This is a genomic window from Kribbella swartbergensis, from assembly GCF_054784135.1.
Window position 1 is genome coordinate 1 of record NZ_BAAGPM010000022.1, and the last position, 57671, is coordinate 57671.

The 57671-nt window shown below is 69.9% G+C and carries 51 protein-coding genes and 1 riboswitch (1 of these 52 running past the window's edge); of the genes, 12 read left to right on the forward strand and 39 right to left on the reverse strand.

Annotated features, from left to right (window positions below; genetic code table 11):
- Positions 1-73 precede the first annotated feature (73 nt).
- Positions 74-475, forward strand: a complete 402-nt coding sequence (locus tag ACYVOK_RS18660) for a DUF4262 domain-containing protein (RefSeq protein ID WP_460664507.1) — start codon at positions 74-76, stop codon at positions 473-475.
- Between the two features lie 209 nt (positions 476-684).
- Here the strand turns inward: ACYVOK_RS18660 and ACYVOK_RS18665 are convergent, their stop codons facing one another.
- The 9 genes from ACYVOK_RS18665 to ACYVOK_RS18705 form a co-directional block, all read right to left on the reverse strand.
- A complete protein-coding gene (locus ACYVOK_RS18665) occupies positions 685-972 on the reverse strand; it encodes a helix-turn-helix domain-containing protein (RefSeq protein ID WP_360468985.1) in 288 nt (95 codons plus the stop codon).
- Positions 973-1135: 163 nt separating this feature from the next.
- Positions 1136-1699 carry a CinA family protein gene (locus ACYVOK_RS18670; RefSeq protein WP_460663731.1) on the reverse strand — a complete coding sequence of 188 codons (564 nt, stop codon included), beginning with the start codon at positions 1697-1699 and terminating at the stop codon, positions 1136-1138.
- Positions 1696-2319: a CDP-diacylglycerol--glycerol-3-phosphate 3-phosphatidyltransferase gene (gene pgsA, locus ACYVOK_RS18675; protein ID WP_460663732.1), complete on the reverse strand. Its 624-nt coding sequence runs from the start codon at positions 2317-2319 to the stop codon at positions 1696-1698. The genes ACYVOK_RS18670 and pgsA overlap by 4 nt, the downstream gene beginning before the upstream one ends.
- The gene (locus tag ACYVOK_RS18680) at positions 2316-4073 is read right to left on the reverse strand and encodes a MiaB/RimO family radical SAM methylthiotransferase (RefSeq protein WP_460663733.1); all 1758 of its coding nucleotides are present in this window, start codon (positions 4071-4073) and stop codon (positions 2316-2318) included. Before ACYVOK_RS18680 ends, pgsA begins: the two co-directional genes overlap by 4 nt.
- A gap of 284 nt (positions 4074-4357) precedes the next feature.
- Positions 4358-5113, reverse strand: coding sequence for a helix-turn-helix domain-containing protein (locus ACYVOK_RS18685; protein WP_460663734.1), 756 nt, complete (start codon positions 5111-5113; stop codon positions 4358-4360).
- 115 nt (positions 5114-5228) lie between these two features.
- Positions 5229-5795, reverse strand: coding sequence for a hypothetical protein (locus ACYVOK_RS18690; RefSeq protein WP_460663735.1), 567 nt, complete (start codon positions 5793-5795; stop codon positions 5229-5231).
- A 297-nt stretch (positions 5796-6092) separates the two neighbouring features.
- Positions 6093-8714, reverse strand: coding sequence for an FtsK/SpoIIIE family DNA translocase (locus tag ACYVOK_RS18695; protein ID WP_460663736.1), 2622 nt, complete (start codon positions 8712-8714; stop codon positions 6093-6095).
- A 73-nt stretch (positions 8715-8787) separates the two neighbouring features.
- Positions 8788-9576, reverse strand: coding sequence for a DUF4184 family protein (locus ACYVOK_RS18700; RefSeq protein ID WP_460663737.1), 789 nt, complete (start codon positions 9574-9576; stop codon positions 8788-8790).
- 42 nt (positions 9577-9618) lie between these two features.
- On the reverse strand, positions 9619-10137 hold the full coding sequence (locus tag ACYVOK_RS18705; protein ID WP_460663738.1) for a DinB family protein: 519 nt from the start codon (positions 10135-10137) through the stop codon (positions 9619-9621).
- 94 nt (positions 10138-10231) lie between these two features.
- A riboswitch (SAM riboswitch) is annotated at positions 10232-10345 on the forward strand.
- Positions 10346-10361: 16 nt separating this feature from the next.
- Between ACYVOK_RS18705 and ACYVOK_RS18710 the strand changes: the two genes are divergently transcribed.
- A complete protein-coding gene (locus tag ACYVOK_RS18710) occupies positions 10362-11726 on the forward strand; it encodes an aminotransferase class V-fold PLP-dependent enzyme (RefSeq protein ID WP_460663739.1) in 1365 nt (454 codons plus the stop codon).
- A gap of 25 nt (positions 11727-11751) precedes the next feature.
- Here ACYVOK_RS18710 and ACYVOK_RS18715 read toward each other — a convergent pair whose 3' ends face one another.
- A complete protein-coding gene (locus tag ACYVOK_RS18715; RefSeq protein WP_460663740.1) occupies positions 11752-13812 on the reverse strand; it encodes a prolyl oligopeptidase family serine peptidase in 2061 nt (686 codons plus the stop codon).
- Between the two features lie 100 nt (positions 13813-13912).
- On the opposite strand from ACYVOK_RS18715, the gene ACYVOK_RS18720 reads away from it, so the two are divergent.
- Genes ACYVOK_RS18720 through ACYVOK_RS18730 form a run of 3 tightly spaced genes read left to right on the forward strand, consistent with a single transcriptional unit; the run spans position 13913 to position 17323 of the window.
- Positions 13913-15811, forward strand: coding sequence for a helix-turn-helix transcriptional regulator (locus ACYVOK_RS18720; RefSeq protein WP_460663741.1), 1899 nt, complete (start codon positions 13913-13915; stop codon positions 15809-15811).
- 55 nt (positions 15812-15866) lie between these two features.
- Entirely contained in the window at positions 15867-16661 is a 795-nt protein-coding gene (locus tag ACYVOK_RS18725) for a mycothiol-dependent nitroreductase Rv2466c family protein (protein WP_460663742.1), read from the forward strand.
- The gene (locus ACYVOK_RS18730; RefSeq protein WP_460663743.1) at positions 16658-17323 is read left to right on the forward strand and encodes a maleylpyruvate isomerase family mycothiol-dependent enzyme; all 666 of its coding nucleotides are present in this window, start codon (positions 16658-16660) and stop codon (positions 17321-17323) included. The genes ACYVOK_RS18725 and ACYVOK_RS18730 overlap by 4 nt, the downstream gene beginning before the upstream one ends.
- 71 nt (positions 17324-17394) lie before the next feature.
- Here the strand turns inward: ACYVOK_RS18730 and ACYVOK_RS18735 are convergent, their stop codons facing one another.
- Genes ACYVOK_RS18735 through dapA form a run of 4 tightly spaced genes read right to left on the reverse strand, consistent with a single transcriptional unit; the run spans position 17395 to position 22618 of the window.
- Entirely contained in the window at positions 17395-18924 is a 1530-nt protein-coding gene (locus tag ACYVOK_RS18735) for an alkaline phosphatase D family protein (protein WP_460663744.1), read from the reverse strand.
- 40 nt (positions 18925-18964) lie between these two features.
- Positions 18965-19993 (reverse strand): LacI family DNA-binding transcriptional regulator, encoded by a 1029-nt coding sequence (locus tag ACYVOK_RS18740; RefSeq protein ID WP_460663745.1) that lies wholly within the window; start codon positions 19991-19993, stop codon positions 18965-18967.
- Positions 19994-20012: 19 nt separating this feature from the next.
- A complete protein-coding gene (locus tag ACYVOK_RS18745; RefSeq protein ID WP_460663746.1) occupies positions 20013-21707 on the reverse strand; it encodes a ribonuclease J in 1695 nt (564 codons plus the stop codon).
- Positions 21704-22618: a 4-hydroxy-tetrahydrodipicolinate synthase gene (dapA, locus tag ACYVOK_RS18750; RefSeq protein ID WP_460663747.1), complete on the reverse strand. Its 915-nt coding sequence runs from the start codon at positions 22616-22618 to the stop codon at positions 21704-21706. The genes ACYVOK_RS18745 and dapA overlap by 4 nt, the downstream gene beginning before the upstream one ends.
- Positions 22619-22839: 221 nt before the next feature.
- Here dapA and ACYVOK_RS18755 point away from each other — a divergent pair, with 221 nt between their 5' ends.
- Complete coding sequence (locus ACYVOK_RS18755; protein WP_460663748.1) at positions 22840-23337, forward strand: hypothetical protein; 498 nt, start codon at positions 22840-22842, stop codon at positions 23335-23337.
- On the opposite strand, the gene ACYVOK_RS18760 is transcribed toward ACYVOK_RS18755, so the two are convergent.
- On the reverse strand, positions 23331-24125 hold the full coding sequence (locus ACYVOK_RS18760) for a metal-dependent hydrolase (protein ID WP_460663749.1): 795 nt from the start codon (positions 24123-24125) through the stop codon (positions 23331-23333). The two genes, ACYVOK_RS18755 and ACYVOK_RS18760, sit on opposite strands and share 7 nt — an antisense overlap.
- 499 nt (positions 24126-24624) lie before the next feature.
- On the opposite strand from ACYVOK_RS18760, the gene argG reads away from it, so the two are divergent.
- Complete coding sequence (gene argG / locus ACYVOK_RS18765; RefSeq protein WP_460663750.1) at positions 24625-26058, forward strand: argininosuccinate synthase; 1434 nt, start codon at positions 24625-24627, stop codon at positions 26056-26058.
- A 58-nt stretch (positions 26059-26116) separates the two neighbouring features.
- Here argG and paaE read toward each other — a convergent pair whose 3' ends face one another.
- Genes paaE through paaA form a run of 5 tightly spaced genes read right to left on the reverse strand, consistent with a single transcriptional unit; the run spans position 26117 to position 29696 of the window.
- Positions 26117-27202 (reverse strand): 1,2-phenylacetyl-CoA epoxidase subunit PaaE, encoded by a 1086-nt coding sequence (gene paaE / locus ACYVOK_RS18770; protein WP_460663751.1) that lies wholly within the window; start codon positions 27200-27202, stop codon positions 26117-26119.
- A gap of 25 nt (positions 27203-27227) precedes the next feature.
- Positions 27228-27704 (reverse strand): 1,2-phenylacetyl-CoA epoxidase subunit PaaD, encoded by a 477-nt coding sequence (paaD, locus tag ACYVOK_RS18775; protein ID WP_460663752.1) that lies wholly within the window; start codon positions 27702-27704, stop codon positions 27228-27230.
- A gap of 5 nt (positions 27705-27709) precedes the next feature.
- A complete protein-coding gene (gene paaC / locus ACYVOK_RS18780) occupies positions 27710-28462 on the reverse strand; it encodes a 1,2-phenylacetyl-CoA epoxidase subunit PaaC (RefSeq protein WP_460663753.1) in 753 nt (250 codons plus the stop codon).
- Positions 28459-28770 (reverse strand): 1,2-phenylacetyl-CoA epoxidase subunit PaaB, encoded by a 312-nt coding sequence (paaB, locus tag ACYVOK_RS18785; RefSeq protein WP_460663754.1) that lies wholly within the window; start codon positions 28768-28770, stop codon positions 28459-28461. Before paaB ends, paaC begins: the two co-directional genes overlap by 4 nt.
- Positions 28767-29696, reverse strand: coding sequence for a 1,2-phenylacetyl-CoA epoxidase subunit PaaA (paaA, locus tag ACYVOK_RS18790; RefSeq protein WP_460663755.1), 930 nt, complete (start codon positions 29694-29696; stop codon positions 28767-28769). The genes paaB and paaA overlap by 4 nt, the downstream gene beginning before the upstream one ends.
- A 235-nt stretch (positions 29697-29931) precedes the next feature.
- Between paaA and ACYVOK_RS18795 the strand changes: the two genes are divergently transcribed.
- Positions 29932-30540: a GNAT family N-acetyltransferase gene (locus tag ACYVOK_RS18795; protein WP_460663756.1), complete on the forward strand. Its 609-nt coding sequence runs from the start codon at positions 29932-29934 to the stop codon at positions 30538-30540.
- Positions 30541-30591: 51 nt separating this feature from the next.
- Here ACYVOK_RS18795 and ACYVOK_RS18800 read toward each other — a convergent pair whose 3' ends face one another.
- Both ACYVOK_RS18800 and ACYVOK_RS18805 read right to left on the reverse strand, forming a co-directional pair.
- On the reverse strand, positions 30592-31032 hold the full coding sequence (locus tag ACYVOK_RS18800) for a VOC family protein (RefSeq protein ID WP_460663757.1): 441 nt from the start codon (positions 31030-31032) through the stop codon (positions 30592-30594).
- Between the two features lie 5 nt (positions 31033-31037).
- The gene (locus ACYVOK_RS18805; protein WP_460663758.1) at positions 31038-31586 is read right to left on the reverse strand and encodes a DinB family protein; all 549 of its coding nucleotides are present in this window, start codon (positions 31584-31586) and stop codon (positions 31038-31040) included.
- 180 nt (positions 31587-31766) lie between these two features.
- Between ACYVOK_RS18805 and ACYVOK_RS18810 the strand changes: the two genes are divergently transcribed.
- Positions 31767-33494 carry an alpha/beta hydrolase gene (locus ACYVOK_RS18810; protein ID WP_460663759.1) on the forward strand — a complete coding sequence of 576 codons (1728 nt, stop codon included), beginning with the start codon at positions 31767-31769 and terminating at the stop codon, positions 33492-33494.
- Positions 33495-33928: 434 nt separating this feature from the next.
- Here ACYVOK_RS18810 and ACYVOK_RS18815 read toward each other — a convergent pair whose 3' ends face one another.
- From ACYVOK_RS18815 to pdxR, 5 genes are all read right to left on the reverse strand, one after another.
- On the reverse strand, positions 33929-36445 hold the full coding sequence (locus ACYVOK_RS18815; protein WP_460663760.1) for an ATP-binding protein: 2517 nt from the start codon (positions 36443-36445) through the stop codon (positions 33929-33931).
- A gap of 107 nt (positions 36446-36552) precedes the next feature.
- Complete coding sequence (locus tag ACYVOK_RS18820; RefSeq protein ID WP_460663761.1) at positions 36553-36996, reverse strand: hypothetical protein; 444 nt, start codon at positions 36994-36996, stop codon at positions 36553-36555.
- Positions 36997-37022: 26 nt separating this feature from the next.
- On the reverse strand, positions 37023-37769 hold the full coding sequence (gene dapB / locus ACYVOK_RS18825) for a 4-hydroxy-tetrahydrodipicolinate reductase (protein WP_460663762.1): 747 nt from the start codon (positions 37767-37769) through the stop codon (positions 37023-37025).
- A gap of 84 nt (positions 37770-37853) precedes the next feature.
- Entirely contained in the window at positions 37854-39683 is a 1830-nt protein-coding gene (locus tag ACYVOK_RS18830; RefSeq protein ID WP_460663763.1) for a hypothetical protein, read from the reverse strand.
- Between the two features lie 187 nt (positions 39684-39870).
- Positions 39871-41199, reverse strand: a complete 1329-nt coding sequence (gene pdxR / locus ACYVOK_RS18835; protein WP_460663764.1) for a MocR-like pyridoxine biosynthesis transcription factor PdxR — start codon at positions 41197-41199, stop codon at positions 39871-39873.
- Between the two features lie 66 nt (positions 41200-41265).
- On the opposite strand from pdxR, the gene ACYVOK_RS18840 reads away from it, so the two are divergent.
- Positions 41266-42450: an MFS transporter gene (locus tag ACYVOK_RS18840; RefSeq protein ID WP_460663765.1), complete on the forward strand. Its 1185-nt coding sequence runs from the start codon at positions 41266-41268 to the stop codon at positions 42448-42450.
- Between the two features lie 43 nt (positions 42451-42493).
- On the opposite strand, the gene ACYVOK_RS18845 is transcribed toward ACYVOK_RS18840, so the two are convergent.
- From ACYVOK_RS18845 to ACYVOK_RS18860, 4 genes are all read right to left on the reverse strand, one after another.
- A complete protein-coding gene (locus tag ACYVOK_RS18845; protein ID WP_460663766.1) occupies positions 42494-43807 on the reverse strand; it encodes a M16 family metallopeptidase in 1314 nt (437 codons plus the stop codon).
- Positions 43804-46035 carry a polyribonucleotide nucleotidyltransferase gene (locus ACYVOK_RS18850; protein ID WP_460663767.1) on the reverse strand — a complete coding sequence of 744 codons (2232 nt, stop codon included), beginning with the start codon at positions 46033-46035 and terminating at the stop codon, positions 43804-43806. The genes ACYVOK_RS18845 and ACYVOK_RS18850 overlap by 4 nt, the downstream gene beginning before the upstream one ends.
- A gap of 262 nt (positions 46036-46297) precedes the next feature.
- Positions 46298-46570, reverse strand: coding sequence for a 30S ribosomal protein S15 (gene rpsO, locus ACYVOK_RS18855; RefSeq protein ID WP_460663768.1), 273 nt, complete (start codon positions 46568-46570; stop codon positions 46298-46300).
- A 116-nt stretch (positions 46571-46686) separates the two neighbouring features.
- The gene (locus ACYVOK_RS18860) at positions 46687-47649 is read right to left on the reverse strand and encodes a bifunctional riboflavin kinase/FAD synthetase (protein WP_460663769.1); all 963 of its coding nucleotides are present in this window, start codon (positions 47647-47649) and stop codon (positions 46687-46689) included.
- A 132-nt stretch (positions 47650-47781) separates the two neighbouring features.
- On the opposite strand from ACYVOK_RS18860, the gene ACYVOK_RS18865 reads away from it, so the two are divergent.
- The gene (locus ACYVOK_RS18865; RefSeq protein ID WP_460663770.1) at positions 47782-48804 is read left to right on the forward strand and encodes an SGNH/GDSL hydrolase family protein; all 1023 of its coding nucleotides are present in this window, start codon (positions 47782-47784) and stop codon (positions 48802-48804) included.
- A gap of 67 nt (positions 48805-48871) precedes the next feature.
- On the opposite strand, the gene ACYVOK_RS18870 is transcribed toward ACYVOK_RS18865, so the two are convergent.
- The 8 genes from ACYVOK_RS18870 to rimP all read right to left on the reverse strand — a co-directional run bounded on the left by ACYVOK_RS18870 (position 48872) and on the right by rimP (position 57482).
- A complete protein-coding gene (locus tag ACYVOK_RS18870; RefSeq protein WP_460663771.1) occupies positions 48872-49750 on the reverse strand; it encodes an NAD-dependent protein deacetylase in 879 nt (292 codons plus the stop codon).
- 17 nt (positions 49751-49767) lie between these two features.
- Entirely contained in the window at positions 49768-50622 is an 855-nt protein-coding gene (locus ACYVOK_RS18875) for an LLM class flavin-dependent oxidoreductase (protein ID WP_460663772.1), read from the reverse strand.
- Positions 50623-50892: 270 nt separating this feature from the next.
- The gene (truB, locus tag ACYVOK_RS18880) at positions 50893-51789 is read right to left on the reverse strand and encodes a tRNA pseudouridine(55) synthase TruB (RefSeq protein WP_460663773.1); all 897 of its coding nucleotides are present in this window, start codon (positions 51787-51789) and stop codon (positions 50893-50895) included.
- Positions 51770-52207, reverse strand: coding sequence for a 30S ribosome-binding factor RbfA (gene rbfA, locus ACYVOK_RS18885; RefSeq protein WP_460663774.1), 438 nt, complete (start codon positions 52205-52207; stop codon positions 51770-51772). Before rbfA ends, truB begins: the two co-directional genes overlap by 20 nt.
- Positions 52208-52304: 97 nt before the next feature.
- The gene (gene infB / locus ACYVOK_RS18890; protein WP_460663775.1) at positions 52305-55439 is read right to left on the reverse strand and encodes a translation initiation factor IF-2; all 3135 of its coding nucleotides are present in this window, start codon (positions 55437-55439) and stop codon (positions 52305-52307) included.
- 134 nt (positions 55440-55573) lie between these two features.
- Positions 55574-55900: a YlxR family protein gene (locus ACYVOK_RS18895; protein ID WP_460663776.1), complete on the reverse strand. Its 327-nt coding sequence runs from the start codon at positions 55898-55900 to the stop codon at positions 55574-55576.
- Between the two features lie 66 nt (positions 55901-55966).
- Positions 55967-56959 (reverse strand): transcription termination factor NusA, encoded by a 993-nt coding sequence (nusA, locus tag ACYVOK_RS18900; RefSeq protein ID WP_460663777.1) that lies wholly within the window; start codon positions 56957-56959, stop codon positions 55967-55969.
- 1 nt (position 56960) lies between these two features.
- Positions 56961-57482, reverse strand: a complete 522-nt coding sequence (rimP, locus tag ACYVOK_RS18905; RefSeq protein WP_460663778.1) for a ribosome maturation factor RimP — start codon at positions 57480-57482, stop codon at positions 56961-56963.
- A 187-nt stretch (positions 57483-57669) separates the two neighbouring features.
- On the opposite strand from rimP, the gene ACYVOK_RS18910 reads away from it, so the two are divergent.
- Positions 57670-57671, forward strand: partial view of a cell division protein FtsK gene (locus tag ACYVOK_RS18910; protein WP_460663779.1) — a 2-nt sliver only. 553 nt of this gene lie beyond the right edge of the window; a 2-nt sliver of its 555-nt coding sequence is all that appears in the window; its start codon straddles the right edge of the window (only 2 of its three bases are visible, at positions 57670-57671); its stop codon lies off the right edge, out of view.

Genomic DNA, 57671 nt, shown 5'->3' on the forward strand with positions numbered 1-57671 from the left:
GAACAGGTGAACCCACAAATCGTGGGTTCACCTGTCGCCGATGTCCTGAGACATCACACGGCTGGAGCGGAACATTCGGACCTACGGCTGGACCATTCAGTTCGTCGAGGGTGACGGCGCACGCAATCCCGCTTTCGGATACACGCTGGGCCTGAGCCTGCACCGGCACCCGGAGATCATCGTCTTCGACCCTGACCCCGCCTGGGTCTACCTCGGCGTCAAGCCGCTGGTGTGGGCGGTGCAGAGCGGTGAGGTGTTCGACGAGGGTGACGACCTCACGGCGTACTTCCCGCCGCCGGAGCGTGCGGAGTTGCTGCGCTTCCCCGACTCGGCGACCCATCTGTTCACGGCCAACCAGATGTTCCGGCAACCGGGCGAAGGCCCGATTCCCGCCCTGCAGTTGATCTGGCCCACCCGCAACGAACTGATCCGGGACGCCCTGCAAGCCCCGTCCCGCGGTGAGGCCGACCGATGAGCCGCCAGACGCCCGTCGGGGGCCGTCCGGCGCGACGATCACATCCTGGCCGCTCTGGCGTTCGGCGCTCGCGCCGTCTTCGACGATGGCCCGGGCAAGGATCGCCGTACGGGATTGGCGGGAAGCCTGGCTCAGCGGACTCGCCTCTGGCCGACTGGCCGAGGGGCATTTCAGCCGGCTCTCGCGTGGTGGCGGGCCAGGCCGACCGGTCAGGCGGCGGACGCGACCTCGGGCTCGATGGTCGGGTGCGCCAGGACCAGGGCCTCTTCGCGGGCCAGGTCTTCGCTGACCTCGGCGAAGATCGTCGACAGCGGGACGTCCAGCGCCATGCAGATCGCCGCGAGCAGCTCGCTCGAGGCCTCCTTCTGACCGCGCTCGACCTCGGACAGGTAGCCCAGGCTCACCCGGGCGTCGGCGGACACCTCGCGGAGAGTCCGCCCCTGGCGCAGCCGCTTGCGCCGCAGGACGTCGCCCAGCAGGCCACGAACCAGCACCATGAGGTTTCTCCCTTCCGCCTGTCCGGTCGTCTCTACTCGCACGGTAGCTCGACCGTAGGAACCAACGGTACCCGTTGCTGGGTCACTACTCCTCGCAATGTCCACCTTCGGTGCGCCGTGCCAGTCTGCCTTACCTGTCCCCATGGTGGTCTCAACACGCCGGTCAGTCGAGTTCTTCCGCCACCAGAGCCGCGGCGAGTTCCAGAACGGCCCGCACACTCCCCTGGCGGATCGCTGTCCGGTCCCCACTCAGCTCTAGCTTGCGCACTTCCACCGTGTCCGGTCCAGCGGCTGCGACGTACACAGTGCCCGCCTCAATGCCCGCTTGCGGGTCCGGACCGGCCACCCCGGTCGTGGCGAGCCCGTAGGTCGCGTCCAGCCGTTCCCGTACGCCGGTGGCGAGTGCAGCGGCCGTGTCCGGGTGGACCGGGCCTACAGCCGCAAGCAGGTCCTCTGGCACCCCGGCCAGCTTGGCCTTCAGGTCAGTGGCGTACACGACCACTCCACCACGATAGACGGCCGACACGCCCGGTACGTCGGTCAGCGCCGCGCCGACCAGTCCACCCGTCAGCGACTCCGCCGTGGCCAGCGTCTCCCCCCGACGCTTCAGCAAGCCGACCAGCCGCGCCAGGACCGTCTCGAGCGGGCTCTCACCGGCGGGAACTCCGTCAGCCCCTCCTGCGGATGGCCCTGACCTGTGGTGGGTGGTGGACTGGGATTGGCTCATGGGAGGGGGCGTTTGGCGGCGGCTCGGAGGCGGAGAGCGCGGCCTACGTAGTCGAGGCCGGTGACGATGGTCACGATCACGGCGGCGCCCATGATCACGACCGCGGTCCAGTGCAGGACCGCAAACGACTGCCACGGCAGGAGGTAGAGACCCAGCGCGATGGCCTGCAGGACGGTTTTCAGCTTGCCGCCGCGACTCGCCGGCATCACGCCGTGCCGGATCACCCAGAACCGCAGCAGCGTCACGCCCCACTCGCGGACCATCACGACCACGGTGACCCACCACGGCAGTTCGCCGAGGAGCGACAGACCGATGAACGCGGCTCCGGTGAGCGCCTTGTCGGCGATCGGGTCCGCGATTTTGCCGAAGTTCGTAACCAGGTTCCACCGGCGCGCGATGTCGCCGTCGAACCGGTCGGTGACAATGGCAACCACGAATGCGGCGGTGGCGAGCAACCGGTTGCCGTCACCAGTGCCACCCTCACGCAACAGCAACCAGACGAACAACGGGACCAGGATCAGCCGCAGGACCGTGAGCGCGTTGGCCACGTTCCACGCGCTCGGCGCGCTGAGCGGACCGGCGGCTGCACGCGGCACCGGGTTCGTCGGCGGGTTGGTCACGCGGTCAGGTTAGCTGCCGGACGGCCGTCCCGGGGGCTCACGAGCGCCGCGAACTCGGCGATCAGGTCCACTCCGTCGCTGCCGACCACCTTCGCCGAGACCAGGTCGCCGACGCGCACACCCGCCGGAAGCCCGGTCAGCGTGGTGGACCCGTCCACCTCAGGTCCCTGATGAGCCGCCCGTCCCTCGGCCGTCAGGCTCTCGACACTCCCGGCTTCGTCGGCGGCGTCGATCGATTCGACGAGAACCTCCACGAGTTCGCCGATACGGGATTCGGCTCGGGCGGAGGTGAGGTCCTCGGCGAGGCGGGTGACACGGTCGAGCCGGGCGGCGATGGTGTCCTCGTCCAGCTTGCCGTCGTACGTCTCGGCCTCGGTGCCGTCCTCGTCCGAGTAGCCGAACACGCCGATCGCGTCGAGGCCGGCGCGGGAGAGGAAGTCGCAGAGAATGTCGACGTCTTCCCCGGTCTCCCCCGGGAAGCCGACGATCACGTTGCTGCGGATCCCGGCGGTCGGCGCAAGCTGGCGAATCTGCGCGATGAGTTCCAGGAAGCGCTCCGCGTCGCCGAAGCGGCGCATGCGGCGCAGCAGTGGACCGGAGGCGTGCTGGAAGGAGAGGTCGAAGTACGGGACCACGCCGGGCGTCGACGTCATCGCGGTGATGAGGGTCGGTCGCATTTCCGCGGGCTGCAGGTACGAGACGCGGACCCGGGTGATGCCGGGCACCTCGGCGATTTCGCCGACGAGCGTCTCGAGCAGGCGCAGGTCGCCGAGGTCCTTGCCGTACGATGTGGAGTTCTCGGAGACGAGGAAGAGTTCGCGTACCCCGTTCTCCGCGAGCCAATGCGCCTCGGCGAGCACCTCGGTGGGTCGCCGGGACACGAACGCGCCGCGGAACATCGGGATCGCGCAGAACGCGCACCGCCGATCGCATCCGGACGCTAGCTTCAACGGCGCCATGGGTCCGCCGTCGAGCCGCCGTCGTACCACCCTTGGGCCGCTCGCGGGCGCTGACGGGAGGTCGGGCTCTTCGATCCTCAGTTCGAGCCCGGCACCGGAGTCGGGCGATGCCGCTGCGCCTCCACGCCTCGCCGCCGACGGGCCACTGAGCTCGCTGGACGGACCCGGGGATGGTGGGGTGATTGATCCCGGGGTGGTTCTGCCCTTGAGCTCCTGGGGGATGTGGTCGCCCTGGCCGGGGGTGGTTGTGCCCTTGAGTTCGTGCGGGATGTGGTCGCCGTGGCTGGGAGTGGTTCTGCCCTTGAGTTCTTGGGGGCTGTGGTCGCCGTGGCCGGGGATGGTTATGCCGGTTGCGGTGGCGCGGTCGGCGGGGGCCAGCGGGAGGAGCTTGCGGCGGTCGCGCGGGACGTGTGGTTGGTGCTTGGTGCCGGACAGGATCGAACGAAGGCGGTCCGAGATGTCGGCGTAGTCGTCGAAGCTGAGGACCGCGTCGGTTTCGGGGAGGGCTTCGGCGAGTTGTTCGCCGTACCGCTCGGCGAGGCAGCCGACTGCGACGACGGCCTGAGTACGGCCGGCGTCCTTGTAGTCTGCGGCCGCGAGCAGGGTGTCTACGGAGTCCTTCTTGGCGGCCTCGACGAAGCCACAGGTGTTCACCACCACGGTGTCCGCTTCGGCGGCATCCTCGACCAGCCGGAATCCGCCGGCTTCGAGCCGTCCGGCGAGTTCCTCGGAGTCGACGTCGTTGCGGGCGCAGCCCAGCGTGACCAGGGCGACGGTGGTGGGTGTCGTAGTCATCCCCCCGAGTATGACGCGCCGCCCACGCCGAGGCCTAACTCACCGCCACATCTCACACCCACACAGCACGCTCAAGTTGCCTGTGGCAGACACTGCCCAAGCCCCTGCCCCCAACACTCCCCTCGCCTTGCCGCCTGGGGCCCGGAACCTGCTGGCGTGCAGCCGCGAGCACCATCGGCCTGGCATATGGCAAGGACCATCGGGGATGGCGCGTGGCGAGCACCGTCGGGAAGGCGCACGGTGAGCACCGCGGAGCGACGACGGGCGGGATGGGGCGGGGGTTGTTATTCGGGTTTGGTGAGGGTGCCGTTGGGGTGGGCTATGAAGCGGTAGAGCTTGATGGAGTGGGTGTGGCCGTTGACGGTGATTGAGAGGTTGGCGGGGACGCCGACGGAGACGCGGATGTCGCCGGTGGTGGTGACGGTTTGGGAGGTGCCCGGGCCGAGGAGGCCTTGGAAGAGGCGCTTGCCCTTCTTGTCCCGGACTGTGACGTAGGAGCCGTCGCCCTTGGCGGTGAGGGTGAGTTTGGTCTTCGTGGGGACCGGGGGCTTGGTCGGCGTGCGCTTGGTGGGTTTGACGGTCGGCAGAGGGGTCGCCTTGGGCGTGACGGTGGTGACGACCGGGGTGGCGGCGGCTGTCTTGGAGGCGTTCGCCTCGACGTCGCTGGGCACCGTGAACAGGCGAACCATGCCCCAGCCCATCAGGCCGACCAGGATCGCGCCGACGACGACCGCCCAGCGTGGGCGGGCCGGATGGAGGGTCGGGCCCTTGACCACGGCCTGTTCCTCGCGGCGGGACCTGTCGTCGTCGACGGCGTGTTCGGCGTCGAAAGTGGCGAGGAGTGGAGCCGGGTCGGCCTTGACCACGCGGGCGATCGCCCGGATGTGGCCGCGGGCGTAGAAGTTGCCACCGCAGCGGGAGAAGTCGTCGGCCTCCATGGCGGCGAGCAGGCCGGTTCTGATCCGGGTGGCGGCGCTGACCTGCTCGATCGTCATGTCAGCCCGTTCGCGGGCCGCCGTGAGCTCGCTGCCGATGCTCACGTCTCCACCGTCCTCTCCATCGCCCGACTCTTGGCGGACCGTCGACAACACTGCGCCGACAGCCGGACCGTCGACACCAAGTCAACGGCCTTTGCTCGACGGGGTCACGGACGAGTCAGAGTTGTTCCCTGACCGGACATCTGGCATCCGCCAGCATGTGCAACGCCTGCACCACTTCCCCGTGCGACGGCCGGGCCGTCAATCCGAACGGTACCGCGAGTGACGAGCCGGTCAACCGACGGTTCGCATCAGTTGTCTTGCGAGTCGAACTCGGCAGCGCGCTCAGGACTGGGCCCGGATCGTGCAGATGGACGGCGATCCTGCCGTCGTCCAGGAGGTGCCGGCGCTTCAGCACCGTCACCTGGTCGATGTCTTCCCAACGGGTTCCGATCCACTCGTTGCGGATCCGCAGCCGGATGCCGACCTGATCGGCCACCAGCATGTCGCCGACCGTCAGCGCTCGCGCGCAGACGACGGCTAGTACGGCGAACGCCGCCGCTGCGATCCAGCGCAGTACGCCGGTCGGACTGCTGGACGCCGACGCGGCGAAGCCCACCGCGACCAGCGCGGCGCCGAGCGCGAGCCCACCGTGCACCTTCTGGGAGGCGCGGACGGTGAACGGGACCGGCTCGGGGTCGAGTTCGTGGTGGTCCTGTCTGGGCAAGGCACTGGCAGCACTCATGGTCACACCCCCTGCCCCACTAGACGCCGTGCAGCGGCCTGAAGTTGCGCGGCCCCGAGCCGAAGCACCGCTGGCTGTGCCTCGGCACGCGTGGTGCCGAGGCGCGGGGTGACCGGAGGCCGGGTGGCGACGGCACGCCACCCGAGGCCGGATCGCGGGGTGACCGGGGGTCGGGTCAAGGCGCGGCGGGTGGGGCCGGGGTGCGGCGTTGTGGCGGGCGGTCGGAGCTGGGCTGGGGGCGAGGTGCTGGTGCCTGGGTCCGGTCGGGCTGGGGTGAGCGGGGTGCGGGGAGGCACGTCACTCTCCTCTGAGGGTGGTGATGAAGTCCTCTAGGTCATCGGGCTTGACGAGGACGTCGCGGGCCTTGGAACCTTCGCTCGGGCCGACAACGCCGCGGCTTTCCAGGATGTCCATCAGCCGGCCGGCCTTGGCGAAGCCGACGCGCAGTTTGCGCTGCAGCATCGACGTGGAGCCGAACTGCGTGGAAACGATCAGTTCGGCCGCCTGGACGACGAGGTCGAGGTCGTCACCGATCTCGTCGTCGAGTTCCTTGCTCGGACCGGCGGGAGCGGTGACGTCCTCGCGGTACGTCGGCTCGAGCTGCGCCTTGCAGTGCTCGACGACGGAGCGGATCTCGGACTCGGTGACCCACGCGCCCTGGATACGCATCGGCTTGCTCGCGCCCATCGGCAGGAACAGACCGTCACCCTGGCCGACCAGCTTCTCCGCGCCCGGCTGGTCCAGGATGACCCGGCTGTCGGCCAGCGACGAGGTCGCGAACGCCAGCCGTGACGGCACGTTCGCCTTGATCAGACCGGTGACCACGTCCACCGACGGCCGCTGGGTCGCCAGCACCAGGTGGATACCGGCCGCACGCGCCAGCTGGGTGATCCGGACGATCGAGTCCTCGACATCGCGCGGCGCCACCATCATCAGGTCGGCCAGCTCGTCGACGATGACCAGCAGATACGGGTACGGCGACAGCACCCGTTCGCTGCCTGGTGGCGGCTTCACCTTGCCGGCCCGGACCGCCTTGTTGAAGTCGTCGACGTGCCGGAACCCGAACGCGGCCAGGTCGTCGTACCGCATGTCCATCTCGCGGACGACCCACTGCAGTGCCTCGGCGGCCTTCTTGGCGTTGGTGATGATCGGGGTGATCAGGTGCGGGATGCCCTCGTAGTTGTTCAGCTCGACCCGCTTGGGGTCGACGAGGATCATCCGCACCTCGTCCGGGGTGGCCCGCATCAGGATCGAGGTGATGAGGGAGTTGACGAACGACGACTTACCCGAACCGGTGGCGCCCGCGACCAGCAGGTGCGGCATCTTCGCCATGTTCGCGACGACGAAGCCGCCCTCGACGTCCTTGCCGAGCCCGGCCACCATCGGGTGGTGGTCGTTGCGAGCCGTCGCGGACCGGATCACGTCGCCGAGGCTGACGATCTCCTTGTCGGTGTTCGGGATCTCGATCCCGATCGCGGACTTGCCCGGGATCGGCGACAGGATCCGGACGTCGGCCGAGGCGACCGCGTAGGCGATGTTCTTCGACAGTGCGGTGACCTTCTCGACCTTCACCGCCGAGCCGAGCTCCACCTCGTACCGGGTGACTGTCGGGCCCCGGGTGTAGCCGGTGACCTGGGCGTCGATGCCGAACTGCTCGAACACCTCGGTCAGCCGGTCGACGACCTGGTCGGACGCCTTGGTCCGGGCCTTGTGGACCGAACCGGGCTTGAGCATCTGTCCGTCGGGCAGCGTGTACGTGATGTCGCCGGACAGGCTGAGCTGCTCCACCCGCTGCGGCAGCGGCGTGTGCGGCGGCGGCTCCGGCGGGGAGTCGGAGGACTTGCTCGGGGCAACGATCGGCGAGGGCGACGGCACCGCGGCGGCGGCCGCGGCGTCGACGTCGAAGGCGTCCTCGTCGGCAACCGGCGCGGCCTTGGACTTGCGGCCGCGCTTGCCGAGCTCGCGACCCTCGAGCACCGGCGAGTCGTACGGCTTGACCGTGGGCTCGCCGTCGTCGTCCAGCGCTGCCGCCTTGGCGCGACGCTCCTTGCGGGTCAGCCGCACGGTGTCGTCGGTCGGCGCGGCCGCGACGGACGGTGCGTCCTCCGGCAGCGCCGTACGTCCCATCAGTACGTCGAAAGCCGCGCGGACCCGGAGCGGGATCGCGTAGACCGGCGTACCCGTGATGACCAGGGCGCCGAACATCGACAGCAGCACCAGCAGGGGCGCGGCGACGTACTGGGTCAGCAGGTCGGACAGGAAGGTCGAGATGAAGTACCCGATCGCGCCGCCGGCCTCCTGGATCGGGGCGTCGGCAGGGTTGCCCGGCCGCGGCAGGCCGTTGGCGATGTGGATCAGGCCGAGCACACCGAGGGAGAACGTGGTCCAGCCGATCACCTGGCGTCCGGCCGGGCCGTTCCGGTCCGGGTTGCGCATCGTGCGCAGCGCGATGAACAGGAGCATCAGCGGGACGGCCCAGCCGAGCATGCCGACGCTGCCGCCGACGACGACCCGCGTGACGTGGCCGACGGCTCCGGGCAGGTCCCACCAGATGGCGGCGGCCACCACGACCGCCAGGCCGATTAGGAACAGGCCGGCCCCGTCGCGGCGGTGCTCGGGGTCGAGGTCGCGGGCACCGTTGCCGATGCCGCGGACCATGCCGCCGAGCAGGTGTGCGATCCCGATCCACAGCTTCACGATGCCGCGACCGAGCGCGAGCATGGCGGCCGCGAACGGACCCGGTCCGCCGGATTTGGGTGTGCCGGTCCGCGCGGCGGTGGATCCACCGCGCTTCGCGCTCTGCCCACGCTTCTGGGCGCCTGACGGACGGGAGCGTCCACCAGCAGCCGACCGCGCCGTACCCGGCCGGTTGGCTGCCGACTTCTGCGCCCGCGCCGGGGAAGACGTGCGGGTCGCCATGTTCAGCAGGCTACCCCGATTACCTCTCGAGTCACACGTGTCACACGCCGATCACGCTGCCCCATCCGTAGCGTCACGGCGCGGCCACCCACCTGCGGAGCCGGACGAGGTGCCAGAGCACGACGTACCACCCCAGCGCCGCCAGACCGCCGAGAACGAGACCTGTCAGCACCAGTCGTACGGCGGCCTCCCCCGCGAGGTCGGCGTCGGCTCCACCCAACTGCACGGCGGCGCCGGCGGCGCTCAGCACGAGGATTCCGGCCAGTACGACGTACCGCGCCCAGGACGGGACGAGGTCCGCCGGGGTCACCGGATGGACATCGGCTCGACGGAACCAGCGGTAGAGCCAGGCAGCGAGGACCAGGCAGCCGCCGACGGTGCTGACGTACCGGAGGACGCGGTTGACCTCCCACGCGGCGGTCACCTCGGCGCGGAAGAAGTCGGGGAAGCGGCCGACGAAGTAGCCGTCGCCGTGCGTGAAGGAATCCCAGAGCACGTGGGTGAGGGCGCCGAGGACGACGGAAACCAGGGTCCAGAAGAGCATCACCGGTGACACGGACGGCGGTGGTGGGAGGCGCAAAGCAACAGCTGGTGGTGCGAGGGCCGCGAGAGGACGCCTGAGGAGCAGGTGGAAGACCACGAGCAGGAGCAGCGCGATCACGGGGTCGAGCCACAAGGCTGACGAGAATTCGTGCGTCAGCGTCAAAGTCAGGTTCCCGTGGATCTCCTGGGTGGCGAAGCGGTAGAGCGGGTCGATGTACAGGAAATCGGGTGCCACCGCTCCTGCCACCAGCGCCGATGCGATCAAGGGTTGCCGGATCAGTGGCAGGACGGCGGCGGGGTGGGCAAGGGTGAATGGCACGGCCCGCAGCCTACGAGCGCAGAAGGTCGCCCAGGGCAACGATCAGGCGCCGGTGGTGCCGTCCAGTTGTTCGCGCAGGAGGTCGGCATGGCCGCAGTGGCGGGCGTATTCGCCGATCAGGTGGATGTAGATCATCCGGAGCGTCGACTCGGTGCCCTTGAAGGTGAAGCGCTCGTCCAGCGAGCGCCCGGCCGCAGCCTCGTCGGACAGCTTCCACTCCGCGATCAGGCCTTCGTACGCCGCCTGCGCCTCGTCCGGGTCGATCAGCTCGAAGTCGGCATCCTTGCCCAGTTCCGCGGGAAAGACGGGCTCGGCGGGCTCGCCGCTCGCGAAGTGGATCCGGAACCAGATCCGCTCGACCTTGGTCAGGTGCCGGATCAGTCCGAGCAGCGACAGGTTCGACGGCGGCGACGGACGCTCGGCCAACTCCGCAGCGGTCAACCCCGCGCACTTGTACAGCAGTGTGGTGCGGTAGAAGTCCAGATACCCCTGGAGCAGTTCGCGTTCGGGGGCGGTCAGCGAGCCGTCCGGTCGTTCGACGGCAGGTGCTCTCCAGGTCATGCGTTCCTCTCTCGTCCCACGATGTGTTCGACTATCTCACCACATGAGATAGCCACTGGCGTCTGCCGTAGCCCGTTCGTTACCGTCTTCGGCAGGTCATGAGCGCCAGCGTCAAGCCCCGGCTCGCTGGCCGGCAACCCTCCTCCGCGGTGGGGTGCCCCGGGTGAAGACCAGGCCGTGCGGATACCCCGTTCGGCAAGTGCGGACTTCCTGGGAGCAGCAGCATGTCGATTCTCTCCATCCTCGAGCCTGCCAGTACGACGGCGCCGCGGCCGGCCATCGCGCGGCTCTCCACCGGCAGCATCCCCGCCACGGTCGGGTCGGACCTGCTGGTCCCGCTGGCCGACGGCCGGGTCACCGACTACGCCAACTTCGACCACGGTGCGACCGCGCCGTGCCTGGAGTCGGTCCGTGCCAGCGTGGAGGCGGCGCTGCCGTCGTACGCGTCGGTGCACCGTGGCAACGGGTACGCCTCCCGCATCACCACCCAGTGGTACGAGCGGGCGCGCGCCGAGGTGCACGCCTTCGTCGGCGCCCGCGACGACGACCAGGTGATCTTCACCCGGCAGACGACCGACGCGCTCAACCTGCTCGCCCACGCCGTCCCCGCGGACGCGACCGTGATCGTGTTCGAGTCCGAGCACCACGCCGCGCTCCTGCCCTGGCCGGCGGAGCGGACTGTCCGCCTGGCCGCGCCGACGAGCCAGAGTGAAGCCGTGACCAACGTCGCCGACGCGCTGCGTCAAGCCCCCGAGGGACCGCGGCTCGTTGTCGTGACCGGCGCCTCCAACGTCACCGGCGAGATCTTCCCGATCGCCGAGATCGCGGCGGTCGCCAAGGCACACGGTGCCCGCGTCTGCCTCGACGCCGCCCAGCTCGCGCCGCACCGGCCGGTCGACATCGCCGAGCTCGACGTCGACTGGGTCGCGCTGTCGGGCCACAAGCTGTACGCCCCGTACGGCGCCGGCGCCCTGATCGGCCGCGCCGACTGGCTCGACGCGGCCGAGCCCTACCTGTACGGCGGTGGCGCGACCACCGCGGTCACCGGAGACCTCGTGGTCTGGGCGACCGGCCCGGCCCGGCACGAGGGCGGCTCCCCCAACGTCATCGGCGCGATCGCCCTCGCCTCGGCCTGCGCCGCGATCAGCAAGCACCGGGACGCCATCGAGCAGCACGAGCGCAGCCTGCTCGCCCGGCTCCGGACCGGACTGGCCCAAATCCCGGGCGTCACGACGTACTCGATCTTCGGCCAGGACGCGGACCGCGTCGGCACGGTGTGTTTCACCGTCGCCGGGCTGGCCTCGACGCTGGTGTCCGCAGCGCTCAGCGCCGAGTACGGGATCGGTGTCCGTGACGGCAAGTTCTGTGCGCATCCGCTCGTCGGTCACCTGCTGGCCGGCTCCCCCGAGCACGGCACGGCCGTCCGGGCGAGCCTCGGCCTGGGTACGACGCGTGAGCACGTCGACCGCCTCGTCAACGCCGTACGGACGCTGGCCACCAGCGGACCGCGGTTGGAGTACGAGGAGTCGGCGCACGGCTGTCAGCCCGCCGAAGATCCTCGCGACCTCCAGGCACCCCGCATCTGGTAGCGGTACACAGTCAGGGCAGCCCCTCCTACTGCTCAGGAGGAACAAGGCCTACGTGGTGAGCAGCGAACGCCAGTAGGTCCGCCCACTCCGACGCGATCATCGCGGCGGGTTTCCCGAAGCCGTGACCGGTGTTGACCTCGATCCGAGTCAAGACCGGTTCGGCGGAGGACTGGGCGTGCTGCAAAGCGGCGATGAACTTGTGACTGTGCAGCGGCACCACCCGGTCGTCGTGGTCACCGGTGACCACGAGAGTCGCCGGGTACGCCGTCCCGTCGCGCAGCCGGTGCAACGGCGAGTACGCCAGCAGGTTCTCGAACTGTTCCGGATCGTCCGGATGCCCGAAGTCGGACGCCCACGCGGCCCCCACCGTGAACAGGTGGAACCGCAGCATGTCCATGACGCCGACACCCGGCAGCGCGACAGCGAAGAGGTCCGGGCGCTGAGTCATCACCGCTCCGACGAGCAGTCCGCCGTTGCTGCGGCCATGAATGGCTAGCTGCTCCGGAGTGGTGATACCGGTGTCACGGAGGTGCTCGGCCACGGCGATGAAGTCGTCGAAGACGTTCTGCTTGTTCTTCAGCCGTCCGGCGTCGTGCCACTCGCTGCCGTACTCACCACCGCCGCGCAGGTTCGCGATCACCAGCACTCCCCCTGCGGCCAGCCACGCCGGCCAGCCCGGCCTGTACTCGGCCAGGATGGGGATGCGGAAGCCGCCGTACCCGTAGAGCATGGTCGGCCGTGGTGAGGAGAAGTCCAGGTCGGCGCGGCTGATGACGAAGTACGGCACCTCGCGACCGGGTTCGCGCCGCCGCTCGACCGTAATCGTGGGCGAGGTGAACCCGCCGGATCCGCGGACCAGTTCGGGCAGCGCGCGTACGGCGCCGGTCGAGGCGGAGACGACGTACGACAGGGTCGGGTCGGTGGGAGTCGACAGGCCGACGAAGAGCTCGTCGTACTCCGGCGACGCGTTGAGACCCACCACTCCCCCGCCCGGCGCGTCCACGACGCGTGCACCGGAGCCGTCGAGTTCATAGAGCGTCAGCACGGGCTGAGCGTCGACCAGGGTCACCGTGGCCAGACCGCTCGCCGTACCACGGACCGCCTGCAGGGTGCTGTCGCCTTCCGGGATCAGGTCCGTGAACGTACCGTCCAGCGACGCGAGGACCACTCGTCCACGAGGTGCGTCGCGGTCGGTCCGGAGTACCAGCTGATCGCCGGACATCCGCACGAACGCGATCTCGTCGGCCAGGTAGTCGACCACCTTCACCGGCTCGCCGAGCCCGTCGGAGGTGATCGGGAAGACCCACAACCGGGTGGCCGGGTCCGTGCCTTCGGTGATGTGTACGACGAGGTAGCGGTCGTCCTCGGAGACCTCTGGCGTGATGAAGAACTGGTCGTTCTCCGGGAAGCTCAGCACCAGTTCGTCCTCGGACTGCGGTGTGCCGACCTTGTGCAGCATCAGCCGCCCGCCCGACAGCGACGTGGTCTCGGTCCCCTCGCTGCGACCGCTCGCCGGGTAGTGCAGGTAGAGGTACGCCGAACTGTCGGGCAACCACGTGGCCTCGCAGAACTTGGCCTCGGTCACCACGTCGTCCACGGAGGTGCCGGTGGCGATGTCGAGCAGCCGGAAGGTCGTCCAGTCGCTGCCGCTCTCGTTGATGCCGTACGCGAAGTACTTGGCGTCCGGGCTGACCGTGAACGAGCCGAGCGAGTCGGTGCCGTCGGCGGACAGCGTGTTGGGATCGATCAGCACCCGGCCGGCGGAGACCAGTTCGTCGAGCGACTCGGCGACGTACACCACGTCCTGTGCCTGGGTGCCGTCGTTGCGACCGACGAGGTACCAGCCGGACTTCTTCACCGGTACGCCGGCCCGCGGGCGGGCCAGGATCGCGGACATCGTGCGCTGGAACCACGGCCGCTCCGGATAGCCGGACAGCTCAGCCTCCGTGAACTCGTTCTGCCGACGGACCCAGTCCTGGGTGTCGGGCGAGTCGGGGTCTTCCAGCCAGCGATAGGGATCAGCGATCTCGTGCCCGTGCAACGTCTCGACCACATCGTCGCGCCGGCTCTCGGGATAGGCGGTCATGGGGACCAACCTAATGCCGACGAGCAACCGGGGTCCCGCACATTGCGCGGGCCATGCCGCGGGTCTGGCGGTCTCGTGCTCGGGCGGTCACACTGCGAGCGTGACCAAGACGCGGCCGGTGGGGCCTGTCCCGGACCGGATGCTCGGCGCCGCCGCGGTGGCCGGCGGGCGGGTGCGGCTCGACGTGCTCAACCGGGTCGTGGACCTTCCGGGCGACGAGTTCCTGGCCGCAGTGGACGCTTTGGTCCGCACAGGCGCGCTCATCGTGGCTGCCGCGTCCGGCGAGGCCTGGTTCGCCGACGATGCCGGCCGCCACGAGGTCGAGGCACGGTTGTCTCTCAGCGAACGCGCCGGACTGCACCACCGGATCGCCGAGGCGCTGGAGGCGGACCCGACCTCTGACCCAGCGGAGGTGGCGCGGCACTGGGCAGGGGCAGTTGCGGCGACACCCGACCCAAGCGAACGGGGAAGGCTGCAGCTCCGCCTCGCGAAGGCGTGTGTCCGTGCCGGTGACCTGCCGGCCGCGCATGCCGCGGTACGAGCTGTCGTCGGGGCGGCCCGCAGCTCAGGAGCGGCCGATCTGCTGGCTGAGGCGGCAGTCGCGCTGGAGCCGATGGGGCAGTCGGCGTGGGACGGAGACATCCACCAGTGGTGCACCGAGGCTCTGGCCTCGTCCAACCTCTCAGCCCGGGCGAGAGTTCAGCTACTGGCCCGGCAGACGCAGGCCGCCGTGTACCTCGGACGCTGGCGCCAGGCGCTGGCGGTGAGCAGTGACGCGCTCGAGCAGGCCGAGCCCCTCGGGGACTCGGATCTCCTCGCCGAGGCCCTCACCGCACGTCAACTCGCCACCAGCGGACCGGACGATCTCGACGAGCTGGCCGCGGCGGCGGGGCGGATGATCCAGCTCGGTACGTCGACCGGTCGCGCCGACGTCGAGCTCCGCGGCCGTCTGTGGCGGGTCGACTCGCTGTGGTACGCCGGCGACCTGGCAGCGATCGCCACGGAGATCGGCCGCATCGCGAGCTGCGCCGGACGGATCGGCGGACCGCAGGGCCGCTGGCACGTCCTGGTCACCCGGGCCTCGCTCGCGCAGGCCCGCGCCGAGTTCGAGGAGGCCGAGGCGCTGCTCGGCCACGCGCTGGACGGGTTCCGGCGGATCGGCCATCCCGCGGTGCACGGCGCGGAGGTGGCCTTCCGGATGGTGCTGGGTCATCACCGCGGCCACACCGACCTGCTGGCGCCCTCGGCCTGGGAGTTCGGGACCGACGTCCGCTGGGACCTTGCGGCTCGCCTCGGCCGCGCCTTCGTCCTCGCCGACGCGGGCCGCCTGGACGAGGCCGCCGCCCTGTATCAACGCTGCGGCCATCCCGAGTCCTGGCCCGGATGGCCTGCCGGCGAGCTGCCGCTGCTCGCCATCGCGGCCCACGTCGCGGCCGCGCTCGCCGCCACCGACGACGTGGCCTACGTTCGGGAGCGGCTGGAACCTCGCCGCGGCCGGTACGTCGTGGGCGGAGCAGGCGCGACGAACTTCCTCGGACCGGTCGAGTTGGTGCTCGGTCTGTGCGCGGCCTCGCTCGGCGAGTGGGACACGGCCGTCGCCGACCTCCGGAAAGCCGCTGACCTGTGCCGCACGATCGGAGCACCCGGCTTTGCGGTCGAGTCCGCCTGTCTGCTGGCCGAGACCCATGAGCGGTCGGGAGATCTGACGCAGGCCCATGTGGTCGCCGTGGAATCACTGAGCCTCGCGCGCACCCTGGGAATGGACCCGTGGGCCGAACGGCTCCAGCGGCTGGCGACACCCGAGGACCCGCTGAGTCCCCGGGAGCGCGAGGTCGCCCGGCTGGTCGCCGAAGGTCTGAGCAACCGGGAGATCGCGAACGCCCTGGTCATCTCGGAACGGACGGCCTCGAACCACGTCCAGCACATCCTCGGCAAGCTCGGCTTCGTGAACAGGGCCCAGGTGGCTGCCTGGGCGGCCCGCCGCCGCGGTGCTGAGTAAGCGGTGAGCAATTCGCACGATGCGCCGCCGACGCCGGCGGGCGCACGGTGACGACATGCAACCTGACGAGCAGAGCGGTGCCGACCTCGACCTGTGGGACCGCGTCACCACCGACTATCTCGCCCACCGCATGGGCGTCCGGCCCGCCGCCGGCTTCCGCGAGCGCACCGAAGCCGCCCGCAGCCGGTTGACCACCGGCGCCAGCACCGCGCCGCGCGTCGACTTGTACGTCGACCCCGTCTGTCCCTACACCTGGTTGGTCGCCTGCTGGCTGCGCGAGGTCGCCGCACGACGCGACCTCGCGCTGCACTACCACGTGATGAGCCTGCTGATGCTGAACGAAAGAGGCGAACAGGACGACGACTACCGCCGCGGACTCTCCGCGATGGCCGGGCCGGCCCGAGTGGCGACCGCTGTCGTCCTGCACCACGGCTCCGAAGCGTTCCGGAGCTGGCACACCGCGTTCGGCGACCGCATCTTCGACCACTGGCGTTATCCGGGCCGGTCGGAGTACCGCACGGCGGCACTCGAAGCTCTGCTGACAGTGGGGTTGCCGGAGATGCTGGCCGCCGCGGCCGACACAGCGGAGTACGACGAGGCGCTGCGCCGTAGTCATGACGAGGGAGTTCTTCCGGTCGGACCTGAGGCCGGCACTCCCGTCGTCCACATGGATGGGGTGGCCTTCTTCGGTCCGGTTCTGAACGCCGTTCCGCTCGGCGACGACGCGCTGCGGCTGTTCGACGGCGTACGCCTCCTGGCCGGATGCCGCGACTTCTTCGAACTCAAGCGCACGCGCTCCACGCCGCCGGACGTGCGCTACCTTGCAGGCGTAGGAAAGGCACAGCCATGACCGACGACGAGCTCTGGGCCGCCATCGACGCGCAACGGCTCCGGACGTCCGACTTCCTCACCACGCTGGCCCCGGACGACTGGGATCGCCGGTCGCTGTGCGAGGGCTGGACCGTCCGCGATGTCGCCGCGCATCTCACGCTGCAGCAACTGACCCTCGCGGACGGCCTTCGTATGGCACTCCGTCATCCGGGCAGCCTCAACCACGTGATCCAGGCAGCCGCCCGCGACCGGGCGCGGCTCCCGACCGAACGGATCATCGCCGAGATCCGCGGCATGGTCGGTTCGCGCCGGCACAACGTCGGACTCAGTCCGCTGGAGACGCTGATCGACATCGTCGTGCACGGGCAGGACATCGCGGTTCCGCTCGGCCGCTCGCTTCCGGCGTCGGCGGAGGTGGCCGCGACGGCGGCTTCCCGGGTGTGGGACTACCGCGGGGGACGACTGGCGAAGGTGTTCAAGCCGCTTCCGTACGACGGCCTGCGCCTGGTAGCCACCGACACCGACTGGTCCATAGGCGACGGAGCCGAGATCCAGGGCCCGGTGCTGGCGCTGCTTCTGCTGCTGACCGGGCGCCGCGTCGTACTGCCGCAACTCGAAGGACCGGGAGCCGCGGTTCTCAGTGAGCGGCTCGCGGCTGATCAGGCGCGGCTTCGAAGCTGAACGTCGTACCCACCGGCCCCGGTGGGCGGCATCCCGCGCAGGCGCCGGGGCAGCGGTGGGTACGACGGGCCTCAGCGGGCCGGGTGAATGTCCTTGGTCCAGAGGACCGTGCCGTAGAGGTTGCGTAGCGACGCGGTGAAGACGCCGGTGCGCGGGTCGATGTCGACGTGGCCGAAGAACTGGTTGCCGCCACTCGGCGGCTGGTTCGGGAAGTCGGCCGCCTTGACGAACTCGACCTTCGGGCCGAACGTCGGGTCGAGGGCGTTCGGCCCGAACGTGCCGGCGTTGATCGGCCCGGCGACGATCTCCCAGAACGGGTCGAAGTCGGTGAACGCCGCACGCGCCGGGTCGTAGTGGTGGGCGGCGCAGTAGTGCACGTCCGCGGTCAGCCAGATCGTGTTGCGGACCTTGCGCCGCTTGAACTGGCTCAGCACCCAGGCGATCTCGTGCTCTCGACCAGCCGGAGCACCGGCCAGGCCGTTCGCCACGGCCTCGATCTCGGTGCCGTCGGGGACCAGTACGCCGATCGGCATGTCGCTGGCGATCACCTTCCAGGTCGCCTTGGAACCAGCCACCTCACGGACCAGCCAGGCGGCCTGCTCAGCGCCGAGGATCGCGACCGGACCGGCGGCGCCCGGCTTCGGGTTGACGTCGCGGTAGGTGCGCATGTCGAGGCAGAAGATGTCGAGCAGCGGTCCGTGGCTCACCTTGCGGTAGATCCGGCTGTCGCTGCGCCCAGCCGTGTGCTGCATCGGCAGGTACTCCAGGAACGCCTTGCGGGCCCGGGCCGCGAGCACGTCGACCCGCTTCTCGGTGTACCGGTCGTCGGCCAGGATCTCGCCCGGGTACCAGTTGTTGACCGTCTCGTGGTCGTCCCACTGGCTGATGATCGGTACGTCGGCGTACAGCGCCCGGACGTTGTCGTCGAGCAGGTTGTACTTGTACCGGCCGCGGTACTCGGCCAGCGTCTCGGCGACCTTCGAGACCTCCTCGGTCACCACGTTCTTCCAGATGGTGCCGTCGGCAACCTTCACCTCGGCCTGGATCGGGCCGTCGGCGTAGATGTTGTCACCGGAGTGCAGGAAGAAGTCCGGCCGGGTGTCGTGCATGGCCCGGTACGCCGCCATGCCGCCGAACTCGGGGTTGATCCCGTACCCCTGCCCCGCGGTGTCACCGGTCCACACGAAGGACAGTCCGCGGTTGCGTCCCGGCGTACTGAACGAACCCTCGAGCGCCTCACCGCGGCGGCCGTCGGCGTCCTCGAACGAGATCCGGTAGTCGTAGCGCTGGCCCGGGCGCAGGCCCTTCAGCGGGAGCTGGGCGGTGAAGTCGTCGTCGGGCCCGGTGACCGGGCCGCGCAGCCGGATCGCCCGGTCGAACCGGCCGTGGCTGGTCAGGTCGACGACAAGGCGGGCGCGGCGGTCGGTGCGGGACCAGACGACGGCAGAGTTCGCGGTCACGTCACCGGACATGACCCCGGACGGCAACGCAGGCCGGTCGCGGCGGACAAGATTCGGCGTCGCGGCGGCGATCCCCGGGACGGCCAGGGACGCGCCGGCGACAGTGGATGCGGCCAGGAGCTGGCGGCGGCTCAAGTTCATGCCGTCAGCGTGCTCCCCGCCGGTGACCGGCGGGTGAACCTCAGCTGGCGGGCGGGATTTCGCCCGAGCCGCGGATGGTCAGCTTCACCGGGACGCGCACGGTCCGGCCCGGCCGGTGCGGCTCCGGAAGGCGCTCGGTCATCAGCTGGATCGCCGTACGGGCCATCACGTCGGCCGACTGGGCGACCGCGGTCAGGCCCGGACTGAGCAGGTCACCGAGGGCGAGGTCGTCGAAGGACACCAGCGCGACCCGGTCCCGGCGGCCCGCGAGTCCGCGCAGGACCTCGGCCGTCGTCATGTTGTTGGCCGACAGCAACGCGGTGGCCGGGTCGGAACGATCCAGTACGGCGGACAGCGTGATGCCGATGCCCTCGGTGGTCGGCTCGGAGAGGTGAACCAGGTCCTCGTCCACCTCGATTCCGTGCCGGGCCATCGCGGCCCGGTAGGCGACCACGCGCTCGCGGGCGGTGAAGATCCGCTCGTCGTCACCCAGGTACGCGATCCGCCGGTGGCCCTGGCGGACCAGATGGTCGATCGCCTGGTCGATACCGCCCGCGTTGTCGGCCAGCACGGCGTCCGCCTCGATCCCGTGCGCCGGCCGGTCGATGGTGACCACGGCCATGCCCGCGTCGACGTGCGGCGCCAGGTACTCCTGGGTCTCGCCGATCGGCGCCATGATCAGCGCGTCCGGCCGGCGGGCGACGAACTCCAGGCAGACGTCCCGCTCCCGGTCCGGGTCCTCGTCGGTCAGGCCGATCATCACCACCGAACCGGACGACCGGGCCCACAGCTCGACGGCCCGGCCGAGCGAGGCGAAGAACGGGTCGCCGATGTCGCGGATGACCACCGCGATCGTCCCGGTTTTGCCCCGGCGCAGCATCCGGGCGCTCTCGTTCGGGGTGTAGTTGAGCTCCTTGATCGCGGCCTGGACCTTGGCGGTCAACTCCGGGCTGACGTTCGGCTCCTCGTTCACCACCCGGGAGACGGTCTTCAGCGCCACGCCGGCCCGGGCCGCGACCTCTTTCATGGTGGGCCGGCGCTGGCCGGCACCGTTCACCGTCGTACTCATGCCCGACCCACCTTCTCTCTCAGCTTTCGACGACCACCGGGATGATCATCGGGCGGCGGCGGTGGGTGTCGCTGACCCACTTGCCGACCACCCGGCGGATCACCTGCTGCAGCTGGTACATGTCGTCGACGCCGCCGCCGATCGCCTTCTCGATCTCCGCCTCGATCCGCGGCTTCAGGTCGTCGAAGACGCTGTCGTCCTCGGCGAACCCGCGCGCCTGGATCTCCGGCCCGGCCGTCAGTTTGCCGGTGACAGAGTCCATCACGGCGATCACCGAGATGAAACCCTCGTCACCCAGGATCCTGCGATCCTTCAGCGAGGTCTCGGTGATGTCGCCGACCGTCGACCCGTCGACGAAGACGTAACCGCAGTCGACCTTGCCGGCCACGACCGCCTTCCGGTCGATCAGGTCGACCACCACACCGTCCTCGACCACAACCACATTCTGTGCCGGTACGCCGGTCTGGATGGCCAGGTCCGCGTTCGCGTACAGGTGCCGGATCTCGCCGTGCACCGGCATCACGTTGCGCGGCTTGACGATGTTGTAGCAGTACAGCAGTTCGCCGGCGCTGGCGTGACCGGAGACGTGCACCAGCGCGTTGCCCTTGTGGATCACGTTCGCGCCGTGCCGGGTCAGCCCGTTGATCACCCGGTACACGGAGTTCTCGTTGCCCGGGATCAGCGACGACGCGAGGACGACGGTGTCGCCCGGCTGGATCTGGACGACGTGGTGATCGTTCGCGGCGATCCGGGACAGTGCCGACATCGGCTCTCCCTGCGACCCGGTGGAGACCAGCACCACCTGCTCCGGCGGATAGTTGTCCAGTTCGCGCATGTCGATCAACGTGTCGCCGGGCACGTTCAGGAACCCGAGGTCACGGGCCACACCCATGTTGCGGACCATCGACCGGCCGACGTACGCGACCTTGCGGCGGTGCTTCACGGCCGCGTCCATCACCTGCTGGACCCGGTGCACGTGGGAGGCGAAGCAGGCGACGATGATGCGCTGGTTCTTCGCCTTGGTGAACACCCCGTCCAGCACCGGCGCGATGTCGCGCTCGTGGGTGGTGAAGCCGGGCACCTCGGAGTTCGTGGAGTCGACGCAGAACAGGTCCACGCCCTCCTCGCCGAGCCGGGCGAACGCGCGCAGGTCGGTGATCCGGTTGTCCAGCGGCAACTGGTCCATCTTGAAGTCGCCGGTGTGCAGCACCAGGCCGGCCGGGGTCCGGATCGCCACCGCGAGCGCGTCCGGGATCGAGTGGTTGACCGCGATGAACTCGCAGACGAACGGGCCGATCTGCAGCTTCTCGCCCTCGACCACGGTCTGCTGCGGCACGTTGCGGTGCCGGTGCTCCTTCAGCTTGCCCTCGAGCAGCGCGAGCGTGAGCTGCGACCCGATGACCGGGATGTCACCCCGCTCGCGCAGCAGGTAGGGCAGGCCGCCGATGTGGTCCTCGTGGCCGTGGGTCAGCACGACCGCCACGACGTCGTCGAGCCGGTGCCGGATGGGCTGGAAGTCCGGCAGGATCAGGTCCACACCGGGCTGGTTCTCGTCCGGGAACAGTACGCCGCAGTCGACGATCAGCAGCTTCCCGTCGTACTCGAACACCGTCATATTGCGGCCGACCTCGCCGAGGCCGCCGAGCGGGATGACCCGCAAAGCGCCCGGCGCGAGCGGCCCGGGCGCGTCGAGATCTGGATGGGGATGGCTCATGCAATCAGTCCTGCCGTCTTGAGGTCGGTGGTGAGCCAGTCCACTTGCTCGGCGGTCGCCTCAACCAACGGCGACCGGAGTGTCGCGTGCTCGATGACGCCGGCCAGCTTGAGTGCGGCCTTCACCATGATGGCGCCCTGGGTCCTGGTCATGATCGCCTCGACGGCGGGCACCATCCGTCGGTCGATCTGTCGTGCGGTGGCGAGGTCACCGGCCACCACGGCGTCGATCAGCTGCCGGTACTGCTCGCTGGCGACGTGCGCGACGACGCTGGCGATTCCGGCCGCGCCGATCGCGAGCCAGGCGAGGTTCAGCTCGTCGGCACCGCAGTAGTAGACCAGATCGGTGTTCGCCAGCACCTTGGTGGCTCCGGCGACGTCGCCCTTGGCGTCCTTCACCGCGACGATCCGCGGGTGCTCGGCGAGCGCGATCAGGGTCTCGGTCCTGATCTCCACCCCGGCCCGGCCGGGGATGTCGTACACCATGTTCGGCAGGCCGGTGGCGTCGGCGACCGCGGTGAAGTGCGCGCGCAGCCCGTCCTGCGGAGGCTTGTTGTAGTACGGCGTGACGACCAGCAGCCCGTGCGCACCGGCGGCCTCGGCCTGCTTCGCGCACTCGATCGTGTGCGCGGTGTCGTTGGTGCCGACCCCGGCGACCACCTTGGCCCGGTCGCCGACCGCCTCCAGCACGGCCTCGACCACCTGGACCTTCTCCCGGTCGGAGGTCGTCGGCGCCTCACCGGTCGTCCCGTTCACGATCAGCGCGTCGTTGCCGCGGTCGACGAGGTACTTCGCCACCTTCTGCGCAGCGTCGAGATCCAGCGAGCCGTCGGGCCGGAACGGGGTGATCATCGCCGTCGTCAGGCGGCCGAAGGGCGGCGCCGTCGAGGCAGAGGCTGGTGCTGGAGACATGGGGCTCAGGTTACCGCTCCGAAGCCTCGGAGAAATGAGTAGGCCTGGTGGCTGTCCGCTCGGGGGTCCGGGCAGCCACCAGGCTCACTCGTCCTATCGGGCCGGCCCCGGTAGGCGTTACAGCTCCGGCCAAAAAAGTCCGGAAAAAATTCTGTGGATACTTTCTGTGATCGACATATCGCGGAGTGTGCATGAGTCCGCCGGCCGCTACGCTCGGGCGCGTGCCGACTGCCTCTCCCGCCCAGCGCTCCCTGACCGTCACCTGCGCCGCCATGGGCGGCGCGATCCCGTTGCTGACCTTCGCCCTGTGGTTCGTCCTCGCGGCCGACGGGATCGGCGAGTTCCCGCCGTTGTGGGCGCCGTCGATCGTGCTGGTGGCCGCCGCAGTGGCGTACGGGTTCTGCGAGCTGATCGGCTTCCGCACGCCCCCGCTCGAGTACAGCGGCCGGTCCGCCGGTGAAGTCGAGGCGGAGTCGTGGAGACGGTTCACCACGTCGACATTCCTGCGCTTCGCGGTCTGCGAGGCCGTGTTCATGATCTCGATCCCCCTCGCGTTCGTGGTTGAAAGCTTCTGGGTGGTGTTGGTCGGTGCCGTGCTCGCGCTGCCGCTCTTCGCGTACGAGGTCTGGCCGGGTGTCCGCAACCAGCAGCGCTTCGCGGCGTCACTCGAGGCTCGCGGCGTCCCGTCGTACCTCACCGGCCGAGTGCAGGACTACTGACCCGCCGTCCAGATCGAAGTGGCGGCGAACAGCCGCTCGACCATCTGCAGGGCCCCGGGGAGCAGGAGTACGGCGGCTGCGAGCAGGAGCGGGACGATGACGAGCCGCTCGAACCAGCCGTTGGTGCGGAAACGCAGCAGCCGCGGCAGGCGGATCTCGTACCAGGTCTCACCGCGGATCGGTAGCGGCCACAACCATGGACAGCCGGAGCGGGTGAGGCTGTCGCCGAGGCAGTGAACGAACATGCCGAGCGCGACAGCCACCCCGATCCAGCCGCCGATGCCGGTCAGGCCTGCTTGTACGGCGTCGGCGGCCGTCGTTCCCGGTAACGCCGTACCGGAGACGGACCAGGCGGTGGCGCCGAGCACGAGGACGATCAACCAGTCACCCAGTACGTCGGCCGCCAGAACCAGACCGGTCACGGCCACCGCGAGGACCGCCCACTTGCCTCGATCACCCGCGCTGGCGGCGAGCATGCCGAGCAGGATCGCGGCGACCAGCGTGTGCGTCGCGTGGCGGTGCTTGCCGGTGCTGTCCTCGTCGCGTGGGCCCTTGGTGAGGTTGTAGAGGACCCCGGAGAAGGCGCGGACCGCTACGGAGACGATGCGGGTCAGCGGACCGACCAGCCGGGACGCACGGGCGCCGGGGTGATCAAGGTCAGGCACGAGCGCGTAGCCGGCCGTCGCGGCCGCGAACGGAACCACCTCCGCCACCGTCGTCAGCCCGACCACCGGCGCCACCACCAACCCCGCACACCACCCCGTCAACGCATGCGACCGCCCCATCATCGCGCCCCACTCCCCTCAACTCAGCAAACCCCATCCTCTCAACCCAGACCCCACCTCCCCCACCAGCCACGCTGGTCACACAAATCACACACCTCGGCAGGTGGGCTGGGACCCAACCACCGAGCGCCCTGGCAAGGGGGCAGCCGCCCACCCCCGGCGGGCGGAGGTTGCGCCCGCCTGGCGATGGCCGGCGGGCGCGCCCCCCGGCCTCATGGCGGACGTGCGGACGGAGGCGCCCCAGTCCAGGCGCACCGCGGACGTGCGGACGGAGGCGCGCCGTCCGGGCGCATGACGGGCGGGAGGTGCGGCCGTCCGCGCGGACCCGGCGGGGCCGAGTGAAACCCTCCGGCGCGGTCGGCGGAGGTGAAGCCGCCGTTGCACGGCGGCTGGGTCGAAGTCAGACACCGCTCGCCCTGTGAGCGGGTGCTGGCCAGATCTCCGCGTACGGCCAGCGGGTGGCGGGTTTGCATAATCATTCAGGGGAGTGCATACTTTTCCTGTGTCCAAGGTACTTACGTCTCTGCCTGTTGGTGAACGGGTCGGCATCGCCTTCTCCGGTGGTCTCGACACGTCGGTCGCGGTCGCGTGGATGCGGGACAAGGGCGCCGTCCCCTGCACCTACACCGCCGATCTCGGTCAGTACGACGAGCCCGACATCGCCTCCGTCCCCGGTCGCGCGACGGCGTACGGCGCCGAGATCACCCGACTGGTGGACTGCCGGGCGGCGCTGGTCGAGGAGGGCCTGGCGGCGCTCGCCTGCGGCGCGTTCCACATCCGGTCCGGCGGGCGGACGTACTTCAACACCACCCCGATCGGGCGGGCGGTGACCGGCACGCTGCTGGTCCGGGCGATGCTCGACGACGACGTCCAGATCTGGGGCGACGGGTCGACCTTCAAGGGCAACGACATCGAGCGGTTCTACCGCTACGGCCTGCTGGCGAACCCGCACCTGCGGATCTACAAGCCGTGGCTGGACGCCGACTTCGTCTCCGAACTCGGCGGCCGCAAGGAGATGTCGGAGTGGCTGGCCGCGCACGGCCTGCCGTACCGGGACAGCACCGAGAAGGCGTACTCCACGGACGCGAACATCTGGGGCGCCACCCACGAGGCGAAGACACTCGAGCACCTCGACACCGGCATCGAGACCGTCGACCCGATCATGGGCGTGAAGCACTGGGACCCGACGGTCGAGATCCTGCCGGAGGACGTCACGATCGGGTTCGAGCAGGGCCGGCCGGTGACGATCAACGGCAAGGAGTTCGGCTCCGCGGTCGACCTGGTGCTGGAGGCGAACGCGATCGGCGGCCGGCACGGCCTGGGCATGTCCGACCAGATCGAGAACCGGGTGATCGAGGCCAAGAGCCGCGGAATCTACGAGGCTCCCGGGATGGCGCTGCTGCACGCGGCGTACGAACGGCTGGTCAACGCGATCCACAACGAGGACACGCTGGCGAGCTACCACAACGAGGGCCGGAAGCTCGGGCGGCTGATGTACGAGGGCCGCTGGCTGGACCCGCAGTCGCTGATGCTGCGGGAGTCCCTGCAGCGGTGGGTCGGTACGGCGGTGACCGGCGAGGTGACGCTGCGGCTCCGGCGGGGTGAGGACTACTCGATCCTCGACACCACCGGCCCGGCGCTCAGCTACCACCCGGACAAGCTGTCGATGGAGCGGATCGAGGACTCGGCGTTCGGCCCGGTCGACCGGATCGGTCAGCTGACCATGCGGAACCTGGACATCGCCGACTCGCGGGCGAAACTCGAGCAGTACGCCGGCCTCGGGATGTTCGGCTCGACCAACCCCGCGCTGGCCTCCTCCACCGACCTCATCGGCGCGATGCCGACCGGCGGCGCCGAAGCCATCGCGTCCCGCGGCGAGGCCACCGAGGAGGACGAGCTCCTCGACCGCGCCGCCATGGAGTCCGGCACCGACTGACGATCTGCCCCGAAACTCCTCCCCCGGCCGGGCCGCCCCCCGGCGGCTGCTTCCTCCGCTACGAGTCGAAGTCGAGGGTGACGGTTGGGGTGGTGGGGTGGGACTGGCAGGTGAGGACGTAGCCGGCGCGGATCTCGTCGGGTTCCAGGGCCCAGTTGGTGTCCATACGGACCGAACCCTCGAGGACCTTGGCCCGGCAGGTGCCGCAGACGCCGCCCTTGCATGCGAACGGCGCGTCGGAGCGTACGGCGAGCGTCGCGTCCAGGACCGCCTTGGAGTGCTCGGCCAGCGGGAACGTCGAGCGGCGGCCGTCCAGAATGACGGTGACCTGAGCGGCGTTCTCGTCGATCGGGGCTTCGTCGACGGGAGCCTTCGGGGCCTCGTCGCCGACGTGGAAGAGCTCGGCGTGCACGTGCTCCCGCGCCACGCCCTGCCCGAGCAGTAGCTCCTGCGCCCCGACGACCATCGCGTACGGCCCGCACAGGAACCACTCGTCGACCGACTCCACCGGCAGGATCGTCGTGAACATCCGCTTCAGCCGGTCGGCGTCGATCCGGCCGCTGAACAGCTCCACCTCGGTCGACTCGCGCGACAACACGTGCACCAGGTGGAACCGTTCGGCGTACCGGTCCTTCAGATCGGCCAGCTCGTCGGCGAACATCACCGACCCGGCCGTCCGGTTGCCGTAGAGCAGCGTGACCCGGCTCATCGGTTCGGTGGCCAGGATCGTCGCGACCAGCGAGAGCACCGGCGTGATCCCGCTGCCCGCGGCGACGAAGGCGTAGTGCTTCGCGTTGGCCGGATCGAGCGTCGTACCGAACCGTCCGAGCGGTGTCATCACCTCGAGTTCGTCGCCGACCTTCAGCTCGTTCGCCGCGTACGCCGAGAACTCACCGCCCGGGATCCGCTTCACGCCGATCCGCAGTACGCCGGAACCGGCCGGCGAGCAGATCGAGTAACTGCGCCGGACGTCTTCTCCGGTACGGCGGATGGTCACGTGCTGACCGGCGCTGAACTCGTACTCGTCCCGCAGCTCCGGCGGCACCTCGAACGTGATCGCGACCGAGTCGTCCGTGATCACCTCGATCGCCGCCACCTTCAGCGGATGGAAGACCGCCCGGCGGCGGGCCACAGTCGTCGTCATCAGATCGCCTTGCTGTGCTGGCTGTTCACAGGGATTTGAAGTGGTCGAAGGGTTCCCGGCACGCGTTGCACCGCCAGAGCGACTTGCACGCCGTGGATCCGAACCGGCTCAGCTCGACGGTGTCCGGCGATCCGCATAGCGGGCACCGGACGGTCAGACTGACCGTCACCGGGCCGGCCGCACGCCGTCCGGTCGGTGGGGCGATCCCGTACTCGGTCAGCTTCGCCTTGCCAGCCTCACTCATCCAGTCCGTCGTCCACGCAGGCGACAGCACGGTCTCGACTCGCCCGTCGACATCCAGCGCCTGGAGGGTCAGCTCCACCTCGTGCCGGATCACGTCCATCGCCGGACAACCGGAGTACGTCGGTGTGATCGTGACGACGACCTGGTCGCCCTCGCGCCGCACTCCACGCAGCACGCCGAGGTCCGCGATGGTCAGGACCGGCACCTCGGGGTCCGCCACCTCCCCGACCGCCTCGAGGATGTCGGTGTCCGTCACCATGTCCATCACCAGGTCGCCCCCGGATGCGAGCGCGCGACATGCTGAAGCTCGGCCAGAAGGTACCCCAGGTGCTCGGTGTGACGACCGGACCGGCCACCGGTGTGCTGGTACGACGCCTCGGGCCGGCTGCACGTGGATTCGTCGATCACCGCCATCACCCGGCGGTCCCACTCGTCCCGCAGCGTCGATGGGTCCACTGCGACCGCAAGGCGCCGTACGAGGTCGTCGGACTCGAACATCTCCGCGGTGTAGGGCCAGAACGCCTCCAGCCCGGCCTGCATCCGGCGGTGGCTCTCCTCGGTGCCGTCACCGAGCCGCAGGACCCACTGGGTCGCGTGGTCGACGTGGTACGCGACCTCCTTGACCGCCTTGCCCGCAACGCCCGCCAGCAGCTCGTCCTCGCTGGTCCGGAGCTCTTCGTACAGCAGTTGCTGGTACGTCGCGAAGTACAGCAACCGGGCCATGCTGTGGGCGAAGTCGCCGTTCGGGAGTTCGCAGAGTTGCAGGTTGAGGAAGTCGCGCTCGTCCCGGAAGTAGGCCAGGTCGTCCTCGGAACGGCCGGCGCCCTCGACCTGACCGGCGTACTGCAGCAGTGAGCGCGCCTGGCCGAGCTGGTCGAGACCGATGTTGCCGAGAGCAACGTCTTCCTCGAGTTGCGGTGCGGCCGCGATCCACTCGGCGGTGCGCTGTGCGGAGATCAGCGCGTCGTCACCGAGCCGGAGCGTGTAGACGAACAGGTCGTTCACAGGTGCGCTCATAGATGGGGCGTACCTTCCGGGACCTGGTAGAAGGTCGGGTGCCGGTAGACCTTGTCGCCGGCCGGGTCGAAGAACTCGTCCTTCTCGTCCGGGCTCGACGCGGTGATGTCGGCGGCCCGCACGACCCAGATCGAGACACCCTCCTGACGGCGGGTGTACACGTCACGCGCGTTGCGCAGCGCCATGGTGGCATCCGGCGCGTGCAGGCTGCCGACGTGCGTGTGCGACAACCCACGACGCGACCGGACGAACACCTCCCACAACGGCTCGGCGCTGTGCTTGATCGTGAACTCGCGACGCTCGCTCATGCCGCACTCTCCCGCCGCGCAGCCTTCTTCGCCGCGTACGCCGCCGCGGCCTCACGGACCCAGGCGCCGTCCTCGTGCGCCTTCACCCGGTGCGCCAGCCGCTGCTTGTTGCACGGACCATTGCCCTTCACCACTTCGTACAACTCCGTGTAGTCCGGCTCGGTGAAGCGGTAGTGCCCGGTCTCCTCGTCGTACCGCAAGCCCTCGTCGGGGATCTTCAGCCCGAGTACGTCGGCCTGCGGGACGGTCATGTCGACGAAGCGCTGGCGCAGTTCGTCGTTGCTGTGCCGCTTGATCCCCCACGCCATCGACTGCTCCGAGTGCGTAGACGCGGCATCCGGGGGCCCGAACATCATCAGCGACGGCCACCACCAGCGGTCCAGAGCGTCCTGGGCCATCGCCTTCTGCGCCTCCGTGCCGTTGCACAGCGTGTAGAGGATCTCGAACCCCTGCCGTTGGTGGAACGACTCCTCCTTGCAGACCCGGACCATCGCCCGCGCGTACGGCCCGTAGGAGCAGCGGCAGAGCGGGACCTGGTTGACGATCGCGGCGCCGTCGACCAGCCAGCCGATCGCGCCGATGTCGGCCCAGGTCAGGGTCGGGTAGTTGAAGATGCTGGAGTACTTCTGCTTCCCGCTGTGCAGCAGGTCGAGCAGGTCCGCCCGGTCCACGCCGAGGGTCTCGGCGGCGGCGTACAGGTAGAGCCCGTGGCCGGCCTCGTCCTGCACCTTCGCCATCAGGATTGCCTTGCGGCGCAGCGACGGCGCCCGACTGATCCAGTTGCCCTCCGGCTGCATGCCGATGATCTCGGAGTGCGCGTGCTGCGCGATCTGCCGGATCAGGGTCTTGCGGTACCCCTCCGGCATCGCGTCCCGCGGCTCGATCCGGCCGTCGGCGTCGATGGTCGCCTGGAAGCTGTCGTCCATGCCGGTCAGCATAGCCGAGATGTGACACTTTCTGTCCAGATCACCGACGAAGTGTCACAAAGTCGGACGGTGGTACCAGCTCCCGGCCGGCCGGGCGGGCGGCGCCTATGTGATGAGCACGCGGTCCTACCGTGGGCCGGCCGGGACGCTGCTGCGGCGTCTCGGCTACTGACCTCGGTGCCTCGCCGGCAGGCCACGTGTCCTGCCGGTGGGGCGCTTTGCGAGGATGGTCCATATGAGCGACTTCGGCGTACCGGAACCCGCCAACCTCTCCGACCTGTCCGGCGCGAGCGACAGCCCGGTGGCGGAGACGAGTGTGCGGCTGGCGCTTCCGGCCGAGGCCAACGCGATCGGCGAGATCCAGGTCGCGGCCTGGCGGACGTCGTACGCCGGGCTGCTGCCGGCGGACGTGCTCGCGGACCTGAACCCCGCGCAGTTCGCAGCCCAGTGGCGGGCTGCGCTGATCGCTCCCGGTGAGGCACGCAACCGGGTGATGGTCGCGCTGGCCGGCCGGACGCCGGTCGGGTTCGCGGCGATCACGCCGTCCGACGACCCGGACGCCGACCCGCAACGCGACGCGTTGATCGCCGAACTCGCGATCAAGCCGGACGCGACCCGGTCCGGCCACGGCTCACGACTGCTGAACGCGGTCGTCGACACAGTCCGCGCCGACGGCTTCAGCCGGGTCACGGTCTGGGTCAACTCGACCGACGACGTCGTCCGCGCCTTCTACACCGAGGCCGGCTGGTCCCCCGACGGCGCCCACCGCGAACTGGACCTGTACGGCGACGAGTCCATCCGCATCAAACAAGTCCGCCTCCACACCGACCCCGGCACCGAGTGACGGTGTCGCCGGCGGCCAACGGCGTACGCCTCGGTCAGCGAGCCCTCCCGCTCAGGCCAGGCAGAACTCGTTGCCTTCCGGGTCGCGCATGATGAGGTGAAAACCGGCAGGTTCGTCCAGGCGGGTCGCCACGGTGGCGCCGAGGGCGATGAGGCGGTCGGCTTCGGCTTCGATCGCCGTACGGCGGTCGTCGCCGTCTAGGCCGGGAGCGACCTTGATGTCGAGGTGGACACGGTTCTTCACCTGCTTCGACTCGGGCACGCGCAGGAAGAAGATGTCCGGCCGGGTGCCGCGTTCCTTGTCGACCAGGGTGCGGCCGGCGTTGCGCTGGTCCAGCGGAATGCCGTTGGCGTCGGCCCACTCGTCCCAGGTCGCGAAGCCGTCCGGAACGCCCACCGGGAAGTCGTAGCCGCCGAGGGCCGCCATCCAGAAGCGTGCGACGCGATCCGGATCCGCGCAGTCGAAGACGATGTGCAGGTCAAAGGCGCGCACGTCGATCACCCTGCCACGCCGGCGCGGTGGAGGTCTCGGAGGAGGGAGATTTCGGCGCCGTGGTGGATGGTTTCGCGGTTCACGTGGGCGATGAGGGCGATGAGGGCGAGCATGGTGTCGTCGGCGAAGTAGGCGCCCTTGGGGCCGAGCGGCTGGTTCAACTCGTCCTCGGACAGGCCGCGGATCGCCTCGATCCAGCGGTGGTACCAGTGCTCCAGGAACGCCAGCCCGTCGGCCGCCGTGCCGGGTAGCTCGGCCGGGATGTGTCGCGGATCGAACATGTCCGCGTCGTCCGGCACACTCCCGTCGCCGAAGAACGCACTGACCCGGGTCGCGAAACAGCTGACCCCGATATGCACCAACCGCCACGCGATCGTCGTCACCGGAGGCGGATCCGGCACCGGCTCCTCGTGATCGACTGCGATCCGCCCGATGGAGTCCCGTCGTACCGTCCAGGCGCCTTCAGCCGGCTCCCACAGGTACTCCTCATCCGTCAGCCCCTGAAGCCGCGGCCACAGATGAACGTCCCAGTAGAACTCCAACTGCCCGATCACCAAATCTCCGCAGCCGCCCATCCAGCACTCCCGTCACGAGCCAGTGCGAAGACCCTAGGGCCCGCCGCCGACATATCACGGACGGATCGGCGACCGGGCCGGGGGTGGTGCTCGACGGCGACCACTCGGCATGACAGATTGTCACGGTCCGATCACGCAAGGCCATCCGCTGGAGTCTGCATGAAGTACCTCACCCTGGCCGTCGGCCTAGGGCTGTCCGCTGCTGCCGTTCTCGTCGTCCCCGGGTCCGGGGCGACTGCCTCGATGGACGACCCGACCGTGGTCGACCGGCCGCATCCGGTGGCCAATCGGTACCTCGAGCAGAAACCGGTGTGGAAGCCATGCGGTGACGCGGAACTGCGGACCTACTGCGCCAAGATCACCGCCCCTCGCGACTGGGCGAACCAGTACTCCGGCAACGACATCCAGATCGCGGTCAGCAAGGTCGCGCCGGTGAAGGGCAAGCCGAGCCGCGTGGTCTTCGGCAACCCGGGCGGACCGGGTGGTGCCGGCCTCGGCATGGCGCCGTACCTGGCCAGTCAGGCACCGCTCGCCAAGGACCACCTCGCCGTCGGGTTCGACCCGCGCGGCACCGGCGACAGCACCAACGTCACCTGCCAGGGTGCGCCGGGCTACACGATGGACGCGCGCGACCGCGACCCATGGAACCTGGACCTGATCGCGGAGGCCTCGCAGCTCAACCAGCCGTACTGCGACCGGCAGTCCCGCGGCCTGCTCCCGTACGTCACCACGGCGCAGACCGTGCAGGACATGGACCTGATCCGCCGACTGCTCGGCTTCGACAAGATCGACTTCGTCGGGTACTCCGGCGGCACCTGGCTGGGCGCGTACTACCAGACGTACTTCCCACAGCAAGTCGGCCGCTTCGTGCTCGACTCCAACACCGACTTCACCCAGCCGTGGATCACCACGTTCACCGCGCAGCCGGAGGCGTTCGAGCGCCGCTTCCGTGAGGACTTCGCGACCTGGGCGGCGAAGTACGACGACCGGCTGAAGCTGGGCTCGTCGCCCCGCGCGGTGATCCGGACCTACGAACGGCTCCGGGCTGACCTGAAGAGGCAGCCGGCGGTCGAGGAGTTCCTCGACGGTTCGGTGAAGATCAGCTACGACCAGAACACCCTGGACGAGATCGTCACCGGGGACATGTACACGAAGATCGACTTCTATTCGCTGGCGATCGACCTGGCATTCCTGCGCGACCTTTCCGCCGCCCAGGCCAAGGGCGGCCCCCGCGCCGCGCAACGCAGAGTCGACGCGCTGTCCGTCGCCCGCCAGCGTGAACTGGTCCGGCGGGCGTCGCGCGACACCGTCGGCCTGCGGCCCCTCGGCCGGATCGTCGGCGACGACGCCGAAGGTGCGACGTTCACCGCGATCACCTGCAACGACACCCCGTGGCCGCAGGGCCGTGAACACGGCGAACAACTCGCCGGCCGGCTCGGACCGAAGTACCCGCTGCTCGGCTGGGGCATGAACGAGAACCCGTGCTTCTACTGGGACCGCCCCAAGCTGACGATGCCGCAGCCCACCGGCAAGGGCCTGCCGGCCACGCTCATGGTCCAGTCCGTGCACGACCCGGCGACCAGTTACGCGCTCGCGGTGTCGGCCCACAGCCGGTACGCCGGCTCGCGCCTGCTGACCGTCACCCGTGAGGGCGACCACGGCATCTACGGCGGCGTGAACAAGTGCGCCGACAAGATCGTCAACACGTTCCTCACCACCGGCAAGGCCCCGGATCAGGACGTCACCTGCGTCGGCGAGGGCATCCCCGCACCGCCCCCGGAACCGCCCGCCTACGACTACGGCACCGGGCAACAGGGGTACGGCGCCGGCTCCCCGCTGCGCCGGATCGCGGGATTCACCAAGGCCGTCTCGGGCTATCTGCACTGACGACCCGTTCAGCGGGGCGGAAATCCGCACGATCTGAGGAAATTCTCCTCACCCACCGGCATTTCGAAGTTACCGTCGGCGAAATCACCGCAGGACCTTCGTTGTCAGGACATATTTGTCAGGGCGATGTCAGGGTTCCGTCCCTGTGCGACACAGTGTGATTTCGGCAACCTTGAGTCAGCGCGGAGGAACCGGACGTCGACCGGGGAGGGCTCGACGGGGAGGTACCGACGCCGACGTGGCTTCGGCCGGCTGTGAGGTGGGGGGACTGCCTGGGGGGTCAGACAGGAACACAGCCGGCCGGGTCCGTCATCGAGGTCCGCGCCCTCAGATCCCTCGCGGGGTACCGTCGATCCCCCAGGTCGTGGTGCTCCGCGAGGCACCATCCGATCAGCAGCCCTGGTGGACTGCTGATCGGTTGTCTGTGTCCGGCGTCAGAGCCGGCCGGTGTGGTCCCGGTCAGGGCTGCTGCTCGGCGCCGGCGGGTAGCCGCCGGCCACGGCCGCCAGCGGCGCGGCCCGTCCGGCCGACCAGGCGGTTCGGAACGACCGCCGATCGAGCGCCTGCTCGATCGCGGTCCGGGTCGCCAGGTAGTCGGGCTTCTCGATCTCGGGCACCGGCGCACCGATCTCTTCCCGCACCCCGTCCGCCGCCCCCAGCAGGAAGGCGGCGTACTCGCTTCTCCCCCGTTGCTGGGCGACGGTCGCCAGCTCCTCGAGCACACTCGCCGACCGCCACCGGTCCCCCAGGTCACGATGCTCGGCGAGGCTCTCGTCGAGCAGGTGTACGGCGCGCTCCGTCAGTCCGCGGCGTCGCTCGACGATGCCGAGTTGGTTCAGCGACCAGGCGACACCTTCGCGGTACCCGAGCCGCTGAGACAGCGCCAGGCTCTCCTGCAGCTGGTCCTCTGCCTCGACCAGCTCGCCGCTGTACTGCGCGATGGTCCCGAGACTGATCAACGACCACGCGAGTCCTTCGCCGTCACCGAGCTGCCGGAAGCTGTCCCGCGCCTTACGGCACCGGGCAGCTCCGACCGTCAGGTCACCGCGCAACCAGGCGACGAACCCCAGGTGGTTGTGCGCCCACGCCATCCCCAGCCGATCGCCGAGACTCTCGTAAAGGTCGTAGCTCTGACAGTGCAGGTCTTCTGCGGCGGCGTAGTCCCCACGTTCACGTGCCACACTCCCCAGTCGTTGCAGCGCGAGCGCCGCACCGGACGTGTCGCCCAGCTTCCTGTACTGCGCCAGCGCCGTTTCGAGCCGTGCGGTCGCGGCGTCGTACTCGCACTGCAGGAAGGCGAGCATCCCGGCGCCCAGGTTGGCCTTGGCGCAGGCGGGAGCGAGTTCTTCGAGGTCTGACGAGGGGACGCTGTCCGTCAGCGCCATGGCCCGCTCCAGCCACTGACCACCCTCGGCATAGTGCCCACGCAGGTAGCAGAACAACCACAGCCCACCGGCCAGTCGCAGTGCCTCGCGGACCGACCTCGTCCGTAGTGACCACGCCATGGCGGCACGGAGGTTGTCCAGCTCGCCGTCGAGCCGTTCGAGCCACTGTGCCTGGTGCTCGCCCCGCAGCCGGCCTTCAGCCTCTTCAGCCAGGCTGATGTAGTAGCGCGCGTGCCGACGGGCCGTCTCCTCCGCCAGTCCCGCGGCCTCCAGCCGGCCGGCGGCGAACTCACGAATCACCGCGAGCATGTAGTACCGCGCGGCTCCACTGCGCCGGGTCATCCGGATCAGCGACTTGTCCGCGAGCCGTCCGATCAGGTCGAGCGCATCTGCCCGCTCCAGCGGACCCGGCGACGGCTGACCCGACATGACCGCGGCCGCGGCACCCAACGTCCACCCGCCCACGAAGACCGACAGCTGTGCGAAGGCCTCCCGCTCCGCCGCGGTGAGCAGGTCGTGACTCCACTCGATCGCGCCGTACATGGACTGCTGTCGCGGCGAGGCGGTCCGCGACCCGCCGCGGAGGATGACGAACGAGGACTCCAATTCGTCCGCCAGTTCCTCGATCGTCATCACGTTCGTCCGCGCCGCGGCCAGCTCGATCGCGAGCGGCATTCCCTCCAGCCGCCGGACCACCCGGGCGACCTGGTCGAGCTGTTCGCCCACGTCGTACCCGCGCGCGGTCGCCCGCTCCACGAACAGCCGGACCGCGGCCGACGACTCGAGCTGGTCCTCGTCGTGCGGCAGGGCCAGCGCCGGTACGACGTACACGCTCTCGCCCTGGACGCGGAGGAGTTCACGACTGGAGGCGAGGATCGCCAGGTTCGGGCAGGACTCCAGCAGCGCCGCACACACCTGCCCGACCGTGGCGACGACGTGAGAGCAGTTGTCGAACACCAGCAGCATGGTCCGGCGCCCGATCTGCTCGGCGATCTCCTCGACCAGTCTGGCGGGGTCCGTCGGGTGCACACCGATGGAAGCCGCGATGGCCGTGACCACGCCGGCCGGGTCGGTGAGAGAAGCCAGCGGGACCCAGCACACGCCGTCCTGGAAGCTGTCCTCGAGTTCACTCGCCAACGCCTGCGTGAGCCGCGTCTTACCGACGCCGCCCGGGCCGGTGAGGGTCAGCAAGCGGGTGATGCGTTGGTCCAGCAAACGTTTGGTTGCGGTGAGTTCGGTGGTCCGGCCGATCAGCTCGTTCGGCGCAACGGGAGACCGGCGCAGTTGCGGCTGCGGCGACTCGGTGTCGCGCCGGGCAGCCGCGGTGAACTGTGCCCGGTCGGCCGCGGTGAGCCTGAGCGCATCGGCGAGCAGGCGCAGCGTGTGCGCTCGCGGCGCCCGGCGACGCCCGCGCTCCAAAGCCGCGATCGCGTCGACACTCAGACCGGCGAGCTCCGCCAAACCCTCCTGCGACAGCCCGGCCTCACGCCGGTGCCGGCGCAACAGACCGCCGAAACCTGCCCCCTGCATGTCGTCCGAGGCGCGGCGAGACCCGTCTGATGGCACAGGACGGCTCCACCCAGTCTCCGACCTACACGTGACGGTTGCCACGCGCCTTGCTCTGAAAATAGCCCGTTCCACACCGCGTTGTCAGTTATCGGTGGCATTCCGGGCTAATTCCGGTCGTGGTGCGCGATCGCGGTCCGCATCGTGGCCCGGGCGCGTCTGCGATCGCCGGCCGCGTCGTACGCGGTCGACAACCGGAACCACACCCGCCAGTCGTCGGGCGCCGCTTCGGCCTCGGCCCTGTACTTCTCGAAGGCCGCGTCCGCCGCGGCCCGGTCGATCCGCCCGGACGGACGGCGCGGCAGGTCGTCGACCGGCAGCCCACCGTCCGCCTCCAACTCCCGGGCCAAGGCCTCGGTACGGCGGCCGAACTGCAGCTCACGCCACACCAGGTACGCCCCGAGGACCGGAATCACCAGAACGGCGATCCCCAGCCCGACCGCGATCGGGGCGCCGGTGCCGATCAGCAGCACACCGCGCCAGCCGAGCAGTACGGCGTACACGACGAAGACAACCGCGAGCACGATCGCCGCCCGCTTTGCGGTCAACACAGGGCGGTCACCACAGCGCGGTCATGTCAGTCGAGATCCATGAAGTGCTCGAGACCGACGGTGAGTCCGGGCGCGCCGGCGATCCGGCGGACACCGAGCAGGACGCCGGCCATGAACGAGACCCGGGCCATCGAGTCGTGCCGGATCGTGAGCGTCTCGCCGGTGTCGCCGAACAGCACCTCCTGGTGCGCGATCAGGCCGCGCAGCCGGATGCCGTGCACCCGGATCCCCTCGACGTCCGCACCGCGGGCACCGTCGAGCGCCGTGGTGGTGGCGTCCGGGATCGGCCCGGATCCGGCCTCCCGGCGGGCGCCGGCGATCAGTTCGGCGGTCCGCCGCGCCGTACCGGAGGGAGCGTCGGCCTTGTCCGGGTGATGCAACTCGATGATCTCGACCGACTCGTAGTACTTCGCGGCCTTCGCGGCGAACTGCATCATCAGGACGGCGCCGATGGAGAAGTTGGGCGCGATCAGGACGCCGGTGCCGGGACTCTTGTCCAGCAGGCCGCGCAGCGTCGCGAGCCGCTCGTCGTCGAAGCCGGTGGTGCCGACGACCGCGTGGATGCCGTGCTCGATGCACCAGGCCAGGTTGTCCATCACCACCTCGGGGCGGGTGAAGTCGACCACCACCTCGGCGCCGGCCGCGGTCAGCTGGTCGAGCTCGTCGCCCTGGTCGAGCCGGGCGACCAGTTCGAGGTCGCCGGCTTCTTCGACCGCGAGGCACGTCTGAGCGCCCATCCTGCCCTTGGCCCCCAGCACACCGACCTTGATCATCCGCACCCTTTCAGCAGAGGTTCGACCGACCCAAGGATCTCATCAGGCCGGACGGGCGCGAGCCAGGGTGCCTCATGGTGTGCGTCAGCGTGTTATGGCCGCACGTTCGCTGCGCGGTACGTAGACCTGCAGGTTGATCGTCTGCCGCGGCGGCGCGAGCAGCTCGTAGTCGGCGGTGAAGTCGAGTGCGCAGGCGCGCAGTGCGGTGATCTCGACGTCGGAGATGCGGCGGTTGAGCAGGATGATCGGCGGACGGCCCGGACTCCACGGCTGGCCGTGCTGACAGACCTCCTCGATCCCGGCCGCGGTTCGGTTGCGTTCCTTCGGCGCCACCCAGGCCTCGCCGACCGGCTTGCCTTGCAGGATCAGCACGATCCCGGCCATCTTGTCGAAAGCCAGCATCGGCCGGCCGGGCTGAAGGTAGGGCCGCAGTTGTGCCTCGAGTTCGCCGTAGTTCCGTACCGCCTCCGGGTGGAGGTAGACCCCCTTCAACGGCGCCAGGCGCGCGGGCTCGGTCAGTTGCGCGTGCCCGACCGAGCGATACGGATGCTCGAACATCCCGGTGTAGGAGATGGACGCCACCGCGACCAGCGACGCCACCGTGACCAGACCGACCGTCAGCCGCGCCACCATCGGCACCGCCCAGATCCCGGTCAGTACCGCGATCATCACGGCGGCCCACGCGGCGAACGCGTTGAAGCCGATCGTGTACAGCGGGTTGTTCGTCCCGAACGCCTGCACGAAAGGCAGTACCACCAGCAACCCTAGAACGACCCAGCCCCGCACGTTCTCCCGGCTCAGCGCCGACCTGGGCGCTAGCCCGTACCGCGCAGCGATGACCGCGGCAACGGCTGTCACCAGGGCGACCAGTACGGCGGCCAGCAGCGTCACGGCGTAGACCCGGGTGTGGGCCGAGCCTCCGATCGCGGCGTCGTCGACGACAACCCGGCGTACCGAGAGAACGAAACCCACGAGCGCGAGAACGGCGGCCGCGATCCGCAGCCACGGCCAGCGGCCGATCACCGCGACGGCGGCCGCTGCCAGCAGGACCGCGTGCTGCCGCAACGTCGTCCCGAGCAGCTCGACACCGGTCGACCAGTACATCTCGAGCAACTCGGCCGGAGAGTACGACGTCTCCGCGATGAATCTGTTCACGGCCATGATCCCCGGCACCGCGACGTTCAGCCGGACCACGAACAGCTGCACGACCAGCGCGGCGATCCCGAGTCCGGCCAGGGCGAAGCCGATGCCTCGGGCAACGGCCCGGAGACCCTGACCCGCCAGCACGATCAGCGCCGCGGTCACGATCAGCCCGATCACCACGACCGAGGTCCACTTGGCCAGCATCATCACGCCGATGACCACGCCGGCGACCATCAGCACCCAGAACGGCACTGTGGTCCCGCGGTCGACCGCAGTCGCCATCCACAGCACACACGAGACCAGGGTCAGGGCGCCGAGCAGGATCACGTCGTTGTACCCGGGCGACATCGGCAGCCAGCTGTAACACATCCCACCGGCCGCGAGGATCGTCGCCATCCCGGCCAGCTCCCACAGTCGGGTCGGCGGCGCGCCCGGCCGCCGTCCGCGCAGCCACCGCATGAAGCTGTACCCGAACCACAGGTGGACGACGACCACGGTCAGCAGCCGGAAGAGCCGCAGCCGGACGACGTCGTACCCGAGCCACTCGAAGACCGGGCCGTAGAGGTACTGCACGCCGGTCAGGGCCAGTGGGTTCTGGTCCCACCATCGGTACGACAGCAGGTAATAGCCCTCATCGGTGATGTCGAAGCCCTCGTTCGCGACCCGTGCCGCGCTCAGCACCCACCACGCCGCGACGCCGCCCGCGGCCACGATCACGCAGAGAAGCAGCACCCACTGTCGGCGCAGCGTGATCCGGGCCAGCGACTCCACGGCCGCCACCTTAGGGCATCACGCCGCGGTCACCCCGTCAGCCGAGTCGCTTGGCGTAGCAGCGGGCCAGCGGATCGTCGGCGTACTTCCCGTACGGCGCAAGTGGGTCGAGGAACTGTCCGGGTAGCCGTGGTTCCGTCCTGTCGGACCGGGACCCACGATGTGCTTCCGGCACTACCGCAGCCGATCAGCTGAGTGCGGCAGCAAGTGCAGCGAGTGTTCCCGCCCAGGCGTGCTGCGCCGGAGCGCCGTACCCGAGGACCAGAGCGGGAGGCAGCCCGGAGCCGAAGCGGGACATCCCGAACGTGACCACGCCGCGTTCGGCGAGCTTCCGCAGTACGGCGTCCTCCTCCTCGCCGGGCAACTCGAGCACGACCTGCAGACCCGCCGCGATCCCCGTGGTGCGGTAGCTGCCGAGGGCTCGGATCAACTCGTCCCGACGGCGGCGGTAGCGGAGCCGGACCGCGCGGACGTGCCGGTCGTAGGCGCCGGACTCGATCATCGCCGCCAGCGTCATCTGGGTCAGCGTGTCGCTGTGGCGGTCGTTCATCGCCTTCTCCTCGAGGACGGCGTCGACCAGGTGCGGCGGCACGACGAGCCACCCGAGCCGCAGTCCGGGCGCCAGAGTTTTGCTCGCGGATCCCGCGTACACCACGAGGTCCGGCGCGAGCCCTTGGAGAGCGCCGATCGGCTGGCGGTCGTACCGGAATTCGCCGTCGTAGTCGTCCTCGAGGATGACCGCACCGGTCCGCTGCGCCCAGGCGAGCACCTCGGTACGGCGCTTCGGCGCGAGCGGCACCCCGGTCGGGAACTGATGCGCCGGCGTCAGCACCACCCCAGCCGCGTCGTCGAGCTGATCGACTCTGGCACCGGCCGCATCCACCTGAAGGGGCTTGACGGTGAGACCCGCTCGAGACAGCTGTGCCGGGATGGCCGGCTGCCCGGGACGCTCGTAGGCGAAGGACCTCCCGCCCTGCCGAGCGATCGCGCCCGCCACCAGCGCGACCGCCTGACGGTAACCGCTGCACAGGACGACGCGATCCGGTTCCGCCTGCACGCCACGGGCGCGGCCCAGGTAGCCGGCCAGGATCTCGCGCACGTGGGCCGGGCCTTGCGCCTCGTCGTACTGAAGGGCCTCGCGGGGACGCGTGTTGAGGACGTGCCGGGTGGCGGCGTTCCAGGTTGCGACCGGGAAGGTCGAGACGTCCGGCCGGCCGGGTCGCAGGTCGTGGACGATCGCCGGCGCCGGGGCTGCCGACGCCTGCTTCCGAGGCTGCGGTGGTGGGGTGGCGATGCGGGTGCCGGCGCCGCGGTCGCCGGTGAGATAACCCTCCTGGACCAGCTGACTGTACGCGTCCGCCACGGTGTTCCTGGCGACGCCGAGCTCGGCGGCCAGTGCCCTCGACGACGGCAGCCGAGCGCCGGCGGGGAGCGTACGAATCGCCGCACGCAGGGCGGCCTCGACGCCGGCACGAACTCCGCGGGAGCGGTCGACGACCAGGTGCAGATCCGTCATGGCCCAGGATTCTAGAGGATGCTTGGCCCAGGATCTTGGGACAAGATCCATCTAGCGTCGGTGCTCGTGACCAATCGAAGGTTGTTGCTGATCGGGCTGGTGAGCCGGCTCGGGACCGGAATCGCGGCGACGGTGTCCGCGCTGTTCGTCACCCAGGTGGCGGGCTTGGGCCTTCGGTCCGTCGGCCTCGCGCTGACCGCCGCGACGGCGATCGCGGTGGTCGCGAGCACCTGGCTCGGGCACCTGTCCGACCGGCTCGGCGCGCGCGAGATGTACGCCGGGATGCTCGGCCTGCAGGCGATCGCGACCGCCGGCCTGGTCCTGGTCCGCGGCGTCACCGGCTACGCGTTGGTCGTCCTCGCGCTGGCCGTCGCGGACCTGGGCTACCGGAGTGCTCAGGGCGCGGTGATCCATGCGGTGGTGGCGCCGGAGCAGCGCCTGCGCACGCGGGCTCAGGTCCGGGTGGCGGCGAATATCGGCGTCGCGGCCGGGGCGGGTCTCGGCGGCATCGTCCTGGCCGTGGGTACGCCGTCGGCGTACGAGGCCGGACTGCTGACCACCGCCGGACTGCTGCTGATCACTGCCTCGCTGGTCTTCCGGTTGCCCCGGGTGCCCGCGGTCGCGTCGCCGGCCCGATCGTGGGAGGCGCTGCGAGACCGTCCGTTCGTGCTGTTCATGGCTCTGAACGGGCTCCTGAACATCCACAACCCGATGCTGACCGTCGCCGTACCGCTGTGGATCGCGATCGGCACCGACGCACCCCACTGGGTCGTGTCGGTCCTCTTGGTCGTCAACGCCGCCGCCGTGATCCTGCTCCAGATCCGCCTGACCCGCGGCACCGACTCCCTCCCAGGAGCCGCCCGGGCGGGCCGCCGCTCAGGCCTCCTGCTCTGCCTGTCCTGCGTGGTGCTCTCCCTGACCCCGCTGACCTCGAGCGCCGTCACGATCGCCCTCCTCGTGGTGGCGGCGGTCCTCCACGTCGGCGGCGAGATCCTCGAATCCGCCAGCGGCTGGGGCGCCGGCTACGCCCTGTCCCCGCCCACCCTGGTGGGCCAGTACCAGGGCGTGCACGCCATGGGCCGAGGCCTTGGGGACCTGGTCGGCCCGATCCTCCTCACCACCGTGGTCATCCCCCTCGGTCCCACCGGGTGGTTGCTGGTGGCAACCGTCTTCGCCATCGCCGGTCTCCTCACCCCAGCGGTGCTGCGCCTCGACCGGCAAATGCTCACTGAGGTGGGACGTTCCGCATGAGAGTTCGGCGGTGGTCGCACGTCGCGGGACCGTGTCGGGGTGGTCAGAGCGCGAAGGCGCTGGTGTCCTCGTCGAAGGGGCCCATGACGGTGAGGGCCGGGGTGCCGGCGTACAGGTCGGCGGCCAGTTGGGTGACGTCGTCGAGGGTGACCGCGTCGATGCGGTGCAGGATCTCGTCGACGCTGGGCAGCTCGCCGTACACCAGTTCGGCCTTGGCGATCCGGGTCATCTTGGCCCCGGTGTCCTCCAGGCCCATCACCACCGAGCCGCGCATCTGGCCCTTGCCGCGGAGCAGCTCGTCCGGCGTGATGTTGCCGTTGGCAATCGATTCGAGTTCCGAGCGGACCACGTCGAGCACCTCGCCGGCCTTCTTCGGCAGGCAGCCCGCGTACACACCGACCATGCCGGAGTCCGAGTACGCCGCCCCGAAGGTGAAGACCGAGTACGCCAGACCGCGTTTCTCCCGGACCTCCTGGAACAGCCGCGACGACATACCTCCGCCGACGATCCCGTGCAGTACGCCGGCCACGTAGCGCCGTTCGTCGTTGCGGACCAGGCCCGGCATCCCCAGCACCAGGTGCGCCTGCTCGACCTCGCGGTGGTGCACGCGCACCCCGCCGTACGTCGGGACCGGCTTGCCCGCACCGCGTCGTACCGGAGCCGGCTCGGCCTCGCCGGTGACCCAGTGCCGCTCGAACGCCTTGCGGACCAGGCGGACGACATCGGTGTGCTCGACGTTGCCGGCGACCGAGACGACGATGTTGGCCGGCTTGTAGCGGCGGCGGTACCAGCCGGCCACCTGCCGGCGGGACAGCCCGGCGACCGATTCCGGCGTACCGGTGATCGAACGGCCGAGCGGTGACTTGCCCCAGAGTTGCTCGGCGAAGAGATCGTGGATGTGGTCCGACGTCTCGTCGGCGTGCATCGCGATCTCCTCGTCGATGACGTCGCGCTCACTCTCCACGTCCGCGCTGGTCAGCGTGGCGGAGGTGATCATGTCGCAGATGACGTCGACGGCCAGCGGCAGGTCGGAGTCGAGCACCCGCGCGTAGTAGCAGGTGTACTCCTTGCCGGTGAACGCGTTCATCTCACCGCCGACCGCGTCGATCGCGGCGGAGATCTCCAGCGCGTCGCGGCGTTCGGTGCCCTTGAACAGCAGGTGTTCGAGGAAGTGCGTCGCGCCGGCCAGTTGCTCCGGCTCGTCCCGGGAGCCGACGCCGACCCAGACGCCGAACGTGACGGACCGGAAGCCCGGCACGGACTGGGACAGCACACGGAGCCCGGAGGGCAGGACGGTCCGTTTCACCGGACCGCCCGCCTCCGGGCTCAGCAGCGTGCTGGTGATCGCTCGGGTCACTCGGCGGTCTCGGCCCCCGAGGTCTCCGCGGACTCCGCCTTCTTGTCGTCCTCACCCTCGACGACCGGGATCAGCGACAGCTTGCCGCGGTCGTCGATCTCGGCGATCTCGACCTGCAGCTTCTGGCCGACCGAGAGCACGTCCTCGACCGCCTCGACCCGCTTGCCGCCGGCCAGGCCGCGCAGCTTGCTGATGTGCAGCAGACCGTCCTTGCCCGGCAGCAGGCTGATGAACGCACCGAAGTTGGTCGTCTTCACGACCGTGCCCAGGTAGCGCTCGCCCTTCTCCGGCATGGTCGGGTTCGCGATCGCGTTGATCGCCGCCCGGGCGGCCTCCGCGCTCGGACCGTCGGTCGCGCCGATGTAGACGGTGCCGTCGTCCTCGATCGAGATGTCGGCGCCGGTGTCCTCGGTGATCTGGTTGATCATCTTGCCCTTCGGGCCGATGACCTCGCCGATCTTGTCGACCGGGACCTTCACCGAGATGACCCGCGGCGCGAACTCGCTCATCTCACCCGGCGCGTCGATGGCCTTGGCCATCACGTCCAGGATCGTCAGCCGGGCGTCCTTGGCCTGCTTCAGGGCCGCGCCGAGGACGCTGGCCGGGATGCCGTCCAGCTTGGTGTCCAGCTGCAGCGCGGTGACGAAGTCCTTGGTGCCGGCGACCTTGAAGTCCATGTCACCGAAGGCGTCCTCCGCACCCAGGATGTCGGTCAGCGCGACGTACTCCGTCTTGCCCTCGACCTCGCCGGAGATCAGGCCCATCGCGATACCGGCGACCGGGGCCTTCAGCGGCACACCGGCGGACAGCAGCGACAGGGTGGAGGCGCAGACCGAACCCATCGAGGTCGAGCCGTTGGAGCCGAGCGCCTCGGACACCTGACGGATCGCGTACGGGAAGTCCTCGCGGGAGGGCAGCACCGGCACCAGGGCCCGCTCGGCCAGTGCGCCGTGACCGATCTCGCGGCGCTTCGGCGAACCGACCCGGCCGGTCTCACCGGTCGAGTACGGCGGGAAGTTGTAGTTGTGCATGTACCGCTTGCGGGTCTCCGGGGACAGCGTGTCGAGCTGCTGCTCCATCCGGAGCATGTTGAGCGTGGTGACACCCATGATCTGGGTCTCGCCGCGCTCGAACAGCGCGGAGCCGTGCACCCGCGGCAGCACCCGCACCTGCGCCTTGAGCGGCCGGATGTCGGTCAGGCCACGGCCGTCGATGCGGATCTTGTCCTTCAGCACCCGCTGCCGGACCAGCTTCTTGGTCAGCGACCGGAACGCCGCGGACAGCTCCTTCTCGCGGCCCTCGAAGTCGGCGGCGAGCTTGTCGACCACCGCGTTCTTGATCGCCTCGGTGGCGTCCTCGCGCTCCTGCTTGCCGGCGATGGTGAGCGCCTGGCTGAGCTCCTCGGTCGCGGCGGCCTCGACCGCGGCGAACGCGTCGTCCTGGTAGTCCGGGAAGACCGGGAACTCCGCGGTCGGCTTGGCCGCGCGAGCGGCCAGGTCGGCCTGCGCCTCGACCAGCGTCTTGATGAACGCCTTCGAGGCCTCCAGGCCCTCGGCGACGATCTCCTCGGTCGGCGCCTGCGCGCCACCGGCGACGGCGTCGAACGTGCCCGGGGTGGACTCGGCCTCGACCATCATGATCGCGACGTCACCGGAGTCGGTCACGCGCCCGGCGACCACCATGTCGAAGACGGCTTCCTCGAGCTGGCTGTGGGTCGGGAACGCCACCCACTGGCCCTCGATCAGGGCGACGCGGACGCCGCCGATCGGGCCGGAGAACGGCAGGCCCGCCAGCTGGGTCGACATCGACGCCGCGTTGATCGCGAGGACGTCGTACAAGGCGTCCGGGTTCAGCGCCAGGACGGTGATGACGACCTGGATCTCGTTGCGCAGGCCGGACACGAACGACGGCCGCAGCGGGCGGTCGATCAGCCGGCAGGTCAGGATGGCCTCCTCGGACGGGCGGCCCTCCCGGCGGAAGAACGAGCCGGGGATCCGGCCCGCGGCGTACATCCGCTCCTCGACGTCGACGGTCAGCGGGAAGAAGTCGAACTGGTCCTTGGGCTTCTTGCTGGCCGTGGTGGCCGACAGCACCATCGTGTCGCCGTCGAGGTAGGCGGCGGCCGAACCAGCGGCCTGCTGGGCCAGGCGGCCCGTCTCGAAGCGGATGGTGCGGGTGCCGAAGCTGCCGTTGTCGATGACAGCCTCGGCGAATTCTGTGCCCTCCATGGGCGTACTGGTGGATCCCGACACGGGATGCCCCTCTCTCACGGTCGACGACTGCGAGGCGCGAGCTTCCGGGTGCCGGTCTTCGATCGAGGCTCGCGGGGGGTGTCCTCCCGAAAGCCACTACCGAGGACCGGTCGTCCTCCCGCTACGCGCTCCGCGGCGTCTCGTTTGTCGCTTGGTTATTCGGTTGTGCCGTACCCAGTCCGGGCACGGATACGCCAGGAGCGGCCACCCGGGATTCGGGAGGCCGCTCCTCGCGACGTCATCGGCGAAGGCCGAGCCGCTCGATCAGGGACCGGTAGCGGTTGATGTCCTTCTTCGCCAGGTAGTTCAGCAGCCGGCGGCGCTGACCGACGAGCAGCAGCAGACCACGACGGCTGTGGTGGTCGTGCTTGTGCTCCTTGAGATGCTCGGTGAGATGCGTGATGCGGTGGGTCAGCAGCGCGACCTGGACCTCGGGGGAGCCGGTGTCACCCTCGGTCGTGGCGTACTCACCGATGATCTTCTTCTTCGTGGCGGCATCAACTGATGACACGGAGTTCCTCTCGATTTCCGTTGCGCGGCGCACCGGGGCATTCTTCACCCGAGCACTCTCTGTCCGCGGCCGTTCAGACGGCAGCAGCCAGCGTATCAGTCCGTGGACGCGCCGCCCTAATTCCCGGTGAGGATCCGGCGTGCCCCGTCGACGTCGGCCTTCATCTGCACCAGCAGCTCGTCGATGCTGTCGAACCGGATCTGGCTGCCGCGCAGCCGCGCGACGAAGTCCACCGCGATCCGGGCGCCGTACAGCTCCAGGTCGTCGCGGTCCAGCACGTACGTCTCCACCCGGCGGTCCACACCGTCGAAGGTGGGGTTGCTGCCGACGCTGATCGCCGCGGGCAGCGGATCGGGGTACGACGGTGCACCCTCGGCCGGCTCGAGCACGGTCAGCCGACCCGCGTACACCCCGTCCAGCGGGATCGCGGCCCCCGGGTCGGCGGGGATGTTCGCGGTCGGGAACCCGAGCTCGCGACCCCGCTTGTCCCCCTCCACCACGACACCGGTGACCCGCAGCGGCCGTCCGAGCGCCTCCGCGGCCGCCTCGACGTCACCCTCGGCGATGCGCTCCCGCACGTACGTCGACGACCAGGGCTGCCGGTCGCCCGCGAGCGTGACCCCCTCGACCTGGAAGTCGTGCGTGGCGCCCGCTGTGACCAGTGTGTCCACGTGCCCGGCCGCCTTGTGACCGAAGCGGAAGTTTTCGCCGACCACGACCGCCTTGGCATGCAGCGTGCCGAGCAGGACCCGCTCGATGAACTCCTCCGGCGACCAGGTCGACACCTCCTTGTCGAACGGCAGGATCAGCACGGCATCGGCGCCGTGGGCACCGAGCAGCGCGGCCCGGTCGGCGGGGCCGGTCAGCATCAGCGGCGCCCGGTCGGGCCGCAGTACCGCCATCGGGTGCGGATCGAAGGTGAGCGCGACCACCGGGAGGCCACCAAGTTCGGCCGCCCGCGCCGAGGCGTGCGCGAGCACCTCCTGGTGGCCCCGGTGCACGCCGTCGAAATTGCCGATGGTGACGACCGACGGGCCGAATTCGGGCTCCACCTGGTCCAAACCGTGCCAGACACGCATGACAGCAGGATTCCATGCCGCTGCGCCGGCCGCTGAAGCAGGTCGGCGATCACCCCTTGTAATCGGAGCGTCACTCAACTTAGGGTGTGTCGGCACCGAGATTTCCGGCCCTGCTCCCCGGGGAGGTCGTACGTGAAGATCCGTCGGATCGCCGCGGCAGCGCTGGCATTCCTGCTGTTACCCGGTACGGCGCCGGCCGCAACCGCTCCCGCCTCGGCCTCGTACGAGGCACCGCTGTTCAAGCACTACGTCGCCCTCGGTGACTCCTACACGTCGGCGCCCCTGGTGCCGCTGCCGGAGCTGCTGTCGCTGGGATGCGTGCGATCGACGAGCAACTACCCGAAGATCCTCGCCCGGCTGCTGCGGGTCGCCTGGTACACCGACGTGAGTTGCGGCGGCGCGGACACCACGAACATGACGCAGCCGCAGAGCACGATCGTCGGGACGGCGGCGCCGCAGTTCACCGCGCTGCGGCCGGACACCGACCTGGTCACCCTGGGAATCGGCGGCAACGACTTCGGGGTGTTCGGCGACATCATCGACACCTGCCCTGGGTTGCGGGCCAGTGACCCGACCGGGGCGCCCTGCAAGGCGCACTTCACCGTCAACGGCGTGGACACGCTGAAGGCGCGGATCGTCCAGACCCAGGCCCGGATCACGACCGTTGTCCAGGGCATCAAACAGCGGTCGCCGAAGGCAACGATCGCACTGATCGGCTACCCGAAGATCGCACCGGAACACGGCACCTGCCCGTCGATCCTGCCGTTCGCCGACGGCGACTACGCGTACCTGTACTCGATCGAGGAGGCGCTCAACGCCGCGATCGCGAACGCGGCCGCCGCGACCGGCGTGCTGTACGTCGATACGTTCGGCCCGTCCACCGGGCACGACGCCTGCGCGCCGGACGGGCAGGCGTGGATCCAGGGCAAGGACATCAACCCGCTGCGGGCACTGAACTACCACCCGCGCTACGAAGGACAGGCCGGTGTGGCATCACTGACCTTCAAGGCCCTGACCGGCCGGCCCGTCGTGGTGACCGCGGCCGAGCAGGCCGCCTGGGCCGCTCGCGGCCGGGAGCTGTCCCGGCAGGCAGCGGCCTCCCCTCAGGCCGTCGAGGCCTCCCTGAACCGCCTACGGACCAGCGCGCAACGCTGACCCTTTCAAATCCGTAGAGCGGACCCCGGGCCGAGCCATCTCACGCATGGCGCGGCCCGGCGGTGTTTCACAGCAGCTGCATGAGCTCGGTCAGCGCCCGGCCGAGGGGAAGGTTCACGCGATGCGCTGCGTACGGGTCGCCGCGGGTGAAGCCCTGGTTGACGATCAGGACCGGCTTGCCGGCCTTCGCCGCGTGCCGGACGAAGCGGAAGCCGGACATCACCGTCAGGGACGAGCCGAGGACGAGGACGGCGGCCGCGTCGTCGATCAGCCGGTAACAACGCTCGACCCGCGGCTTCGGGACGTTCTCGCCGAAGAACACCACATCGGGCTTGAGCACGCCGCCGCACACTTCACACGGGACGACGGTGAAGGTGCGTACGACGGCGTCGGGCAGGTCCACGTCCCCGTCGGGATTGATCCGGGTGGCCTCGGCCTCGAACCCCGGATTCGCCGCGCGCAGCCGACGGTCGAGCCGCTCCCGGGCCGACGTCGTACCGCAGTCCAGGCAGACGACGCGGTCCAGGTTGCCGTGCAGCTCGATCACATTCCTGGCGCCGGCCGCTTGGTGGAGGCCGTCGACGTTCTGGGTGATGACCCCGCTCAGGTAGCCGCGGGCCTGGAGCGTCGCGACGGCTCGGTGGCCGTCGTTCGGGAGCGCGCGGGCGATCGTGCGCCAGCCGAGGTGGCTGCGAGCCCAGTACCGTTGCCGGCCGGATTCGCTCGCGACGAAATCGCCGTACGTCATCGGGGTGTGGGTGCGAAGGCTCCCGGTCTCGCCGCGGTAGTCCGGGATGCCGGATTCGGTGGAGATGCCGGCACCGGACAGGACGACGACATCGCCGTCAGCCACCACGTCCGCGATCGGCGCGAGGTCCGTCGTACCAGGCTCGAGCGCCACCACGTCGGGACCGGGAACCCATTGCAGTGTCGGACGCGAACGCACCCCTCCAGCCTACGTGGCTAGATCCGCGGCGGGCCCGCTTTCAGGCGGCGTGCTGCCGCCTCACGGACCTTGACGGCGTCCAGGGATGACCAGTCCGCGTCGATCCACCAGGTGGCGCCGGCCTCGGCCCACGGGCGGACGACGTCGGCCGCCTTCGGGTCGTCGGCGGCGGTGCTGCCTTCGGCCACCACGTCGTACCCGTCCATCGTCAGGCCGTGCGCGGCGCGTTCACGGCGGATCCACTCGACGCCCTCGGACAACAGCTCCGGCGTCCACTCGCCTCGCTCCACACCCGGCGGCACGATGTAGTTCGGCAGCCAGCCGTCCTGGAGCGCGGCGCGCCGCATCGACTTCGGCCGCGGCCAGGCGCCCACGACCCAGGTCGGGATGCGCGGCTGCTGCACCGGAGGCGGCGGCGCGGGCGGCGTCAGCTCGGCGATCTTCTTCGCCCGGTAGTGCTTCCCGGCGTACTCGAACGGCTGGTCCCGCCACAGGTGCTGCAGCATCTCGAGCGACTCGTCCATCAACTCCGCGCGGACCTTGCGGCCCGGGTCGTCCTCGAACAGCCAGAACCGCTCCTCCCCCGCGACCCCCAGCCCGACCGACAGCGTCACCCGCCCGTTGCTCAGGTTGTCCACCGTCGAGGTCTGGCCGGCCAGATCCCACGGTTTGCGCCGCGGCAACGGCGTCAGCATCGTCCCCAGCCGGATCCGGTCGGTCGTCATCGCCGCCGCGGCCAGCATCGCCCAGGCGTCGATCCCCCACACCGACTCCCACACGAAGAAGCCGTCCCACCCGTGCTCCTCCGCCAGCGCGGCCAGCTCCGCCGCCGCCCGCGCGTCCCCATAAGCCATCACGAACCCATATCTCATGGATCAGACGCTAGAGGTCGCCATGGACAGTCCTTCCGCGCCGCGGAGTGTCCGCTCAGCGGATCGGTTTGGGTATTTCCGGTACGGGTCGGTCCGGATACGCCTAGTGTTGAGGTGTTCGCCTGGCGGCACTCACCCCACAACCCGGGTAGCCCTGCCGACAGCGCCGGGCCGCGACTCTCCCCCACGAGGTCGCCACAGTTGCCCCGATCGGCCGGCCCCGGAGCCGCCAGGCGGCCTGCCCCGGCGTGTCCAGCCGACGAAGCGTGTCTAGCCGACGAAGACAGCGGTCGGTTTGGCGATGGGGCCGTGAGGTTCGTAGAGGGCCAGGAAGGTGCCGGCCGAGTCGAACATGGCAGTTTGGCCGGCCTGGAGCTTCAGCCCCGGAAGAGGGCGGCCGGTGCGGATGGCGGCGGCCTGCTCGGCGTCGGCGTCGTACCGGGGGAAGGTTCCGGCCGCGACCTCGGCGATCGGGAGCCACTCGAAGGACTCGGCCAGCGACTCCAGCGTGTGCGCGGCCGAGAGGTCGAAGGAACCGACCCGGGTACGGCGCAATGCGGTGAGGTGACCGCCGACACCGAGTTCGGCGCCGAGGTCCCGGGCCAGGGCACGGATGTAGGTGCCGCTGGAGCAGTCGACCGAGATGTCGACCTCGAGCCCCGACGGTCCCGGTCGTACGTCGATCACGTCGTACCGGGAGACCGTGACGCTCCGGGCCTTGAGGGCGACCTCTTCGCCGGCCCGGACGCGTTCGTACGCGCGCCGCCCGTCGACCTTGATCGCGGACACCTTCGACGGCACCTGTGAGATCTCGCCGCGGAATCCCGCCACCGCGGCCTCGATCGCCTCGGCCGTCACCCCGTCGACCGGCGCCGTCGAGACGATCTCGCCCTCGGCGTCGTCGGTCGTCGTGGTCGCGCCGAGCAGCACGGTGGCGTCGTACGACTTGTCGGCCAACTGGAGATGGCCGAGCAGCCGGGTCGCGCGGTTCAGGCCGACGACCAGCACACCGGTGGCCATCGGGTCCAGCGTGCCGGCGTGCCCGACCTTGCGGGTGCCGGCCAGCCGGCGGATCCGCGCGACGACCGTGTGCGACGTCAGGCCGGCCGGTTTGTCGACGACGACGATGCCGTCGGCGACAGCGGACTCATTCGTCGTCGCTGTCATCGTCCTCGCGGTGCTTGTACGGGTCGGCCTCGCCGGCCGGCTTGGCGTGCGCGGCGGCCTTGGCCACCTCGGCGTCGGCCTGCCGGGCCTTGGCCAGCAGCTCCTCGATGTGCCCGGCGCTCTCCGGCACGGCGTCCAGGAAGAACGCCACGCTCGGGGAGTGCCGCAGGCCGAGGGCCTTGCCGACCTCGCTGCGGATCAGCCCGCGCGCCGACTCCAGCGCCGCCGCCGTCGAGGCGCGGGCCTGCTCGTCGCCGTACACGGTGTAGAAGACGCTCGCCTCGCGCAGGTCCCCGGTCAGCCGGGCGTCCGTCACGGTGACGAAGCCCAGCCGGGGGTCCTTCACCCGGCGCTCGAGCAACTCCGCGACGAGTACCTGGATCCGGTCGGCCAACTGCTTCGCCCTTGCTTCACCCATCAGGGCTCACTCCCTCATTCATGAGTAACGTCCGGAGAGACGCGTCGCCTCTCCGGACGTTACTCCGGTGCCCCGGGGACCGGGGCACCGGCTACGGTCAGCTGCGCGGCTTCTCGCGCAGTTCGAACGCCTCGACCACGTCACCGATCTTGATGTCGTTGTAGCCGCTGATGGTCAGACCGCACTCGAAGCCCTCGCGGACCTCGGACGCGTCGTCCTTGAACCTCTTCAGCGACGACAGGTCGGTGTTGTCGACCACCACGGCGCCGTCCCGGATCAACCGGACCTTGGCGTTGCGGCGGATGACTCCACTGGTCACCCAGCAACCGGCGATGTTGCCCACCTTCGAGGAGCGGAAGATCTCCCGGATCTCCGCCTGGCCCAGGGTGACCTCCTCGTAGATCGGCTTGAGCATGCCCTTCAGGGCGGCCTCGATGTCGTCGATCGCCGAGTAGATGACCGAGTAGTACCGGACATCCACGCCCTCGCGCTCGGCCAGGTCACCGGCCTTGCCCGCCGGCCGCACGTTGAAGCCGATGATGACGGCGTTCGACGCGATGGCCAGGTTGACGTCGTTCTCGTTGATCGCACCGACACCGCGGTCGATGACCCGCAGGTTCACCTCGTCGCCGACCTCGATCCGGACCAGCGCGTCCTCCAGCGCCTCGACCGAACCGGACACGTCGCCCTTGAGGATGAGCAGCAGTTCCTGCGTCTCGCCCTTCTCCATCGAGGCCATGAAGTCCTCGAGGGTCCGGCGCGCGCGCCGCTTGGCGTTGGCCGCCGCGCGAGCGCGGGCTTCCCGCTTCTCCGCGATCTGCCGCGCCATCCGGTCGTCCTCGACCACCAGGAACTTGTCGCCCGCACCCGGTACGGCGGTCAGACCGAGCACCAGGACCGGACGCGACGGGGTCGCCTCCTCGACGTTGTTGCCGTGCTCGTCGAGCATGGCCCGGACCCGGCCGTACGCCGGACCGGCCACCATCGAGTCGCCGACCCGCAGCGTGCCGCGCTGCACCAGCACCGTCGCCACCGGGCCGCGGCCCTTGTCCAGGTTGGCCTCGATCGCGATGCCCTGGGCCGGCATGTTCGGGTTGGCCCGCAGGTCCAGCGCCGCGTCCGCCGTCAGGACGACGCCCTCGAGCAGCCCCTCGATGTTGATCCGGGACTTCGCCGACACGTCGACGAACATGGTGTCGCCGCCGTACTCCTCCGGCACCAGGCCGTACTCGGTCAGCTGACCGCGCACCTTGGCCGGGTCGGCACTCGGTACGTCGATCTTGTTGACCGCGACCACGATCGGGACACCCGCCGCACGGGCGTGGTTCAGCGCCTCGATCGTCTGCGGCATCACGCCGTCGTCGGCCGCGACCACCAGGATGACGATGTCGGTGGCCTGCGCACCACGGGCACGCATGGCGGTGAACGCCTCGTGACCCGGGGTGTCGACGAAGGTGATGGCCCGCTGCTCGCCGTCGACCTCGGTGGTCACCTGGTACGCACCGATGTGCTGGGTGATGCCACCGGCCTCCTTGGCGACCACGTTCGCCATCCGGATCGCGTCCAGCAGCTTCGTCTTACCGTGGTCGACGTGACCCATCACGGTCACCACCGGCGGCCGCTGGACCAGGTCGCTGTCGTCGCCCTCGTCCGACCCGAAGTCGATGTCGAACGACTGGAGCAGCTCGCGGTCCTCGTCCTCCGGCGACACGATCTGGACGTCGTAGTTCAGCTCGGTGCCGAGCAGCTGCAACGTCTCCTCGTTGACCGACTGGGTCGCGGTGACCATCTCGCCGAGGTGGAACAGCACCTGCACCAGCGACGCCGGGTCGACGCCGACCTTCTCGGCGAAGTCCGTCAGCGACGCGCCGCGGGCGAGCTTCACGACCTCGCCGTCACCGTGCTTGACGCGGACGCCGCCGACCGCCGGCGCCTGCATGTTGTCGAACTCCTGGCGCTTCGCCCGCTTCGACTTGCGGCCGCGACGGGCCGGACCGCCCGGACGCCCGAAGGCGCCCTGGGTGCCACCCCGGCCGCGGTTGCCCGGACCCGGGCGACCGCCGCCACCGGGCGGGCCGCTGGGGCCGCCGCCACCCGGACGGAAGCCACCGCCGCCGCCACCGCCGCCACTGCGCGGACCGGCACCCGGTCCACCACCCGGGCCGCCACTGGGGCGCCCGCGGCCGCCACCGGCACCGCCGGGACCGGACGGGCGGCCGGTGAAGGTACCGGCCGAGGACTTCGGCATCATCGCCGGGTTGGGCCGCGGCGCACCGGGCACACCCGACGGACGCGGACGGTCGCTGCCGCCACCACTGCGGGCCTGCGGCGGCCGCGGCGGCATCCCGGCCGGGCTCGCACCCTGGCCGGCTCCGCCCTGACCGCCGGGACCCGGACGAGCGTCACCACGCCGCATGCCCTGGGTCGAACTGAACGGGTTGTTGCCCGGTCGCGGGGCACCCGGACGGGGTGCGCCACCTTGACCACCCGGACGCGGAGCGCCGGGACGGGGGGCACCCGGACGCGGCCCACTACCCGGCCGCTGGGTCGTCCCCGGACCACCGGGTCGCGGACCCGCTCCCGGCGTACCCGGACGCGGTCCGGCCGGTGCACCCGGACGGGGCGCCGGCTTGCCCGGGGACTCCGCGGCGGGACGCTGCTGAGCCGGCTCGGACGGCCTGCGGTCAGCGGGCCGGTCAACAGGCCGGTCGGCAGGCACAGCCTCCGGCGCGGCCTTCGCCGCCGGGGCCTCGAAGGACGGCGCGGTGGTAGCCGCGGGCGCCTCCGCCGGAGCCGAGGGCTTCTCCGTCCGCGGACCCGGCTGGGGACCGGGCTTCGGGCCCGGTCGCGGACCCGGCTTCACCGGGGACGGCGCGGCCTGGGCCGGAGCCTCCGCCTGCTCGGCCGGCTCCGTCTTGGCAGCCGGCGCAGCCGGAGCGGCCGGCGCGGTGCGCTCGGCCGGAGCCGCGGGCGCGGACTTCTTCGCCGGCTCGGCAGGCGCGACCGGTGCGGTCGCCTGCGGCGCGGCGGACGTGCTGGCGGCGGCCTTCTTGGCCGCCCGCTTCTTCGGCGGGTTCTTCTCGAACTCTTCCGCCAACCTACGGACTACCGGCGCCTCGATCGTCGAGGATGCCGATCGGACGAACTCGCCCATGTCGTTCAGTCTGGTCAGAACGACCTTGCTGGTAACTCCGAGCTCCTTCGCGAGCTCGTAGACCCGGACCTTTGCCACTACTCTCCCTCTGGTCCGAGCCTGGGCGCGGACCGTTAGTTGACGTACGTGCTCATCGCATTGCACTCATCGGTAGACACTCATCGAGTGGTCATGAGTCGATGACCCGCCTTCATGTCGTCACGACGGTCCCGCTAGACCGCCGCGGGCGGCCGGGTGGCCGCCTTGGTTACTTCAACTGCACTGCCGGTACCGCACTGCGCAACATGTTCCCGCACCAGCTTCAGCTCGAGCGGACCCGGGACCCGGAAGGCCCGCGGGAACGCCTTGCGTCGCTCGGCGAGATCGAGACACTCGGCCACCGGGTGCAGATGCGCCCCACGGCCGGGTGCCCGACGATCGGGATCCGGGAGGACAACGCCTCCGGAAACCGTCATCCGCAGCAGGTCAGCCGGACCGGACCGCTTCCGGCACCCGATACAGGTGCGCTCCCGTGCCTTGCCAGGGCGCCCAGGATCCATCACAGTCACCGTCACTGTCACGTGATCCTTCGGGAGTGGTTGCGACTCAGTCGACCGACCGAGAGATCAGTCTACCTTCTCGTCCCCACGAGTCACATCAGTATCCGGCCGGATGTCGATCCGCCACCCGGTGAGCCGGGCGGCCAGGCGGGCGTTCTGCCCCTCCTTGCCGATCGCGAGCGAGAGCTGGTAGTCGGGTACGACGACCCGCGCGGCGCGGGCCGCTGCGTCCACGACCTCGACCGACGTAACCTGCGCCGGCGACAGCGCATTCCCGACGAACGTCGCCGGGTCGTCGCTGTGGTCGATGATGTCGATCTTCTCGCCGTGCAGCTCGTGCATGATGTTGCGGACCCGCTGGCCCATCGGGCCGATGCACGCGCCCTTGCCGTTCACCGAGGGGTTCAGCGTGCGGACGGCGATCTTGGTCCGGTGACCGGCCTCCCGGGCGATCGCGGTGATCTCGACCGTGCCGTCGGCGATCTCCGGGACCTCGAGCGCGAACAGCTTCTTCACCAGGTTCGGGTGGGTCCGGCTGACCGTGATCTGCGGGCCCTTGAAGCCCTTGCGGACGCCGACCACGTAGACCCGCAGCCGGGCGCCGTGCTCGTACTTCTCCCCCGGCACCTGTTCCGGCGCCGGCAGCACCGCCTCGATCTTGCCCAGGTCGACCATCACCGAGCGCGGGTCGCGGCCCTGCTGGATGACCCCGGAGACGATGTCGCCCTCCTTGCCGGAGAACTCGCCGTACCGGACCTCGTCCTCGGCGTCGCGCAGCCGCTGCAGGATGATCTGCTTGGCCGTGGTGGCCGCGATCCGGCCGAAGTCGTGCGGGGTGTCGTCGTACTCGCGCGCCAGCGTGCCGTCCTCGTTGAACTCGCGGGCGTACACGGTGACGTGCCCGGTCTTGCGGTCCAACTCGGCCCGGGCGTGCGGCTGGGCGCCCTCGGTCCGGTGGTAGGCGACCAGCAGTGCCTGCTCGATCGCCTCGACCACCACGTCCAGCGAGATGTCCTTCTCCCGCTCCAGCGACCGCAGCACGGCCATGTCGATGTCCATGTCAGTTCTCCTCCACCGTGCCGTCGGCAGGTGATTCTGGTTCGTCGTTGCCGGCAGCCCGGTTGAACTCGATCTGGACCTTGGCCTTGGCCACGTCGGCGTACGCGACGGTCTGTCGCTTGCCGTCCACGTCCAGTTCGGCCGCCTCCTCGGAGGCGGACTTGATCCGGCCGGTCACCTTGCCGCCGTCGGTCAGCGTGACGGCGACCAGCCGGCCGGCGTTGCGGCGCCAGTGCCGGGGCAGGGTGAGTGGCCGGTCGACGCCGGGGCTGGAGACCTCCAGCGTGTAGGCGCCGTCGCCCATGATGTCGTCGGCGTCGAGCGCCTTGGAGATGGCCCGGGTGACCTCGGCGACGTCGTCGAGACTGACTCCGCCGTCGCGGTCGACCAGGACGCGCAGCAACCGCCGTCGGCCCGCCGGCGCGATGTCGGCGGCCTCCAGGTCGCAGCCGAACTGCTCGACGATCGGCCGCAGGAAGTTCTCGAGGCTCGTGGTGTCCGTGTGGTCAGTCCTTCGGCTCACAGGTTGACCTGCCTCTCTCTCCAGTTGTGCACCCGTTCCACCGCCCGGCGATCCGACCGAGGGCAGTAGCCCACCATATCCGGCCTGCGACGTTGTCCACGTCACCGGCTCGTCCCAGGCTGGTCACCGGGGCGTTTCCGGGACCGGCCGTCCGCTCGTCACCTGCCTTCCCAGGTATCGTTCCGCCGT

Excerpts from the sequence above, each read along its gene's own strand:
- paaE (WP_460663751.1), bottom strand. The coding sequence starts at position 27,202 with ATGACGACGACTGTGGCCCGCCGCCGGGCGGTCTTCCATCCGCTGAAG.
- ACYVOK_RS18670 (WP_460663731.1), bottom strand. The coding sequence starts at position 1,699 with ATGAGCCAATCCCAGTCCACCACCCACCACAGGTCAGGGCCATCCGCA.
- paaA (WP_460663755.1), bottom strand. The coding sequence starts at position 29,696 with ATGGACGACAGCTTCCAGGCGACCATCGACGCCGACGGCCGGATCGAG.
- rbfA (WP_460663774.1), bottom strand. The coding sequence starts at position 52,207 with ATGGGTGAAGCAAGGGCGAAGCAGTTGGCCGACCGGATCCAGGTACTC.
- ACYVOK_RS18715 (WP_460663740.1), bottom strand. The coding sequence starts at position 13,812 with ATGACCGCCTATCCCGAGAGCCGGCGCGACGATGTGGTCGAGACGTTG.
- ACYVOK_RS18725 (WP_460663742.1), top strand. The coding sequence starts at position 15,867 with ATGCAACCTGACGAGCAGAGCGGTGCCGACCTCGACCTGTGGGACCGC.
- paaB (WP_460663754.1), bottom strand. The coding sequence starts at position 28,770 with ATGAGCGAGCGTCGCGAGTTCACGATCAAGCACAGCGCCGAGCCGTTG.
- ACYVOK_RS18710 (WP_460663739.1), top strand. The coding sequence starts at position 10,362 with ATGTCGATTCTCTCCATCCTCGAGCCTGCCAGTACGACGGCGCCGCGG.
- paaD (WP_460663752.1), bottom strand. The coding sequence starts at position 27,704 with ATGGTGACGGACACCGACATCCTCGAGGCGGTCGGGGAGGTGGCGGAC.
- ACYVOK_RS18680 (WP_460663733.1), bottom strand. The coding sequence starts at position 4,073 with ATGACTACGACACCCACCACCGTCGCCCTGGTCACGCTGGGCTGCGCC.
- ACYVOK_RS18875 (WP_460663772.1), bottom strand. The coding sequence starts at position 50,622 with ATGAGATATGGGTTCGTGATGGCTTATGGGGACGCGCGGGCGGCGGCG.
- ACYVOK_RS18740 (WP_460663745.1), bottom strand. The coding sequence starts at position 19,993 with ATGAGTACGACGGTGAACGGTGCCGGCCAGCGCCGGCCCACCATGAAA.
- ACYVOK_RS18665 (WP_360468985.1), bottom strand. The coding sequence starts at position 972 with ATGGTGCTGGTTCGTGGCCTGCTGGGCGACGTCCTGCGGCGCAAGCGG.
- ACYVOK_RS18850 (WP_460663767.1), bottom strand. The coding sequence starts at position 46,035 with ATGGAGGGCACAGAATTCGCCGAGGCTGTCATCGACAACGGCAGCTTC.
- ACYVOK_RS18730 (WP_460663743.1), top strand. The coding sequence starts at position 16,658 with ATGACCGACGACGAGCTCTGGGCCGCCATCGACGCGCAACGGCTCCGG.
- ACYVOK_RS18795 (WP_460663756.1), top strand. The coding sequence starts at position 29,932 with ATGAGCGACTTCGGCGTACCGGAACCCGCCAACCTCTCCGACCTGTCC.
- ACYVOK_RS18760 (WP_460663749.1), bottom strand. The coding sequence starts at position 24,125 with ATGATGGGGCGGTCGCATGCGTTGACGGGGTGGTGTGCGGGGTTGGTG.
- ACYVOK_RS18745 (WP_460663746.1), bottom strand. The coding sequence starts at position 21,707 with ATGAGCCATCCCCATCCAGATCTCGACGCGCCCGGGCCGCTCGCGCCG.
- ACYVOK_RS18895 (WP_460663776.1), bottom strand. The coding sequence starts at position 55,900 with ATGGATCCTGGGCGCCCTGGCAAGGCACGGGAGCGCACCTGTATCGGG.
- paaC (WP_460663753.1), bottom strand. The coding sequence starts at position 28,462 with ATGAGCGCACCTGTGAACGACCTGTTCGTCTACACGCTCCGGCTCGGT.
- ACYVOK_RS18860 (WP_460663769.1), bottom strand. The coding sequence starts at position 47,649 with ATGCGTGTCTGGCACGGTTTGGACCAGGTGGAGCCCGAATTCGGCCCG.
- dapB (WP_460663762.1), bottom strand. The coding sequence starts at position 37,769 with ATGATCAAGGTCGGTGTGCTGGGGGCCAAGGGCAGGATGGGCGCTCAG.
- ACYVOK_RS18705 (WP_460663738.1), bottom strand. The coding sequence starts at position 10,137 with ATGACCTGGAGAGCACCTGCCGTCGAACGACCGGACGGCTCGCTGACC.
- ACYVOK_RS18810 (WP_460663759.1), top strand. The coding sequence starts at position 31,767 with ATGAAGTACCTCACCCTGGCCGTCGGCCTAGGGCTGTCCGCTGCTGCC.
- pdxR (WP_460663764.1), bottom strand. The coding sequence starts at position 41,199 with ATGACGGATCTGCACCTGGTCGTCGACCGCTCCCGCGGAGTTCGTGCC.
- ACYVOK_RS18735 (WP_460663744.1), bottom strand. The coding sequence starts at position 18,924 with ATGAACTTGAGCCGCCGCCAGCTCCTGGCCGCATCCACTGTCGCCGGC.
- ACYVOK_RS18695 (WP_460663736.1), bottom strand. The coding sequence starts at position 8,714 with ATGGCGACCCGCACGTCTTCCCCGGCGCGGGCGCAGAAGTCGGCAGCC.
- dapA (WP_460663747.1), bottom strand. The coding sequence starts at position 22,618 with ATGTCTCCAGCACCAGCCTCTGCCTCGACGGCGCCGCCCTTCGGCCGC.
- nusA (WP_460663777.1), bottom strand. The coding sequence starts at position 56,959 with ATGGACATCGACATGGCCGTGCTGCGGTCGCTGGAGCGGGAGAAGGAC.
- truB (WP_460663773.1), bottom strand. The coding sequence starts at position 51,789 with ATGACAGCGACGACGAATGAGTCCGCTGTCGCCGACGGCATCGTCGTC.
- ACYVOK_RS18690 (WP_460663735.1), bottom strand. The coding sequence starts at position 5,795 with ATGAGTGCTGCCAGTGCCTTGCCCAGACAGGACCACCACGAACTCGAC.